Here is a 55,303-nt window from a genome sequence, read left to right as displayed (position 1 = left end):
GTCAGCGCTGTCCTGCTCCTCATCCTGGTGCTCGCCGTCGTGCTTGGGCCGTTCGTGTGGCGTGTGAAGATCAACGAGATCGACATCGTCGCGGGCCTGCAGGGTCCGTCGCTCGCCCATCCCTTCGGCACCGACGATCTCGGCCAGGACATTCTGGCGCGCATGATCTATGGCGGCCGCATCTCGCTCGCGGTCGGGCTCGCCGCGATGCTGGTCGCTGTCATCATCGGCACAGTGATCGGCGCGCTCGCCGGTATGTCGCGCGGCGCGCTCGGACACGGATTGATGTGGCTCACCGACCTGTTTCTGTCGCTGCCGCAGCTGCCGCTGCTGCTGCTGCTGATCTATCTGTTCCGCGACGGGCTGAAGCAGGTGTTCGGGCCCGAAGGCGGCATCTTCATCTTGATCGTGCTCGTGATCGGAGGTCTGCGCTGGATGCCGGTGGCCCGGCTGGTGCGTGCCCAGTTCTTGTCGCTCCGCGAAAAGGAGTTCGTCGAAGCCGCCCGTGCGCTCGGTGCCAGTCCGGTGCGGCAGGTGGTACGGCACATCCTGCCCAATGCGGTCGGCCCGGTGATCATCGCCGGCACCATCGACGTCGCCGCCGCGATCATCGCGGAATCGACGCTGTCCTTCCTCGGCCTCGGCTTCCCGCCGGATACCCCGACCTGGGGCCGGCTGCTGTTTGACGCCAAGGATTTTCTCGACATCGGTCCGCACTGGGCGCTGTTTCCGGGCGGCGCGATCTTCGTCGCGGTGGTGGCCATCAACTTCATCGGCGACGGTCTGCGCGACGCGCTCGATGCGCGACGGGTGATCTGATGGCGCCGCTGCTCGAGATCAAGGGCCTGAAAACCCACTTCTCCACGGACGACGGCATCCTCCAGGCCGTCGACGGTGTCGACATCTCCATCAACAAGGGCGAGACGCTCTGCGTCGTCGGCGAATCCGGCTGCGGCAAGACCGTGACCGCGATGTCGATCCTGAAGCTGATCGCAATGCCGCCGGGCCGGATCGCGGCGGGCCAGATCATCTTCGAGGGGCGCGATCTGGTGCCGCTGACCAGCAACCAGCTCGACGAGATCAGGGCGAAGGAGATCGGCTTCATCTTCCAGGAGCCGATGACCTCGCTCAATCCGGTGCTCACCATCGGCGAGCAGATCGCCGAGAGCCTGCGACGGCACGAAGCGGTGACCAGGAAGCAGGCGCTCGAGCGCACCATCGAGATGCTGAAACTGGTGCAGATCCCGAACGCCGAAGGCCGCGTGCACAATTATCCGCATCAGTTTTCCGGCGGCATGCGCCAGCGCGTGATGATCGCGATGGCTCTCGCCTGCAAGCCGAAGCTGATCATCGCCGACGAGCCCACCACCGCGCTCGACGTCACCATCCAGGCGCAGATCCTCGACCTGTTGCAGGACATGAAGGACCGCTTCGGCATGGCGGTGATGCTGATCACCCATGCCATGGGCGTCGTCGCCGAGACCGCGCAGCGCGTCGTCGTGATGTATGCCGGCAAGGTGGTGGAGGAGGCGCCCGTCGACGATCTCTTCGGCGATCCCCGTCACCCCTATACGCAAGGCCTGATCCGCTCGATCCCGCGCATCGATCTCGACAGCGAGCACAAGACGCGGCTCGAGGCGATCGGCGGCTCTGTGCCGATCCTGATCAACCCGCCGGCCGGCTGCCGCTTCGCGCCGCGCTGCAAGTTCGCCATGAATGTCTGCACCGAGAAGGAGCCGCTGCTGCGCGAGATCGCGCCCGGTCACCGCATGGCCTGTCATCTCGGAGATACCAGCGTGGGAGCCGCGTCGTGAGCGAGCCCTTGCTCCGCGTTAGCGGCCTGAAGAAACATTTCCCGGTGCTCGGCGGCCTCTTGTCGCGCCAGGTCGGCACCGTCTATGCGGTCGACGGCGTGTCGTTCTCGGTCAACCGCGGCGAGACGCTCGGCCTCGTCGGCGAATCCGGTTGCGGCAAGTCGACGACCGGGCGCTGCGTGCTGCGCCTCATCGAGCCGACCGACGGCGAGGTCACCTTCGACGGCCAGGACGTACGCAAGCTCGGCGGCAACGATCTGCGCGCGATGCGGCGGAACATGCAGCTGGTGTTCCAGGATCCGTTCGCCTCGCTCAATCCGCGCATGACGGTCGGGGCCATTCTCGGCGAGGCCTTTACCATCCACAATCTCGCCTCCTCCTCGAAAGAGCGCGAGGAGCGCGTTGCGGGGCTTCTGGTCAAGGTCGGGCTCAAGGCCGAGCACATGCGGCGCTATCCGCATGAATTCTCCGGCGGCCAGCGCCAGCGCATCGTGATCGCGCGCGCGCTCGCGGTCGAGCCGAAGCTGATCGTCTGCGACGAGCCGGTCTCCGCGCTCGACGTTTCGATCCAGGCCCAGGTCATCAACCTGCTGGAGGACCTTCAGGCCGAGCTGAACCTGACCTATCTGTTCGTCGCGCACGATCTCTCGGTGGTCGAGCACATCTCCGACCGCGTCGCGGTGATGTATCTCGGCCGCATCGTCGAGCTCGCGAAAGCCAGCGACCTCTACCGCAACCCGCAGCATCCCTACACCAGGGCGCTACTGTCGGCGGTGCCGGTGCCAGATCCAAAACTCAAGCGCGAGCGCATCCGCCTCAAGGGCGACGTGCCGAGCCCGATGAAGCCGCCCTCCGGGTGTCACTTCCACACCCGCTGCCCGATCGCCCAGCCACGCTGCGCGGAAAGCGCGCCGCCGCTGAAGGAGGGCGCGGGCGGCCATTTCGTGGCGTGCCATCTGGCGTAGTGCTATGAATCCGTAGACGGCCGATCAGCTCACGCGCTTTTCGCGGGCCATGCTATCACCTGGCCCGACATCACCAGCCGGTCTCGGCCGCTCTCCTTGGCGACGTAGAGCGCACGGTCGGCGGCGGCGACCAGCGTACTAGAGTCCATCGCGGTCTGGGACGGAAGAGCCGCGGCGCCGCCGATGCTCGCAGTCACCAGCCGCGAAGGCGGATTTTGCGCGTGCAGCATGGCGAGATCGAGCAGCGCCTGGCGAATCGCTTCGCCGACCTCGGCGCAGCCTTCAGGACCGGTGTTCGGCAGCAGCACGGCGAATTCCTCGCCGCCATAGCGCGCCGCGAGGTCGGCCGGACGCCTGGCCTGGGCGGATAAAATCCGGGCCAGCGCGCGCAGGCAGGCGTCGCCCGCCAGATGCCCATAGAGATCGTTGAATTTCTTGAAATGATCGACATCGATCAGTAGCAGCGAGAGCTGGGTTCCGTCGCGCCGAGCCCGCGCCCATTCGTCGGCAAGGTGATCGTCAAAGGCGCGACGGTTGGCGAGGCCGGTGAGACCGTCAGTGGTTGCCAGCGAGGCGAGCCTGTCCTGAAGATCCTTCTGCTCGGTCATGTCGCGCACGACCGCGACGACGCCGTCGATCACGCCGCTGTCGGACGCCACGGTGACGTGTAGCGCCGCCTCGGCCCAGATCTCGCCTTTGTCGCGATGACGCTGCCGATAGACGAACCGCGCTTCCTCCGCCTCGCCATTCTTCAGCGCGGCGATGGCCTGCTCAACTCGTTCCATGTCGTCGGCGTGAATGCCGGCCAGGGCCGAGGTGCCCATCAGTTCTTCGGCCGACCAGCCGGTGATGCGCGCGCAGGAGGGAGAGACGTAGAGCAACCGGTTATCCAGCCCGATGCGGGTCACCATGTCGCTGGATTGCTCGGCCAGCAGGCGGAAATTGGCTTCCTTGGCCACCAGGGCCTGCGCCGTGCGCTGTCGCTGCAGCAGCTGACGGACGAGATAGTAGCCGATCACCGCGATCAAGAGGACGAGCCCTAGGACGAAGCTCATGCGTGCTGCTGCCGCGCGCCGCCAGGGGGCAAGCACGTCGTCCTGCGACTTGCTCGCCAGCACCATCAGCGGATAGCGGCTGCTGCGCTGGTAATAGCTCAGCCGCTCCACGCCATCGAGCGGCGATTTGAAGTAATAGACCGCCGCGGCGGGGCGGCTTTTCCAGCTCCTGAACAAGGGCGCATCGGACAGGTCGCGTCCGACGAAGGCGCCGCTCTCGTCGCCGCTGCGCGCCAGCATGATGCCGCTGCCGTTGAGCAGAGATGCCGAGCCGTTCGGTCCGATATCGAACCGCTCGTAGAACTTGACGAAATAGTTGACGTCGATCGTGAGCAGGGCAACGCCGGCAAAGCCGCCGTCGGAATCGTTGATCCGGCGGGATGCGGTGACGATCCACTGGCCGCCGGAGCGGCTCTTGACGGGCCGCCCGATCAGCGTGCCCCTCTCCGCAGAATCGCGATGGCGCTGGAAATATTCCCGGTCGCTGTTGTTGAGCTTGGAGAAGTCGAGCCGCTCCGTCGTGGCGAGCCAGCGGCCGGTCGCATCATAGATGAAAATGCCGCGGATGCGGTCCGATGATTTGCGGGTCGGCAGATAGGCCTGCAGTTTCGTAATCGTGTCCGCACCCGTCCCGTCGATTTCGAGCCGGTGGACCAGTCCGACGAGAATCGTATCGGCAAGCTCGAACGTGTCGTCGGCATGCTGAATCAGCGAATGAGCTACGTTGGCGACGTCGATCTCGGCGTTCCTCAGATCGGCGTTGCGCGCCTCCCATTCGCGCCAGGTGCTCAGGGCGAGGATGGCAACGCAAGTCAACACGACGAACCCGGCCGCCCAGAGCGGAAGGCGCGTCTTGCCGAGTTCGCGGCTTGTGACCATCAGGCTTGCTCCAAATCGGAGCAAACCTCTCACTTTCACCTTAACGGCCTGTTGCAATATCCGCGATGATTGTGCGGGGTCCGTACGGGACCGGGAACATGGCCGACATCGAGTTCCACTCTCGTCGGCCCGCTTTCATGGTGGTGTCGCCGCGCGATGGGCGGCCTGACGTCTCATCCTTCCAACGTGAAGCCGACGCGCAGCGTCACCTGAAAATGACGCACGGCGCCGTTCTCGACGTGGCCGCGCGTTTGCACGACCTCAAACCATCTTATTTCGCGAACAGTCTTGGAGGCGCGGCTGATGGCGTTCTTGATCGCATCCTCGATCGAGGTCTCGGATGATCCGACGAGGTCCAGGATCTTGTAGACGTGATCGTGCTCGGCTGTGGGCATGGCCTTCCCTCATTTGGTATATTGCCATCCGAAACATGCGTATGGCGGAACGTGCGCAGGCGAGCATGCCTGGCCCACGGTCTGAACGGTCGTGGGAGCTTCGGGTTCCTTGCTCCGCGATGGCCCGCATGCACCAGGCGAGGTGGAGCGGCCGGCGCTGGCCTGCTAAGCGCTGGGTATGGACACGGCGCGACGCGACAGGACGATCGGCTCTCTCTGCCTGTGCGTAACGGCGTTCGGCTGGGCGTTGAACTGGCCGCTGATGAAGCTGCTGCTGCAGCAATGGCCGCCTTTGTTCGCGCGCGGCCTTGCGGGTGTTTGCGCCTCGCTCATTCTCGGCACCCTGGTGCTGATCCGGAAGGAATCCTTCGCCGTCCCGCGCGAGGCGGTGCCGCCCCTCTTGTTTGCGACCTTCACCAACGTCTTGGCCTGGATGGGTCTCGGCACGGTCGCGATGAAATATGTAAGCGTGAGCGAGGGCGCGCTGCTCGCCTATACGATGCCGATCTGGGCGATGCTGTTCGCCTGGCCGGTGTTGCACACGCGGCCGGCGCGACGGGATGTTTTCGGGCTTGTCCTCGGCATTGCCGGCGTCACGCTGCTCCTGAGCGGCAACGGTCTTGCGTTCAGCACCGACAAGCTGGTCGGCATTGCGCTCGCACTGCTCTGCGCCATCCTGTTCGCGCTCGGCAATGTGCTCAACCGCAAGCCGCTGCCGATGCCGCCGCTGGTCGTCGTCGCCTGGCAGGTCGGGCTGGGCTGCGCCACGATGCTGGTCCTCGGCGTGCTGTTCGAGCGCCCTGACGTCACCGCCATCACTCCGCTGGGGCTCGGCTGCTTCGTCTACATGACGCTGGTGCCGATGGGCCTCTGCTACGTCACCTGGTTCGAGACGCTGCGCCGTCTGCCCCCAACCACGGCTTCGACCGGCATGCTGATCGTGCCCATGATCGGCGTCGTCTCAGCGGCGATCATTCTCGGCGAGCCGCTCGGCTATCGCGAATGGACGGCGATGGCGCTCACGCTCGGCGGCGTGACGCTGGCGTTGCAGCGGGGGTAGCAGAGCGCGCTGGCTCGCACCTACGGATCCAGCTCCGTATCCCAGTACAGATAGTCCAGCCAGCTGTCGTGCAGATAGTTCGGCGGAAACAGCCGGCCGTTGCGGTGGAGCTGGTGCACGGTGGGCGCGAACGCTGTCTGGCGCGGAAACATTTTGGACTGCGCCGGTGTGAGATTGCCCTTGCGCAAATTACACGGCGAGCACGCCGCGACCACGTTCTCCCAGGTGGTCTGGCCGCCTTTGCTGCGCGGGATGATGTGATCGAAGGTGAGGTCTTCGGGCGAGCCGCAATATTGGCAGGCGAAACGATCGCGCAGGAAGACGTTGAAGCGGGTGAAGGCGGGGTGGGTGGTCGGCTTGACGAAGGATTTGAGCGAGACGACGCTGGGCAGCTGCATTTCCAGCGTGGGACTTCGAACCGCCTGATCGTAATGTGCGACGATGTTGACGCGGTCGAGGAACACCGCCTTGATCGCGTCTTGCCACGACCACAACGACAGTGGGTAGTAACTCAGCGGCCGGAAGTCCGCATTCAGCACCAACACCGGCCAACTGCCTTGCGAGACATGTGCGTTCAAGTAACGCTCCCGGCCTCCAATATACGCTGCGAAGCAGCATGTAGTGACATACTACATGCAGCGTGACGGGATTGTGAAGCCCGTTGAGCGACTTATTCAAGCGCAAGCAATGCGGCGGCGGGGTGGCAAACGGGCTCAAAAAGCCGCGATCCAGGGGGCGCGCGGAACCGCCCCAGCATGGGCTGCCGTTGCCATGGCAGCTACTCCCGTACCCGCTCCAGCTTCTGCAGGCAGCGCGTCGCGCGCACCGCGGCCGGCATCTCCTCGTCCGGAAAGCTGGTCTCCCAATTGGTGACGCCGACCTCGCCGACATAGATATCGCCCTTCGAGTCCAGCGCGATGCCGTGCGGCGCCAGGAATTTGCCGCTGGCGACGCCCGGCCCCTCCTCGCCGCCGAGCCGCGCGATGCGATTTCCCTTGGTGTCCACGATCGACAGCCGCGGGCCGAGATTGGGTACATTGCGGTTGATGGCGAGGCCGGGGCCGAGCTCGCCGATCACGAAGGTCGGGCTCTTGGCCCCGCCGCAACAGCACAGCGCGCAGGGTCGGTGCAGATTGTTCCACTGCGTCTCGTATTTGCCCTCGCCGTCGAACACCTGGACGCGGTGGTTCTCGCGATCGGCGACATAGACCCAGCCGTCGGCATCGGTGGCGATATTGTGCACGATGTTGAACTGGCCGGGATCGGTGCCCGGCTCGCCCCAGCTCTTGATCAACTTGCCGTCGGGCGTGAATTTGTGCACGCGCGCATTGCCATAGCCGTCGGAGACGTAGATCTCGCCCTTCGGCGACAGCGCGGTGTGGGTGCAGCGGTGGAACGGCTCGCCGCTCATGAACGGCGCCGGCTTTGCAGGAATGCCGATCGTCAGCAGCACCTTGCCGTCAGTGGTGCATTTGCGCACGGTATGGTCGCCGTCGTCGGTGCAATAGAGATTGTCGTCGGCGTCGATGTGCAGGCCGTGCGCGCGGGAAAACAGTCCTTCGCCCCAACTGCGCAGGAAATTGCCGTCGCGGTCCAGCACCACCATCGGGTGGGCGCCGCGGTTGAAGACGTAGACGCGGTCCTTGCTGTCGACCGCCACCGAGGCGACGTCGGTGAGCTGCCAGCCGTCCGGCAATTTCGCGAAGTTGTCGACGACGCGGTAGCGGTGCTCGCCGGTGCCGAGAACGGCTGGCATTGATCTCTCCTCTTGTCATTCCGGGGCGCGCGAAGCGTGACCTATGATGCGCAATTGCGCATCTGAGAATCCATTGGGCAGCATACTCTGTGGTTAGATGGATTCCGGGTTCGCGCTTCGCGCGCCCCGGAATGACGGCTGTAGCTATATTCGTGCCAAAATCCCTTCCTCGATCGCCTTGATCTGCAGCGCCAGATATTTCGAGTTGATCCGGCATTGCGCCAGGCTCCCGGCGATGAACCAGAGGCCGGGCTGCCTGGTGCGCGCATACATGTTGCGCAGCTCGAAGCCGTCGCCAAAACCCCAGATCGGCCCGACGCGGTCGGCGATGCCGTCGCCGAACAGCTTGCGCACCAGATATTCCTGCGGCTTGTAGCCGGTCGAGAGCACGACCAGGTCGGCGGTAATGATCGAGCCGTCCTCCATCCGCGCGCCCTCAGCGTTGAAGCTTTCGATGTCGGAGAACTGCCTGAGGCTGATCTTGCCCTCGACGATCAGGTTGGAGCAGCCGACGTTGAAGTAATAGCCGCCGCCGCGGGTGAGGTATTTGAACTGCCAGCCGGTGCCGGCTTCGCCGAAATCGAGCTTGAAGCCGACGCGCGCGAGGCCGTCGAGTAGCTCCTTGTCGAGCTGCTTGGATTGCTCGGTCAGCATCACATGCGTCTTCTTCGCGAGCGGCGTCGGCATCGAGGCCGCAATCAGGTCGTTGTCCTCGAGCGTGCCCTCGTTGTAGGTCGCATAAGCGAGCTGCGCCGACGGTTCGATATTGGTCACGAGTGTGGGCGAGCGCTGCACCAGCGTCACCTCGGCGCCGCTGGAATGAAGATCCTGCGCGATGTCGTGACCGCTGTTGCCGGTGCCGAGGACGATGGCGCGCTTGCCGGTCCAGTTCTCGCCGTCCTCGTAGCCGCTGGAATGCACCAGCGTCCCCTTGAAATTGTCGAGGGTCGCAATGTCGGGAATGTTGGCGATGCCGCTGACGCCGGTCGCCATGATCACATGGCGCGGATGCATGGTGCGCTTGCTGCCGTCGGCGCGCCGCAGCGTGACGGTCCAGTGGCCCTTGGCCTCGTCATAGGCGCCGCCCTCGAACTCGGTGCCGGTCCAGAAGTTCAGCTCCATCGCATCGACATAGGCCTCGAACCAGTTGGCGAGCTTGTCCTTGGGGATATAGACCGGCCAGTTCGGCGGAAACGGCATATAGGGCAGGTGATTCACCTGCACCTGGTTGTGCAGGGTCAGCGCGTGATAGCGCTTGCGCCAATTGTCGCCGATCCGCATCTCGCGATCGACGATCAGGGTGTCGACGTTCAGCTGCTTCAGCCGCGCGGCAATCGCGAGCCCGGCCTGGCCACCGCCGACCACCAGCACGGCCGGATCGTGGTCGGCATAGGCGCGCGCAGCGTTGCGCTGGTCGAGCCAGTTCGGCCCGCGGAAGTCGCGAGAATAGGCCTGCCCCCGCGGCCGCGAGGTGCCGAGCTGTTCCTCGAAGCCTTTCAATTCGTCGAGCGCGGTGAGCAGCGTCCAGGCTTTCAGGCTGTCGTCAGGGCCGTCGGGAATGAGCCGGACAATGCCGCTGCCGCGGCCGAGCGCGGTCTCAAAATTGAAGATCGCTTCGATGTTGTTGGTGCCGGCGCGCGTCACCCAGCGCGGCGGCGCCCGGTTCGGCGCGATCTTGAAATTGCTGGGCGCCGCCTTGGGCGCGCGCGCCGCAAGCTCCTGCGCGACCGCATCGCGGCCCGCGATGGTCTGCAGGTTCCAGCTCAGCGCCAGCACGTCGCGCCAGAAGCCGTCGGCGAGGAAGAGCGGGCCCAGCGTCGCGGGATCAGGTCTGCTTAAGGTGCGCTCGAAGTCGTCGAGCCAGGCCTGTGCGGCGATGGAAATATCCTGCGTCCGGTCCAGCATGCGCGACCTCATGGCCGTCTTCGCGGCGTTTCCTCAGAGATCGAACGCTATACGGTTTCGCCGCCCGCCAAAAGCCGCGGACCTGAGCGAGGCCGGCATGCGGCCCTGCCCTGACGGAATATGGCCCGGAATTCCGCACGTGCGGACGCCGCCGGAGAACGGCTTAAGCGCCGCCCGGCCTCCGGTCCGCCCAATAGGGGTCGCGCAGCTTGCGCTTGAAGATCTTTCCGGTTGCCTCGCGGGGCAGCGCATCCAGGAACTTGACCTCCTTCGGCACCTTGAAGTTGGCCAGACGCTCGCGCAGATAAGCCTGCACCGCGGCGGCGGAGAGCTGCTCGACCCTGTCGGGCTCGATGCAGGCGCACAGCCGCTCGCCATATTCCGCGTCCGGAATGCCGAACACGGCGCAATCGCGCACGCCGGGCATCGCGATCAACACGTTCTCGATTTCGGCGGGATAGATGTTGACGCCGCCCGAGATCACCATGTCGCGCTTGCGGTCGCAGAGGAACAGATAGCCGTCCTCATCGAGATAGCCGACATCGCCGACGCTGACGAGACCGTCGCGCCCGGCCTCGGCGCGCGCCTGCGCCTTGCCGTGATAGTCGAAATCCGGCACCGCGGTCTGGCGCATGTAGATCTCGCCGACCTCACCAGCATCGCAGAGGCTGCCGTCGTCGCGAAAGATCTTGACGATGCCACCTTCGATGGCGCGGCCGACCGTGCCGGGCTTCTTCAGCGCCTCTTCGGCCGAGTGCCAGACCGGGATGCCGGTCTCAGTCGAGCCGAAATATTCGTTGATGACCGGTCCCCACCACTCGATCATCGCCCGCTTCACCTCGGGCGGGCAGGGCGCCGCGCCGTGCACGACGAAGCGCAGCGACGACAGGTCGTAGCGCTGCCTGACCGCTTCGGGCAGGCGCAACAGGCGCACGAACATGGTCGGCACCATGTGGATATGCGTCACACGGTGGCGCTCGATCAGCGCCAGCAGCTCCTCGGCGTCGAACCGCGGCTGAAGCACGATGGTGCAGCCGTTGCGGAAGGCCATCATGCCGTAGGAATGCGGCGCCGAGTGATACATCGGACCGTTGATCAGCACGACCTGGTCCTCGCGCGGCTTGATGCCGTAGGCGATCGCGCCGACGCGCTCCGAGGCGGCGGCCTGCTCCGGCGGCATCGGCATGCGCCGCACGCCCTTCGGCATGCCTGTGGTCCCCGACGTGTAGATCATCGCCGCGGCCCGGCGCGGCGGCTCCTCTGTTTCCGTGTGGCCGTCGCGCCAGCGGTCCCAATCGGTCAGGCCCGAAGAGACCTCGGTCAGCTCACGGGGAATGGCGAAGGTCGCCGCCAGCTCGGGCGGGGTTGCGACCACGAGCAGGCGGACATCCTCCGGGATGCCGCCGCGGATTTGTGGCAGCAGGTCGGCGTGGCAGATCAGGATCTTCGCGCCACTGTCGGTCAGGATGTAGCGGACCTCCTCGGCCTTCAGGTGCCAATTGATCGGCACCACGGGGCTGCCCAGTGCGGCCGAGGCCGCGACCACCTCGAACAAGGCGAAGTCGTTGCGCAGCATCATGGCAACCGGTGCGCCTGCGGCAAGGTCGAGGGCGCGCAGCCCGCTCGCCGCGCGTCTGATGCGCGCCTGGATCTCGTCATGGCCGATCCGGCGTTCGCCGCTGATGATCATGGTCATTCCCATTCCGTTGGAGTCAGCGATCGTCCAGCACGTCGCCGAAGCCGACCCAGCTCTTGCCGTTGAAGCGCCGCAGCTGCAGCTGCTGGAACGGCAGATAGTCGTCGGCGGCGGTGCTGACGGATATGCCGGGCAGCAGCAGCGGCAGCTTCACCTCTTTCAGCGAGGCGGACTGGCGCATGATGTTGTCGCGGCTGAAATCGTCCTTGCACGCCTTCAGCACCGTCATCAGCAGCGTCGCGTAATGGTAGCCGGCCGCATAGTTGGAGTTGGAGAGATCCGCGTTCGGCATGTACTGCTTCATGAAGGCGAAATACTCCTTCACGCCGGGATCGCTGGCCCATTGCGGGTCCATCGTGTCCTTCTGGTTGCTCGACGAGATCAGGCCGACGGCGTTGTCGAGCCCGGCCGGCTCCAGGAACGAGATCGACGAGGCCGAGGTCGGCACGAAGAACAGCTCGGGCTTCCAGCCGAGCTCGGCGACGCCCTTGATCATCTGCGAGGTGAACTTGCCGAGCACGACGCCGAACAGCACGTCGGCGCCCGATGTCTTCAGGGTCGAGAGCTGCGAGCTGATCGTCGGCGCGCTGGTCTCGTAGGTCGCTTCCGCAACGATCATGCCGGCAGCCTTGTCGCCGAGCGCGCGCTTGAAGCCGGCGACGTAGTCGCGGCCGAAATCGTCGTTCTGGGAGAGGATGGCGATCTTGGCGCCCGGCTTGGTGCGCAGCACGTGCTTGGCATAGACCACGCCTTCGGATTCATAGGCGGCCATGCCGGGCATGGTCCATGGATATTTCTGCGGATCGGCCCATTTGGTCGCGCCGGAAAGCACGAACAGCTGCGGCACCTTCTTGCCGTTGAGGTAGCGATGCACGGCGCTGTTGGTGGCGGTGCCGAGCGAGCCGAACAGCATCAGCACTTCGTCCTGCTCCACCAGCTTGCGGGTCTGCTCGACCGTCTTCGGCGGCGAGTAGGCATCGTCCAGCGTGATGAACTTGACCTTGCGGCCGTTGATGCCGCCTTCGGCATTGATCTTCTCGAAGAACGCCTCCTGCGTGCGGCCGATCGCGCCGAAGCCGGAGGCCGGGCCGCTATAGGGCAGGGTCTGTCCGATCCGGATCTCCGTGCCTTCGGCGTGGGTGCTGTCCGTGGCGAGCGCCAACAGGGACAGACCGATCAGTGCGGCTGCCAGCTTCATGATATCCTCCCGTTTGTCTTGTCAGTTGGAGACGTCAGGCGCTGACGCGCATCAGGAAATCCTGCCTCGCCTGATCGAATTCACGCTTCATGCGGTCGACGAGCTCCGCAACGGGCGGGGCATCAGTAATCTGGCCGATGCCCTGGCCCGATCCCCAGATGTCGCGCCACGCCTTGGATTTCATGTTGCCGCCGGAGCCGAAATTCATCTTCGATTTGTCGGCGGCGGGAAGATTGTCCGGATCGAGGCCGGCGGCAGCGATCGATGGGCCGAGATAATTGCCGTGCACGCCGGTGAACAGGTTGGTGTAGACGATGTCGTGCGCGGCGTGCTGCGTCAGCGCCGATTTGTAGGCTTGGTCGGCATTGGCTTCCTGCGTCGCGATGAAGCGCGTGCCCATATAGGCGAGGTCGGCGCCCAGCGTTAGCGCCGAGGCGATGCCATAGCCGTCGCTGATCGCGCCCGACAGCAGGACGGCGCCGTCAAACCATTGCTTGACCTCGCGCACCAGCGCAAAGGGCGACAGCGTGCCGGCGTGTCCGCCCGCACCGGCGCAGACCAGGATCAGGCCGTCGACGCCCTGTTCGGCCGCTTTGCGCGCGTGCTTGACGTTGATGACGTCGTGGAACACCAGCCCACCATAGGAATGCGCGGCCTCGACGATCTCCGCCGGCGGCCGCAGCGAGGTGATGATGATCGGCGCCTTGTGCTTGACGCAGGTCTCCATGTCCTTCATCAGCCGGTCGTTGGAGGCATGGCAGATCTGGTTGACGGCGTAGGGCGCGACCTTCTTGCCGGGATTGCGCGATTTGTACTCGCCGAGCTCGTCTTCGATCCGGCTCAGCCATTCGCCGAGCTTCTCGACCGGACGGGCATTGAGCGCGGGAAAGGAGCCGACGACGCCCGCCTTGCACTGGGCGATCACCAGTTCCGGGCCGGAGACGATGAACAGCGGCGAGCCGACCACGGGCAGCTCGAGCGAATCCTTCAAGAGATTGGGCAGTGCCATCATGTCCTCCCGAAACGCGGCCCCGCCGGCGGGCGGATGACGAGGCGTTTCCGTATTGATTGTCGCGCGGGCGGATGGGCCGCCCGTGGCCGCGGATTTGATCCCATTATAAGGTTGGACGGCGCCGCCCGGGCCGTTCAATAATGAACGGACGATCATTCAGGTATGAACAGGGCCGCCGATGGATTGGGACCTTTGCAAGACCTTCGTCGCGGTCGCCGATACCGGCAGCTTCACCGCCGCCGCCCGCCGCCTGCACACCAGCCATCCCACCGTCAGCCGCAAGATCGCGGCGCTGGAAGCCCAGCTCGGCACCAGATTGGTGGCGCGGGCTGCCGATGGCCTGGCGCTGACCGCGGATGGACGGACCTTGCGCGAGCACGCCGAGGCCATGGCGGCCGCAGCGCTGCGGGCCGAAACCGCAGTGGCGGCGGGTGGACACAAGGCGCGCGGCATCGTCAAGCTGTCGATCGGCGCGACGCTGGCCTCGCACTGGCTGATGCCGCGCTTGCCAGCCTTCCTGCGCGCGCACGATCATATCCAGCTCGAGATCATCACCCATCCATTTCCGGCGAGCGTGCGCCGGCGTGAGGCGGACGTGGTGCTGCGGCCCTTCGATACCGGGGAGGAGAACCTGGTCGGCCGCAAGATCGGCCGTCTCGGCACCGGCTTCTATGCCTCGCGCGATTATGCCGCCGGGCGGTCCCTGCCGGAAAGGCGCGGCGATTGGAAGGAGCACAGCGTCATCGGCTTCGCCGACCAGACGTCCAATGCGCAGCTTGCGCGCTGGAGCGACGTCGTCACGCGGCAGGCAAGGGTGGCGATGCGCTGCTCGTCCCAGGGGGACATGCTGGCGGCGGTCCGCGCCGGCATCGGAATCTCCGCGCTGTCGTGCTTCGTCGCCGAAGCCTATTCCGATCTCGTGCGCGTCGCCCCGCAGAAGCTCGCCAGCGTTGCGGATCTCTGGCTGCTGGCCCATCCCGACCTCGTCGAGCTGCCGGCGGTGCGCGCCGTAATCGAATTCGTCGCCGAATGCGCCCGGACCGACCGCGCGCGGCTGCGGGGCTAGCCCGATTCCGCGAGCACGCCCTCGCGCTTCTTCACCGCGCGGTAATAGCTCCACCACAGATGCGCCGCCGCACCGCGCAGCGGACGCCAGGGCTCGGCAATCGGCGCCATCTGCTTCTCCGTCGGCCGCGCCTTGAGGCCGAGGCCGATACGGATGCCTTCCTGCACGGCGAGGTCGCCGGCCGGCCAGGCATCGCCGTGGCCGAGGCAGAACAGCAAGTAGAGGTCGGCCGTCCAGGGGCCGATGCCGGGCAGCGCGATCAGGGTGTGATGCGCGGCGTCGGCATCCTCCTCGGCGAGCACGTCGAGATTCAGCCGCTGCGCGGCGATCTCGCGGGCGAGATGCTTGAGCGTCTTGATCTTGGCGGCGGAGAGGCCGAGCCGCCCCAGCCGGTCGGCGCGGGCGCGGCGCACGGCGTCATGGTCGAGCGGATCGAATGCGGCCGACAGCCGCCCCCAGATCGCCGCGGCGCTCGCGGTGGAGAGCTGCTGCCCGCAGACGATGTGCGCGAGCCCCGTAAACCCGGGCTCGCGCCGCCGCAACGCCGGCATGCCCGCGATCTCGAGCACGGGCTTGAGCCGCGGATCGCGCTTGATCAGCGCGTGGACGGCCTCTTCGAGATCGGACTGGGTTTCGAGGTGGATGGTCATGGCGGGCGGGTTCTCTCCAGCGTCATGGCGGGCTTGTCCCGGCCATCCACGTCTTTCTCACCGCGAGGCACTGTGTAGCATGAGCGGTGATCGTGGTGTTTGTTCGTGACGTTGACACCATCGGTCTGTGGTACCGAAGAACGTGGATGGCCGGGACAAGCCCGGCCATGACGAGATTCATGTGATGGCACCACCCGTTTTCCGATTCGCCCCGAGCCCGAACGGCTTCCTGCATCTCGGCCACGCCTATTCCGCGCTGCTCAATTTCGACCGAGCGCGCGAGTCCGGCGGCCGATTGCTGCTGCGAATCGAGGACATCGACGCGACGCGGTGCCGGCCGGAGTTCGAGACGGCGATCTACGAGGATCTCGCCTGGCTCGGGATTGTCTGGGAGACGCCGGTGCGGCGGCAGTCGGAGCATCTCGCCGATTATCGCGCTGCGCTGGAAAAGCTCTCTGTGCTCGGTCTCGTCTATCCCGCCTTCGAAAGCCGCGCCGAGATTGCAAGGCTGGTAGCGGCGCGCGAGGCCGCTGGCCCGTGGCCGCGTGATCCCGACGGCGCACCGCTTTATCCGGGCGAGGCCACATCACTCTCGGCTGACGAGCGCTCGCGGCTGATCGCCTCGGGCGCGCCCTATGCGCTGCGGCTCGACATGGCGGCCGCCTGCCGCCGCGCCGCCGGCCTGAGCTGGAACGAACTCGGCGAGGGGCCGGACGGCGAGCGCGGCATCGTCCCGGCGCGGCCGGAGGCCTGGGGCGATGTCGTCCTGGCCCGCAAGGAGACGCCGACCAGCTACCATCTCTCGGTGGTCGTCGACGACGCGCTCCAGGGCGCCAGCGAGATCGTGCGGGGCCAAGACCTGTTTTACGCCACGGCGGTGCACCGCTTGCTCCAGGTTCTGCTCGGCCTGCCCGAGCCGGCCTATCGCCATCACCGGCTGATTCGGGATGAGGCGGGCCGGAAGCTGTCGAAATCGAGCCGCTCGACCGGTCTGCGCGAATTGCGTTCGGCCGGCCTCACGCCTGCCGCGATCCGCCGGCTGGTGGGATTACGTTAAGTTTCTCTGGGGGTTAGCGAAACGTCGCCGTGACTCCGGGCGTTCCTCCGTGCCATGCTTGGCCAGCGCGGGGTTCGAAGAGGGTACTTCGAAGGGGATTCATGGCGGCGAAGACGCGTCCAGTACGCACCACCCGGACGTCCAGGCGGCGGCCGCTTCGGAAGCGGCCCAAGGGCGGTCAGCTGCGCAAGCGCAGCACCAAGGCGGTTGCGCCGGATGTCGTCCAGGCGGCGCTGGCCGCGTTTGCCCATGAGGTCCGCACCCCCCTGACCGGCATTCTCGCGATCAGCGACCTGCTCGCGACCTCCGACCTCGGCGAGCGGGAGCGGCGCTGGGCCGACACCATCAAAGCCGGCGCCGAGCACCTGGCGAGCCTCGCCACGCTATTCGTGGATGCTGCCAGAACGGGGAAGGGCGGCAGCACGCCGCGGCAGGACCTGTTCGATCTCAAGGCGCTCGCCCGCACCGCCGGCGATTCCCTGGCCGGCCGCGCCGCGGCCAAAGGTCTCCAGGCCAAGGTCGAGATCGCCGACAAGATCCCAGGGCTCGTGGTCGGTGATTCCGTCCGCCTGCGCGCCGCGCTTGAGAACCTGATCGACAACGCCGTGAAATTTACCGACCAGGGCGGAGTGGCCCTCGCCGTCGAGCCGTGGCGTCCCGCCAAAGGCAAAGCAAAGGGCAGGGTCGGCGTCGCCTTCGCCGTGTCCGACAGCGGCATCGGCCTGACCATGGCCGAGATCAAGCGGCTGTTCCGCCCGTTCACCCAGGCCAATGTCACCATTGCCGCACGCTTCGGCGGCGCCGGCTTGGGGCTCTCCTCGGTCAAGCAATTGGCGCGGGCGATGGGCGGCGACATCACCGTCGCTCCGCGCCGCGGTGGCGGCGCCACCTTCAAATTGACGGTGTCGCTGGACGCGGCGGGACCGGGCAAGGTCCGCAAGGCGAAGGACGGCAGCGAGCCCGAGGCGGCCGCTGCGCTTCGCGTTCTCAGCGTCGAGGACAATCCGTTCGGCCGGGTCGTGCTCAACACCATCCTGACCGAGCTGGGCCATCATGCCGAGTTCATCGGGCGCGGCGAGGACGCCGTGAACCGGCTGGCGCAGGGCGCATTCGACGCGGTGCTGATGGACATGGTGCTGCCGGGCATCGACGGCATCGAGGCCATCAGGCGGATTCGCATGCTGCCGACGCCGCTGGCTCGGATCCCGATCATCGGCGTGTCCGGCCGCGGCGAGGACGAGGCCGCCTCGCGCGAGGCCGGTGCCGACGCCTTCCTGGTCAAGCCTGTTTCTCCGCGGGCTTTAGCGACTGCGCTGCTTGAAGCGACACGCCGTGAGGAAGCCGCGACTTGATGATCGCGGCATTGAGCTCGCCGCCGTAAACGAAGATCGCGGCGATGAAATACAGAAACACCAGCGCGATGATCACCGAGGCGAGGCCCGCATACATGGTCACGTAGTTGTTGGCAAAGCGGGCCAGGTATTGGCCGAACACGATGCTGGAGATCAGTGACGCCACGATGGTGAAGACGATGCCGGGCAGTATCTGCAGGAAGCTGCGCCGTCCCGCCGGCAGCCAGGCGTGCAGGATGATCAGCGCCACCACCAGCGCGCCGATGGAGATGCCGTAGCGCACCCAGGTGAGGATGCTCTCGTTGGATTCGACGAACAGCGGAATGTGGCGCCGCGCCGCCTCGATAATGAGCGGACCGAGCACGATCAGGAACGCCATAGCGAGCGCCGTGAAGGCCGCAATGATCGTATAGGCAATCGACTCCAGCCGAAGCCAGTACCAGCTTCGCATCTCCACCACCGCATAGGCGCGGTTGAGCGCCACCCTGAGCGCCTCGACGCCGTTCGAGGCGAAATAGACCGACAGCGCCGCGCCGATGGTCAAAAGGCCGGTCCGGGTGGTGGTCAGCACGTCATGCACCTCGCCCGAGATCGAATCGGCGACCTGCTTGGGCCAGACCTGGAGCATCAGGCTGGCGGCCTGGTCGGCGAGTTCCTTGGAGCCGAAGAAGCCGGCGAGCGCGGTCAGCACGATCAGGAATGGGAACAGCGCCATCAGCGTCGAGAGCGCGATGTGGCTCGCGATCGCCCAGCCGTCATCGGCGAGGAACGTGTAGAACGCGTCCTCAACGACGCAGTAAATGTAGCGGATGGCTTTCACTTGGCACCTACACCGCTGCTCTCTCCCTCTGCACGTAGGGAGAGGCCAGGAGAACGAGCAATGGGCGCAAATCGAAAAATCATCGCGCTACCATCTGATATTCTTGGCCCAAAAGCCAGTTCGCGAAGCCCCCCTTTGTCATTCCGGGGCGCGCGCAGCGCGAGGCCGGAATCCATCTAGCCGCGGCGCAAGTGGCGCGATGGATTCCGGGCTCGAAGCGCCGGGTCTCGCTTCGCTCGATCCCGCCGCGTCGCCCCGGAATGACGAGCTGGGGAGATGGCGGACCGGCACACACGGTGTTATCTACCCTCAAATGGCATCTTTTCTGAGTACTTTCATCCTGCCGGCCGCAGCCGGCGCCGTGGCGCTGGTGCTGCTGCTCGGGCTCATCAACATGATGCGCGGCGGCTCGCCCAACACCTCGCAGAAGCTGATGCGTTGGCGCGTGCTGCTTCAGTTCGTGGCGATCATCGTCGCGATGCTCGCGGTCTGGGCGATGGGACGCTGATCATGGTGGTGCTGAACCGCATCTACACGAAGACCGGTGACGATGGCACGACGGCGCTCGGAACCGGAGAGCGCCGTCCGAAATACGATCTGCGCATCGAGGCCTATGGCACCGTCGACGAGACCAACGCGGCGATCGGCGTGGTCAGGCTCTACACCGCGGAGATGCCCGAGCTCGACGCAATGCTCGGCCGCATCCAGAACGATCTGTTCGATCTTGGCGCCGATCTCGCGGTGCCGGAACGGGAAGGCAAGGCGGAGCGGCTGCGGGTGGTGGCGAGCCAGGTCGAGCGGCTCGAGCGCGACATCGACGCGCTCAACGACAAGCTTGCGCCGCTGACCTCCTTCGTGCTTCCCGGCGGCGCGCCGGCCGCGGCCCATCTGCATGTGGCGCGCACGATATGCCGCAGGGCGGAACGCGTGATCGTGGAACTGGCGGCCCAGCCGGGCGAGCCGGTCAGCGCGGCTGGCATCCAATATATGAATCGCCTGTCCGACTTTCTCTTCGTGGCCAGCCGGGTCGTGAACGGCAATGGCGCCGGCGACGTGCTCTGGGTTCCCGGCCAGAACCGCTGACCCATCGCGCTCCCGCATTTCAGAAGGCCAAAATTAGACCCGTTCGCGCGTTGACCGGGGCAGATCGGGCCTTTAGGTTCCGCGCCAGTTGATAACCCCCCTCCCAAATTGAGTGAAAGAGGATCGATGAAGGTCTTAGTGCCGGTAAAGCGGGTGGTCGATTACAACGTCAAGGTCCGCGTCAAGGGCGATGGATCGGGCGTTGAACTCGCCAACGTCAAGATGTCCATGAACCCCTTCGACGAAATCGCTGTCGAGGAAGCGCTGCGCCTGAAGGAAGCCGGCAAGGCCACCGAGGTCGTGGTGGTCTCGATTGGACCTGCGCAGGCGTCCGAGACGATCCGCACCGGTCTTGCCATGGGCGCCGATCGCGGCATCCTGGTGAAGGCGGACGGCACCGTCGAGCCGCTCGCCGTCGCCAAGATCCTGAAGAAGGTTGCGGACGAAGAGCAGCCGGGCCTGATCATTCTCGGCAAGCAGGCGATCGACGATGACTCGAACCAGACCGGCCAGATGCTGGCCGCGCTGCTCGGCTGGTCGCAGGCGACCTTCGCCTCCAAGCTCGAGATCGAAGGTACCGACTTCAAGGTGACGCGTGAAGTCGATGGCGGTCTGCAGACCGTGAAGCTGAAGGGACCGGCGATCGTCACCACCGATCTCCGCCTCAACGAGCCGCGCTACGCCTCGCTGCCCAACATCATGAAGGCGAAGAAGAAGCCGATCGCGGAGAAGACGGTCGCCGATTACGGCGTCGACATCGCCGCGCGTCTCGAAGTTCTGAAGACGGCTGAGCCCGCGGGCCGCAAGGCCGGAGTCAAGGTCAAGGACGTCGCCGAGCTGGTGTCGAAACTCAAGAACGAAGCCGGGGTGCTCTGATGACGACGCTTCTGATTGCCGAACACGACAATGCGTCGCTCAAGGACGCCACCAACAAGGCCCTGACCGCAGCCGCCGCGCTTGGCGCGGATGTCGAGGTGCTGGTCGCCGGCCAGAACGCCAAGGCCGCGGCGGATGCCGCTGCCAAGCTCGCTGGCGTGAAGAAGGTGCTGCTCGCCGATGGCGACCTCTACGCGCACGATCTGGCCGAGCCGCTGGCTGCGCTGGTGGTGTCGCTGGCGTCCGGCTATGACGCCATCGTCGCGCCGGCGACCTCGCGCTTCAAGAACGTGATGCCCCGCATCGCCGCTCTGCTCGACGTCATGCAGGTCTCGGAGATCACCAAGGTGGTCGCGCCCGATACCTATGAGCGCCCGATCTATGCCGGCAACGCCATTCAGACGGTGAAGTCGAAGGACGCCAAGAAGGTCATCACGGTCCGCACCTCGACCTTCACCGCAGCAGGCGAGGGCGGCAGCGCCCCGGTCGAGACCGTGGCGGCGGCGGCCGATCCGGGCCTGTCGACTTTCGTCGGTGAGGAAGTCGCCAAGAGTGATCGCCCCGAGCTAACCTCGGCCAAGATCATCGTCTCCGGTGGCCGCGCCATGCAGAGCCGCGAGAACTTCGCCAAGTACATCGAGCCGCTCGCGGACAAGCTTGGGGCCGGTGTCGGTGCCTCGCGCGCCGCGGTCGATGCCGGCTATGCGCCGAACGACTGGCAGGTCGGCCAGACCGGCAAGGTGGTGGCCCCCGAGCTCTATGTTGCGGTCGGCATTTCCGGCGCCATCCAGCATCTGGCCGGCATGAAGGACTCCAAGGTGATCGTTGCGATCAACAAGGACGAGGACGCGCCGATCTTCCAGGTCGCCGATTACGGCCTGGTGGCCGATCTCTACCAGGCGGTTCCGGAGCTGACGGCCGAACTCGGCAAGCTCGGCAAGTAAAAGGCATCGAAAACACCGGCCGGAGGTATAAACTCCGGCCGGTGCTGCGTTTCTGAGGCGTTTTCTTTGGCGTGGGCGCGCCTTGGAGACGATCCAATCTAGGTTTCGAGCCAAGGTTCTGATTAAATCGGACCTCCCGGCTCGAGGGGAAAGGCAGGGCGCGCCCCCCGCGCGCCGTTCCGGTGGATGACAATATGGCGGCAGTGATCAAGAAGGTCGGCGTGATCGGCGCGGGTCAGATGGGCAATGGCATCGCGCATGTCGCGGCGCTCGCTGGCTTCGACGTGGTGCTCAACGACGTTTCGGCCGACCGCCTCAAGTCGGGCATGGCCACCATCAACGGCAATCTGGCGCGTCAGGTCTCCAAGAAGGCCGTCACCGAGGACGACAGGGCCAAGGCGATTGCGCGTATCAAGCTAGCCGAGAAGCTGGACGATCTCGCCGATTGCGACCTCGTCATCGAGACCGCGGTCGAGAAGGAAGAGGTCAAGCGCAAGATCTTCCACGAGCTCTGCGCCGTATTGAAGCCGGAGGCGATCGTCGCCTCCGATACGTCCTCGATCTCGATCACGCGCCTCGCCGCCGCCACCGACCGCCCGGAGCGCTTCATCGGCATTCACTTCATGAATCCAGTGCCGTTGATGGAACTGGTCGAGCTGATCCGCGGCATCGCCACCGACGACGCCACCTTCGAGACCGCCAAGGACTTCGTCGGCAAGCTCGGCAAGCAGGTCGCGGTCTCCGAGGATTTCCCGGCCTTCATCGTCAACCGCATCCTGCTGCCGATGATCAACGAGGCGATCTACACGCTGTATGAAGGCGTCGGCAACGTCGAGGCGATCGACGCGGCGATGAAACTGGGCGCCCACCATCCCATGGGTCCGCTTGAGCTTGCCGATTTCATCGGGCTCGACACCTGCCTCTCCATCATGCAGGTGCTGCACGAGGGGCTAGCCGACTCCAAGTACCGCCCGTGCCCGCTGCTGGTCAAATACGTCGAGGCCGGCTGGCTCGGCCGCAAGACCCAGCGCGGCTTCTACGACTACCGCGGCGCCAAGCCGGTGCCGACGCGGTAAGGTGGCCTTGTGCCCCGGACGCAGCGCGGAGCGCCGCAGAGCCGAGGCCCAGGAACCGCGCGCTGAAGGCTAGGTCCCGGCTCTGCGGTGCGTCACTTGCGTGCCGCCCCTTGTCCGGGACACGATTGCCCGTACTGCTCCATGACAATTCATGTCGCGTTAACCTCTCGCGCCTAGGTTACGGCCGGTACGAGGGTTCGCGTAATGGACATGATGGCAATGGTCAGCAGCATGCTGGCCGCACAGCAAGGCGCGCTGCAGTCGAATATCGCGGCGACGCTGACCAAGCAGAACGCGGATATGGAGAAATCCACCGTCCTGACGCTGCTCGGCACCGGCCAGCCCTCGCTCGCCAATGTCGCCCCCGGCGTCGGCGGCAATCTCAATGTGACGGCCTAAACCCTTAAAGCGCCGCGGCGGCCTTGCCGGTTGCCGCGCGGATCAGCTTGAGCGCGTCCTCACTCGCCCATTCCGCCGGCCCCGCGATCGTCGCGATTTCACACCCCTGCGGGTCGACCAGCACGGAGGTGGGCATGCCCAGTGCCCGTCCCACGGCCTTAAGATCCTGGAACACCTTGGCTTTCTGGTCGCTGAAATAGGCGAGCCGGGTCAGGTTGGCCTCTTTCAGGAAGGTTTTCGGCTTCTCCAGGTCGCGGGTGTCGATGTTGATCGCCACCACCTCGAAATTCGGGCCCGATAGCTTGCCCTGGAGCTCGTCCAGCGCCGGCATCTCCTTGCGGCAGGGCACGCACCAGGTGGCCCAGAGGTTCACCAGCAGGGTCTTGCCGCGGAAGTCGGACAGCTTCTTCGGCTTGCCCTCGGCATCCTCGAAGGTGAGGTCGGGCAGCTTCAGCGGGGCGCTTGCCATGGTCAGCGCCGCCACCTCGCCATGGGCGAGCGGGGCGATCTTCTGCGCCGTCGCCACCGCCGCCTTGCAGGTCGGATCGCCCAAGGGCGCCCGGCTCGGGCCGAGCCCGTACAGCGCGGCGAAGCCGGCCAGCCCGACGATCGCCACGGCGGCGATGACGAAGGGGATGCGGCGCGTGGCGGAGGGCTTCTGGTCGAGCATATCGTTTGTCATCCGGTCGCAGATATGGCTATCAGGGGCCTCTTAATACGGCTGGCCGCGGCCAGCAAACGTGCGGCAAATCAGGCGTGAGCAGGGGATCATGAGCAACAAGATGTGGGGCGGCCGGTTCTCGGAACGCCCCGACGAGATCATGGAAGAGATCAACGTCTCCATCGACGTCGATCGTCACCTCTTCGCCCAGGACATTGCCGCGTCCAAGGCCCACGCCGCGATGTTGGCCAATCAGGGCATCATCACGGCTTCTGATGCGAAAAATATCGGCAAGGGTCTAGACACAATCCTGTCAGAGATCGGCAAGGGCGGCTTCGAATTCAAGCGCGCGCTCGAGGACATCCATATGAATGTCGAGAGCCGCCTGTCGGAGCTGATCGGCCCGGCCGCCGGAAGGCTGCACACCGCGCGTTCGCGCAACGACCAGGTCGCCACCGACTTCCGTCTGTTCGTCCGCGACGTCATTGACGAGACCGATGCCGCGCTCGCCGCGTTCCAGCAGGCCCTGGTGGACCGCGCGCTGGAGCACGCCGCAACCGTCATGCCCGGCTTCACGCATCTGCAAACGGCGCAGCCCGTCACGTTCGGCCATCACCTGCTGGCCTATGTCGAGATGGCGGCGCGCGACCGCGGCCGCTTCCAGGACGCCCGCAAGCGCCTGAACGAATCGCCGCTGGGCGCGGCTGCGCTCGCCGGCACCTCGTTCCCGATCGACCGCCATGCCACCGCGAAGGCGCTCCTGTTCGACCGCCCGATGGCGAACTCGCTCGATGCCGTCTCCGACCGCGATTTCGTGCTGGAGACGCTGTCGGCCGCCGCGATCTGCGCCGTGCACATGTCGCGCTTTGCCGAGGAGATCGTGATCTGGACCTCGCCGCTGGTCGGCATGATCCGGCTCAGCGACAAGTTCACCACGGGATCCTCGATCATGCCGCAGAAGCGCAACCCGGATGCCGCCGAGCTGGTGCGCGCCAAGACCGGCCGCGTCATCGGCGCGCTCAACGGCCTCCTGATCGTCATGAAGGGCCTGCCGCTCGCCTATCAAAAGGACATGCAGGAGGACAAGCAGGGCGCCATGGAGGGTTTTGCCGCGCTGTCGCTGGCAATCCGCGCCATGACCGGCATGGTCCGTGATCTCGTTCCGGACGAACCCAAGATGAAGGCGGCCGCGGGCGAGGGCTATGCCACGGCGACCGACCTCGCCGACTGGCTGGTGCGGACGCTGAGGATGCCGTTCCGCGAGGCGCACCACGTCACGGGCCGCATCGTCGCCAAGGCCGCCGAGGGGGGCGTCGCGCTGCACGAACTGCCGCTCAAGGAAATGCAGGCGATCGAGTCCAAAATCACCAAGGACGTGCTCGGCGTGCTCTCGGTCGAATCGTCGGTGAAGAGCCGGACCAGCTTCGGCGGCACCGCGCCGAAGAACGTGACGTCCCAGGCCAAGGCCTGGGCGAAGCGGCTGGAAAAAGAGCGAAAATTGGGCTGAGGGCAAAATTTCGCTTATGTTTCATGGTCATCCGGCCCTCGCCAGAACGCGCCAATCTCTGTATGGTGCGCCGCGCGTAGTGGGGATTTCGTCGTGACGTCAAAGTTTCGCCCGGCCGGCTCGGGGTGGGCCATCATTGTCTTGAGCCTGACGGCGCTCGCGCTTGCAGGTTGCGGCCGCAAGGGCCCGCTGGATCTGCCGCCGACCGCCTCCAACGCCCCCGCAGCCACCGGCGCCGCACCCGTCGAGCCCGAGACCGCGGCCCAGAAGGCGCCGAGCCTGTTCGAACCCACGGCCAGCGCGGATGCTGCGCCCGCGGCGGCCAAGGGCCGGAAGAAATCGTTTATTCTCGACCCGCTCCTGGACGAACCTCCCGGCAAGAAATAAGCCGGGACAACCGAGCCTGCGCCATGAACCATTTCGACTATCGCAACGGCGTGCTGCACGCCGAGGCGGTGAACCTGTCCGAGCTGGCCGCCACCGTCGGCACGCCGTTCTACTGCTATTCGACCGCAACGCTGGAGCGGCATTACCGCGTCTTCACCGAGGCCTTTGCCGGCGAGAAGGTGCTGGTCTGCTACGCCATGAAGGCGAACTCCAACCAGTCGGTGCTGCGGACGCTGGCCAAGCTCGGCGCCGGCGCCGACGTGGTTTCGGGCGGCGAGCTGAAGCGCGCTTTGGCCGCCGGCATTCCCGCCAGCAAGATCGTGTTCTCCGGCGTCGGCAAGACGGAAGCAGAGCTGCGCGCGGCGCTCGCCGCCGACATCCTCTGCCTCAACGTCGAATCCGAGCCGGAGCTCGAGCTGCTGTCGCGCCTGGCGACCGAGATGGGCAAGACCGCGCGCATCTCGCTCCGCGTCAATCCCGACGTCGATGCCGGCACGCACGCAAAGATCTCCACCGGCAAGTCCGAGAACAAGTTCGGCATCCCGATCGTGCATGCCCGCGAGGTCTATGCGCGCGCGGCGAAGCTGCCCGGAATCAAGGTGACCGGCACCGACGTGCATATCGGCAGCCAGATCACCGACCTATCCAGCATGGAGACCGCGTTCCGCATCCTCTCCGAATTCGTGCAGACCCTTCGGGCGGACGGCCACGACATCAGCCACGTCGATTTCGGTGGTGGCCTCGGCATCCCCTATTACATGGATCGCGAGGCGCCGCCTGCGCCCGCCGCCTATGCCGCCATGGTCAGGCGCGTCAGCCACAATCTCGGCTGCACGCTGATGTTCGAGCCGGGCCGCATGATCGTCGGCAATGCCGGCATTCTGGTCGCCAAGGTGATCTATGTGAAGCACGGCGACGGCAAGAATTTCGTCATCATCGACGCGGCCATGAACGACCTGATCCGCCCGACACTGTACGAGGCGCATCACGACATCCTGGCGGTGAAGCAGCCCGCCAAGGGCGCCGCCACCATCAAGGCCGATGTCGTCGGCCCGGTCTGCGAGACCGGCGATTATCTCGCCCTCGACCGCACGCTGCCGACGCCCGCGCCCGGCGATCTCCTCGCCATCATGACCGCCGGTGCCTATGGCGCCGTGCAGGCCGGCACCTACAACACCCGGCCGCTGGTGCCCGAGGTGCTGGTGAAGGGCGACCAATACGCCGTGGTGCGCCCGCGCATCGAGGTGGAGCAGCTCATTGCAATGGACACGCCGGCGCCGTGGCTGTGAGGCCGCTACCAAAACCTGCAAAACAACCCCATGCACAGTAGACTGGGGGTTTCGGAATGATGCGTGGCCGTCGGGCAAAACCGCTTGAACTGTCGAGCAGATTCAGCACGACCGCGCTATTTCGCTGAACGTCAGTTTTTTCCGCCTACGATCACACCCGCTTTCTTCTCGATCGGCTTGATGGCCGCGGTGAAATCGGACTCGGCGCCTTCTGCGCGGATCACGGTCTCCCACAGCCGCCCGACCGCGTCGGCGACCTCCATCGACAGGCCGAGCTGCTTCATCTCCTCCAGCGCCAGCCGCACGTCCTTCACCATCAATCCCGTGGCGAAGCCGAAGTCGAAGGTGCGCGGCAGCACCGCGCGCGGAAACTTGTCGCGGCTCGCGGTGTTCATGCCCGAGCCGGCATTGATGACGTCGATCATCACGGCGGGATCGAGCCCGGCCTTCACGCCCATCACCACGGCTTCCGACGTTGCCACGATCGCGGTCGCCGACAGAAAATTGTTGGCCAGCTTCATGGTCTGCGCCGCGCCCGGCTTCTCGCCGATGAAGAACACCTTTCCGATCACCTCGAGCGCGGGCTTGAGCAGCTCGAACTCGGCTTTCGGGCCCGACACCATCACGGCAAGCGTGCCCTTCTCGGCGCCGCCGACGCCGCCGGAGACGGGACAGTCGATCTGCACGATGCCGCGCTCCGCGAGCAGCCCGTGAATCTTCACAGCCATTGCCGAGCCGACGGTGGAGAGATCGACGAAGCGTTTGGCGCGCCTGCCCTCGATCACGCCGTTCGCTCCCGTTGCGACGTCGAGTGAAGCCTGCAGCGAAGGCAAACTCGCCATGACGGTCTCGGCCTGGTCAGCGACGTCCTTCGGCGACGACGCGGCAAGGGCACCGCGCGCGACCAGCTTGCCGATAACCTCCTTGCGCGTGTCGAATACGACGAGCCTGTGCCCCGCCTCGATCAGCCGCCGCGCCATCGGGAAACCCATGTTTCCGAGCCCGATGAATCCGATGTCCATGGTGTTTCCTTATCTCTTCGTCGTTGTACGTGAAGCGGCGATCGTTCTCCGCTCGTCGTCCCGGGGCATCGCGAAGCGATGAGCCCGGGACCCATGAGATGGGCGCTGGGTCTCACGCCTTCCCGTCGATCTCCGCGAACACCTCGCGCGCGATGCGGAAGCTGTCGACCGCGGCGGGCATGCCGCCATAGATCGCGACCTGCATCAGGATCTCGCGGATCTCCTCGCGGGTGACGCCGTTGGTCAGCGCGCCCTTCAGGTGCGCGCGAAACTCGTGCTGACGGTTGAGGATCGCGATCATGGCGATGTTGAGCATGCTGCGGGTCTTGCGCGGCAGCTCCTCGCGGCCCCACACCGTGCCCCAGCAATATTCGTTGAGCATCTCCTGGAACGGGCGGTTGAAATCGTCGACGTTCTTCAGGGCGTTGTTGACATAGGCCTCGCCCAGCACAGCTTTGCGGACTTCCAGGCCCTTGTCGTGCATCTTCTTGTCCATGGCGTTTCCTTCGTTTCCCTCGAGATTGGCGCGCGGAAATTACGGGGTTGCACCCGGCCAGTCACGTCCTCGTGTTATGCGGGAAAAGGAGGCGCTCCCGTACGGGAACGGATGCCTCAGTGCTGCCGTTGTGATAGGCTCTGCTCTACCGGGCAACCTGGAGAGTTGATTGAACGGCGTCACCCCCGAGCCGTCAGACCCGATCCGCAACGGCGATGCGCTGTCGCGGCTGAAGCTGGCGCAGGCCCTTGATCGGGCAACTTATGCCATCGCGTGGGAGCGTGCCTGGCCCAATGCGGCGCGCCTTCTGACCGTCGTCGGCCTGTTCCTGGTGGTGTCCTGGGCCGGCCTCTGGCTGGCGCTGCCGTTCACGGCCAGGGCCGTCGGCCTCGCCCTCTTCGCCGCGATCGCGGCGGCCGCCCTGTTCCCGCTGATTCGCTTCCGCTGGCCGAGCCGCGAGGAAGCGCTCGCCCGGCTCGACCGTGGCTCCGGCATCCGGCACCGCCCGGCCACCACGCTCACGGACACGCTGACCTCACAGGACCCGGTCGCGCAGGCGCTGTGGCAGGCGCAGCGCGAGCGGACGCTCGCCTCCATCAAGCGCATTCGCGCCGGTGTCCCGCAGCCCCGGCTCGCGCTTCACGACCCCTGGGCGCTGCGTGCCCTCGTGATGGTGATGCTGGTCGCGACCTTCTTTGCCGCGGGTGACGAGCGTGCGATGCGCCTTGGCGCCGCCTTCGACTGGAACGGGGTGCTGGCGCCGGCCAATGTTCGCGTCGATGCCTGGGTCACGCCGCCGCTCTACACCGGCAGGCCGCCGGTCATCCTGTCGGCCGCCAACAAGGAAGCCGCGGCGCTGCCCGCCAGCGGCCCGCTTGCCGTTCCCGCCGGCTCGACCCTGATCGTGCGCTCCTCCGGCGGCAACCTGGATGTCGCCGTCTCCGGCGGCCTCAAGGAGGTCGCCCCGGCCGAAGCCAGCCCCAAGGGGACCAACGAAAGGCATTTCGCGATTTCCGGCGACGGCACCGCGCATGTCCGGGCGCCCTCCGGCCAGCCGCAATGGGCCTTCGCCGCCACGCCGGATCGTCCGCCGACGATCGCGCTCGCGAAGGACCCGGAGCGCCAGGCGCGCGGCGCGCTCCAGCTCTCCTACAAGATCGAGGACGATTACGGCGTCACCGGCGCCGAGGCGAAATTCGCCCCGCGGCCGACCGACGCCAAAGATGGTGCCAAGGATGGCCCCAAGGATGGTCCGAAGGCCGCCGCCGGTGATGGCGACAGCAGGACGGCGCCGCGGCCGCTGTTCCAGCCGCCGAAATTCCCGCTCGCGCTGCCGAATGCGCGCACCCGCAACGGCGTCGGGCAATCCGTGAAGGATCTCAGCGAGGATCCCTATGCCGGCGCCGAGGTCACGCTGACGCTCACGGCCAAGGACGAGGCCGGCAACGAGGCCGCCAGCGAGCCGTTCAACATGCGCCTGCCCGAGCGGCTCTTCACCAAGCCGCTGGCCCGTGCATTGATCGAGCAGCGCCGCATCCTCGCGCTCGACGCCAACAAGAATTCGGACGTCTTTGCCGCGCTCGACGGGCTGATGATCGCGCCCGAGATGTTCACGCCGGAGCCGGGACAATATCTCGGCCTGCACAGCGTGGCCCGGCAGCTCGAAGCGGCGCGTACCGACGATGCCTTGCGCGAGGTCGTGGCGAGCCTGTGGGCGCTTGCGGTGACGATCGAGGACGGCAAGATCTCCGACGTCGAGAAGGCGTTGCGCGCGGCCCAGGAGGCGCTGAAGCAGGCGCTGGAGCGCGGTGCAAGCGACGAGGAGATCAAGAAGCTCACGCAGGATCTGCGTCAGGCGCTGAACGATTTCATGCGCCAGCTCGCCGAGCAGTTCCGCAACAACAATGACCCGCAGCAGCTGGCGCGGCCGCTCGATCCGAACACCAAGGTCCTGCGTCAGCAGGATCTGCAGAACATGATCGACCGGATGGAGCGCCTGTCGCGCTCCGGCGACAAGGATGCCGCCAAGCAATTGCTCGACCAGCTCCAGCAGATGCTGGAAGGCCTGCAGATGGCGCAGCCGGGGCAGTCCGGCGAGAGTGACATGGAGCAGGCGCTCAATGAGCTCGGCGACATGATCCGCAAGCAGCAGCAATTGCGCGACAAGACGTTCAAGCAGGGCCAGGACTCCCGGCGCGACCGCTCGCGCGGCAAGCAGCAGCAGGGCGATCAGTCCATGTCGGAGCTGCAGCAGGACCAGCAGGGACTGCGCGACCGCCTGAAGAAGCTGCAGGACGAGCTTGCCAAGCGCGGCCTCACCCAGAAAGGGCAGAAGGGTCAGCAGGGCCAGCAGGCACAGAAGGGCCAGAAGGGGCAGCAAGGCGAACAGGGCCAGCCCGGCCAGAACGGCGATCAGGACGGCGACCAGGGCGATGACGGCAGCCTGGACGCAGCCGACGGTGCCATGGGCGATGCCGGATCAAAGCTCGGCGAGGGTAATGCCGACGGCGCCGTGGACTCGCAGGGCAAGGCACTCGACGCCATGCGCAAGGGTGCGCAGAAGATGGCCGAGGCGATGCAGCAGGGCGATGGCGACGGCCAGGGCGACGGCCCCGGCCAGCGTGCCGGCCGGCAGCAGAGCGGCGGCAACCAGACCGATCCGCTCGGCCGGCCGCTGCATGGGCGCGAATATGGCGACGATTACACGGTCAAGATTCCCGGCGAGATCGACACGCAGCGTGTCCGCCGCATTCTCGAAGAGCTCCGCCGCCGTCTCGGCGATCCCTCGCGGCCGCAGATCGAGCTCGATTATCTCGAGCGGCTGCTGAAGGAGTTTTGAGGGACGGCTCAGGTCTCGTAGCCCGGATGAGCGCAGCGACATCCGGGGCATTGTTCCCGCATATCGCTGAGCTGATGCGGGCTACGATCGCGCCACAGTTTGCGTCATAGCGAGCGCAGCGAAGCAATCCAGAGCCTTTCCGCAACGGCAGTCTGGATTGCTTCGCTGCGCTCGCAATGACGATGTGGGGATACCGCCGACGCTAGCCCTTCTTCGCCGCCAGCGCATCGGCGACCGCCGTGCGGATATCGGCGACCGAGAACGGCTTGGTCACGACGTCATGCACCAGCGCGTTCAGGTTCGAGGCGCGCTCGCGCTGGTCGGCAAAGCCGGTCATCAGCAGGATGGTCAGGTCGGGAAAATCGCGCGCCGCGGAGAGCGCCAGCGCGATGCCGTCCATCACCGGCATCTGGATGTCGGTGAGCAATAGGTCGAAGGCGCCATCCTCGCGGGTCAGGATCTCCAGCGCCTCTGCACCGTCCTGGGCGGTGACGGTCTCGTGGCCGTCCATGGCAATGGCGCGCGCCACCAGCGCGCGCATCGAATCCTCGTCGTCGGCGATCAAGATCTTCGGCATGAGACGAACCTTGGTATCAACCTCCCCTGGGGGGCGATTATACGCTGCCGCCGGCAATGTCGCGCCGGTTGAAGAAACGAACGTCGATGTTGCGGCCTTCCGGCGGCGGTGAGGCCAGGCGCGAGCGGAAGAAGGCGCGCTCACCTGGCCGCAGCACGGTCTGCTCCAGCACCGCATTCCAGGCATAGATCTCCGCGCCCTGGACGTCGCGCACGGCAAAACGCAGCCGCGGAATGTCGAGCGGCTTCTTGCCCTCGCCGACGATGACGCCCTCGATCACCAACACCTGTTTACCGTCCACGGTCTCGCTGGAGAGCTTGACGTCCTTGAAGGCGAGACCCCGCAAGTTCACCTCGAGCCCGACCATCTTGTAGAACGCTGCCGTCTGCGGCAGCAGCCGCACCACGTCGCCGCGCCAGAGCACCAGTGCCAGCACCAGCGCGCCCATCGCGGCGCAGGCGGTCGGCAGGCCAAGATAGGATTTGCGCGGAGCTGTGGTGGCGACCGGGCGGCTCACCCGCGCGCCGCGGCGGGGGAACAGGCTGCGGAACCAGGACTGGTGTTGCGCGCCGACGGCCTCCTCTTCGGCCTGCCGGGCCGCTGCCGACCATTCGTCCTCGGTCTCGCGGGTCTCCTCATCCGGCCAGTCGCTGGCGATCGAGGGACTATCGACGACCGGCGTATCAGTGGCGCCGTCGTCCTTGGCATAGGAGTTCCATTGTTCGGCGAGGTCGGACTGGTCGTCGGCTCGGCTGGCCGCGGCCATGGCCGGAACGGACGCCTCCTCGATGGCATCCTCGGCGTGGGCGATCCAGGTCTCCTTGCAGCGGGAGCAGCGGACCGCCCGCCCGTTCGCCCCAAGGCTCGCGAGCTTGATGGCGTAGGATGTCATACAATGGGGGCAGACGATATGCATGGACGAGCCTTGATGCATGAACGAAGGTCTTGACGATGCCACGGTCGCGGAGACCGGGCGCCCCTTATGCTACTGGGCGACCGTTAACGAACCGGAAACCATAACGGCGGCAAAACCCGTTGATCGCGTATGGCGGAGCGCCGCAAGGCGGCCCGCGCCTCCTCTCGAACGGAGCTGAGCTTGGTTCGGTTCGAAAATGTCGGATTGCGTTACGGTCTGGGGCCGGAGATTTTGCGCGACCTCACCTTCCAGATCCCCGCGCATTCCTTCCAGTTTCTCACCGGACCGTCCGGCGCCGGCAAGACGTCGCTGCTGCGCCTGTTGTTCCTGTCGCATCGACCGACGCGGGGCCTCGTCAATCTGTTCGGCCACGACATCTCGCAGCTCGGCAAGGACGAGATCGCAGACCTGCGCAAGCGCATCGGCATCGTACTCCAGGATTTTCGCCTGCTCGATCACATGACGACCTATGAGAACGTCGCGCTGCCATTCCGCGTCATGGGCCGCAGCGAGTCGAGCTACCGCAAGGAGGTGATCGATCTGTTGCGCTGGGTCGGCCTCGGCGACCGCATGGACGCGCTGCCGCCGATCCTGTCAGGCGGCGAGAAGCAGCGCGCCGCGATCGCGCGCGCCGTGATCTCGCGGCCGCAGCTGCTGCTCGCGGACGAGCCGACCGGCAGCGTCGATCCGACGCTCGGCCGTCGGCTGCTGCGGTTGTTCATCGAGCTCAACAAATCAGGCACCGCCGTCATCATCGCGACCCACGACATCGGCCTGATGGACCAGTACGAGGCGCGGCGCCTGGTGCTGCACCAGGGACGGCTGCACGTCTATGAGTAGGCTGGACGAGCGCGGCGTGCTGGTCGATCTCGGGCAGGAGCGTCCGCAGCTTCCGGCCAAGGCGCGCAACATGTCGCCGATCGTGCCGCGCGCCTCGATCCACGGCAGAGCGCTGCTCGCGGTGGTCGCCATCATGACGTTCCTCGCCTCGATGGCCACGGGCACGGTGCTGCTGGTGAGTGCCTCCGCCGCCGAATGGCAATCGGATGTCGCGAGCGAAATCACCATCCAGATTCGTCCGCAGGCCGGCCGCGATCTCGATCGCGACACCGCCGCCGTGGCGGAAGCGATGCGCACGCAAGCCGGTATCGTCGAGGTCAAGCCGTTCACCAGGGACGAGAGCGGCAAGCTGCTCGAGCCCTGGCTCGGCACCGGCCTGTCGATGGACGATCTGCCGGTGCCGCGCATGATCATCGCGCGCGTGCAGCCGGGCACGCCGCTCGATCTCGGCGCCTTGCGCGCGCGCGTGGCGCAGGTCGCGCCGGGCGCCAGCGTCGACGATCACCGCGCCTGGATCGAGCGCATGCGCCTGATGACGAACGCCACCGTGCTGGCCGGCCTCGGCATCCTCGCGCTCGTCATCGTCGCAACCATCATCTCGGTGTCGTTCGCGACGCGCGGCGCAATGGCGGCGAACCGTCCGATCGTCGAGGTCCTGCATTTCGTTGGCGCCGGCGACCGCTACATCGCCAACCACTTCCTGCGTCATTTCCTCAGGCTGGGCCTGGAGGGCGGCGTGATCGGCGGCGGTGCCGCCATGCTGATGTTCGGCTTCTCCGAGTCCATCGCAGGCTGGTTTTCCGGGACTCCCGTCGGCGACCAGTTCGCCGCGCTGCTCGGCACCTTCTCGCTGCGCCCCTCCGGCTACATCGTGCTCGCGGTTCAGGCCGTCCTGATCGGCGCCATTACCGCAGTCGCCTCGCGCCAAACGCTGTTCGCGACATTGAACGATGTTGATTGAGTTTCTTTTCTTCCCTTCTCCCCTTGTGGGAGAAGGTGGCGCGAAGCGCCGGAGGAGGGGTTCTGTCCACGCGTACAAATGTCGAGGTGAATGCGCGGAGAGAACCCCTCACCCGTCTCGCCGCTTTCGCCATAGCCGATGCAAAGCATCGGCGTTCTTAAGAACGGCGGCCGGCGGCCGCCTATGCGACCCTCTCCCACAAGGGGAGAGGGTGAAGAAACCGGACTCCACTTCGCCTCAAAACGTCATAAAATCAGATCGGGAAGGGATCACTGACATCGCATGAGCTCGCCGACCGACGATCGATCGCCGAAACTGCCGCGCGGCTGGCTGCGCGCGGCAATCGTGTCGACGATCGCGCTCGCCTTCGTCGGCGCGGCGGCGGGCTTCATTGCGTTCCTGGCGCAATTGCGCGGGGCCGAGAAAGTACCCGATCGCAAGGCGGACGGCATCGTGGTCCTGACCGGCGGCTCCTCGCGGGTATCGGACGCGATGGAGCTGCTGGCTGCCGGCTACGGCAGGCGGCTCCTGATTTCCGGCGTGCATCCGACCTCGACGGCGAACGACATCTCCCGCACCTTGCCGGAGAATCAGTCCTTCATGACCTGCTGCGTCGACCTCGACCGCACCGCGCTCTCGACCCGCGGCAACGCCGCGGAGGCGCGGCGCTGGGCCGAGGGGCGCCGGTTTACGTCTCTGATCGTGGTCACCTCGAACTATCACATGCCGCGCGCGCTGGTGGAATTCTCGCATGCGATGCCGCGGACGACGCTGATCCCGTTCGCGGTGGTCGGCGAAAAATGGCGCGAGGAGCCGTGGTGGATCTCAGGCTCGACGCTGCGGCTGCTCCTGTCCGAATACGTCAAGTACGTTGCGGCCGAGCTCAGGGTGCGGCTGGAGGATTTCGGGATTGACCTTTGGCCTGAGATGTCGGAGCAGCCTGCAGGTCAGCAACCGAAGCGGCCCGCCACCGCGCAGGCCAATTGATCGGACCATCGATGTTCCTGATTTTCCTGCGATCGCTCGTATTCAACGTGCTGTTCTACGCCGTGCTGGTCTGTCTGGCGATCGTTGCGCTGCCGACCTTTGCACTGCCGCCGCGCGCCATGCTGACGGTGGCGCAATGGTGGGCCAACGCCACGCTGGTCCTGATGCGCCTGGTCTGCAACATCAAGGTGGAATTCCGCGGGGTGGAGAAGATCCCGACAGGACCGCTGCTGATCGTCGCCAAGCATCAGTCGTTCTGGGAGACCTTCGTGCTGCCGGGCTTTTTCAATCGCCCGATCTTCATCCTCAAGCGCCAGCTGATGCAGATCCCGGTGTTCGGCCAGTTCCTGGTCAAGACCGGGATGATCGCGATCGACCGCAATGCCGGCGTGAAGGCGCTGCTCGATATGACGCGGCGCGCGCGCGAGGCGGTGCGCAGTGGAAAGCAGCTCGTGATCTTTCCGGAAGGCACGCGCCGTGCGCCGGGCGCGCCGCCCGATTACAAGACCGGTTTTGCGCAGATCTATTCCTCCTGCGGCGTGCCGTGCCTGCCGATCGCGCTCAATTCCGGCCTGTTCTGGCCGCGCCGCACCTTCATGCGCTACCCGGGCACGCTGGTGGTCGAGTTTCTCGAACCGTTGCCGCCGGGCCTGCCGAAGGACGAGTTTCTCGCACGCGTGCAAGCGGCGATCGAGGACGCGACCGCCCGGCTCGTCGAAGCAGGGCGGAAGGAGCAGGAGCAGTTGATCGGCTCGGCGCCGAGCTACGCGCCGACCGGCTAAAGCGCGATGAGATTGGGATGAATCTTCATCGCGCTTTAGGTTGTTGTTTACGCATGATCTTTCCGGAAAACCGCTTCGCACTTTTCCGGGTCATGCTTTAGCGGCTTTCCCGATCCTGGTCCCGAGCCGCCGCGTGCAGGGAATGCGCATCACCATGCAGCATCAATGCAAGCTGATGCAGCTGCGTGTCGCGAAAGCCTTCGGCCTCGATCGCCTTCACCGTCGCGGTGACGTAGTCGCGGTTGGCGCCGGACTGGCCGTGGCCCTGGACGACATGGCGGTGCTGCTCGGCCAGCGAGAGGCGGCCGGCATATTGCACATGACCGCGGTCGACGACGTAAGCGAGAGCGGCGACGCGCTGGCGTGCATCGTTCTCCAGCCACACCGAGCGCATCACCTCGCGATAGACCGAGGTGACCTGCTCGCGTGCGCGCAAATATGCGACCACTTCGGCACGGTTCTTCTCGGCGACGCGGAAGGCGATGCCGCGGCAGGCGCCGCCGCGGTCGAGTCCGAGCACCAAGCCCGGCTTCTCCGGCGTGCCGCGATGCACGAAGGAATAGACGCAGAGCGCGCGATGCTCGCCGACCAGCCGCGCCGGGACGCGCTCCTCGAAATCGAAGCCCGGCCGCCACATCAGCGAGCCGTAGCCGAACACCCAGAGGTCGCCCTTGGCTGTGGTGACGGAGGGGAGGGTGATTTCGGACATTTCGGGGACGGCTACCAGAACCCTGCGCCCAAGCGAAGCGATTTCTGCGCCTTTCGTCGCAGGCCCGCCCCGCTTACATTTGCCTGAATCTGGCGTCAAAGGGTCGCCGCATGTCCAATATGACCGTTGCCACTGGCCGCCGCTCCCGCTGGGGCCTTTTCATCGCCCCCGTTCTCGTCCTGGTCCTCGCCGTCGGCTGGACCTGCTTCTGGTTCTATGCGGCGTGGCAGGCCGAAATCGTCGCCGACGCCTGGCGGGCGCAGGAGGCCAAGGCCGGCCGCATCTATGATTGTGCCAAGCGCTCGATCGCCGGCTTCCCGTTCCGCTTCGAGGTCCAGTGCTCCGGCGCCAGCGTCGCCCTGGTCTCGCAGAACGCGAGCAAGACGCCGTTCACGGCCAAGCTCGACAACATCCTGGTCGTGGCCCAGGTCTACGACCCCAAGCGCATCATCGCCGAATTCGCAGCGCCCGCCACGCTGATCGACGGCATTACGCAAAACACCTTCACCGTGAATTGGAGCAAGGGCCGCGCCAGTGTGGCGGGTCTGCCGGCTGTGCCGGATCGGGCTTCCATCGTGTTCGACGACCCCAGCCTCAACCGTCTCGATGGCAGCGTGCAGGTGCCGCTTGCGCGCGCCAAGCAGGTTGAGCTGCACGGGCGCCTTGCCGATGGCTCGCCGGCCGATCATCCGGTGATCGAGACCGTGCTCCATGTCGCGCAGGGCAGCATCCAGGGCGTGCATCCGCTGCTCGCCGAGCCGTTCGAGGCGGACACCCGCGCCAAGATCACCGGCCTCTCCGACCTCACGCCCAAACCGTGGCCGCAGCGCTTCCGCGAGATCCAGGCCGCCGGCGGTCACATCGAGATCGTGCAGTCGCGCATTCAGCAGGGCGAGATGATCGCGGTCGCGGCCGGCACGCTCGGCCTGTCGCCCAACGGCCGGCTCGACGGCGAATTGCAGATGACGGTGACCGGCCTCGAGCGCGTGATCCCGGCGCTCGGCATCGAGAAGATGCTGGAGGAGGGCGTGCCGCAGGCCACGCTGGACCGCGTTGCGCCGGGCGTGAAGTCGCAGGACCTCAACAATCTGTTCGGCGCGCTCGACCGCGCCGTGCCGGGCCTCGGCAAGGTCATCAAGCAGAACGCCAATGCCGGCGTTGCCGCCGGCATCAATTCGATCGGTACCGAGAGCACGCTGGAAGGCAAGAAAGCGCGGAGCTTCCCGCTAAAATTCGTCGACGGTGCCGTGCTGCTCGGCCCGGTCAAGGTCGGCCAGATCCCGCCGCTGTATTAGTTGGCTCCCGTAGCCCGGATGGAGCGCAGCGCAATCCGGGGTTCTTGATCACAGCTGGCACTGTCCCGGATTACGCTTGCGCTCCATCCGGGCTACGCAGCATTGTCCGGGCTACAGGCTCACGGCTTCTTCAGCGCCGCATGCGGCCGTCCGAAATCGGGCGCGGCGGAATCCTGGCCGATCTCGACGATGCCGCGGCGGATGGCGCGGGTGCGGGTGAAGTGGTCGAACAGCGCCTCCCCGTCGCCGCGGCGGATCGCGCGGGTGAGCTTTGCCAGATCCTCGGTGAAGGTGCCGAGCATCTCCAGCACGGCCTCCTTGTTGGCGAGGAAGACGTCGCGCCACATCGTCGGATCGGACGCCGCGATGCGGGTGAAATCGCGAAAACCGCCGGCGGAGAATTTGATCACCTCGGATTCCGTCACCTGCGCCAATTCGTCGGCGGTGCCGACGATGGTGTAGGCGATCAGATGCGGCAGGTGGCTGGTGATGGCGAGCACGAGGTCGTGATGATCCGGCGTCATCACCTCGACCTTGGCGCCCATCGCCGCCCAGAACGCGCGCAGGTGCTCCGTCGCCGCTGCGTCGCTGCCATCAGGCGGGGTCAGGATGCACCAGCGGTTGATGAAGAGCTCGGCGAAGCCCGAATCCGGGCCGGAATGCTCGGTGCCTGCCACCGGATGCGCCGGCACGAAATGAATGCCGCCCGGCAGATGCGGGGCCATGTCGCGGACCACAGCGCCCTTGACCGAGCCGACGTCGGAGACGATCGCACCCGGCTTGAGATGCGGCGCGATCTCCTGCGCTACGGGTCCGCAGGCGCCGACGGGAATGCAGAGGATGACGAGATCGGCATCCCTCACGGCCTCCGCATTGGTCGCCACCACCTGATCGACGATGCCGAGCTCGGCGACACGCGCGCGTGTCTTCTCCGAGCGTGCGGTGGTGACGATTTCACCGGCAAGCCCCTGGAGCTTCGCAGCGCGGGCGATCGAGCCGCCGATCAGGCCGAAGCCGATCAGCGCCACGCGCTGGAAGTGCGCCTGCGCGCTCATTTGCCGCCCATGAAGTCGCGCAAGCCTTCGACGACGAGGCGGTTGGCCTCCTCAGTGCCGATGGTCATGCGCAGCGCATGCGGCAGGCCGTAGTTCTTCAAGCCGCGCAGCACGAGCCCCCGCTTGGTCAGGAACGCGTCGGCGTCATCGGCGGTCGTGCCCTTGTCCGTCGGGAAATGGATCAGCACGAAATTGGCGACGCTCGGCGTCACCTTCAGCCCGAGCTTGCCGATCTCCTCGGTGAGCCAGTTGCGCCAGGTCTCGGTGAACTGCTTCGACATCGCCTGATGCGCGGTATCCTCGATCGCGGCGACCGCGGCATACATCGCCGGCGTCGACACGTTGAAGGGACCGCGGATGCGATTGACCGCATCGATGACGTGCTCGGGCCCGAACATCCAGCCGATGCGCAGCGCTGCAAGACCGTGGATCTTGGAGAAGGTGTGCGTCACCACCGTGTTCTCGGTGGTGGCGACGAGCTCGATCCCCATCTCATAGTCGTTGCGCGAGACGTAGTCGCAATAGGCGGCGTCCAGCACCAGCAGCACGTGCGAGGGCAGGCCGGCGCGCAGCCGCTTGACCTCGTCGAACGGAAGATAGGTGCCGGTCGGGTTGTTGGGGTTGGCGAGCCAGACCAGCTTCGTCTTCGGCGTCACCGCCTTCAGGATGGCATCGACGTCGGCAGTGAGATTGGTCTCCTGCGCGACGACGTTCCTGGCGCCGACCGCCATCGTCGCGATCGGGTAGACCAGGAAGCCGTGCGCGGTGGAGATCGCCTCGTCGCCCTGGCTGAGATAGGTGTGCGCGAGCAGATTGAGGATCTCGTCCGAGCCGGCGCCGCAGATGATGCGGTTGGGATCGAGCCCGAACGAGCGGCCGATCGCCTCGCGCAGCACGCGCGAGGTGCCTTCCGGATAGTCTTCCAGATGATCCGCCACGCGCTTGAAGGCTTCGATCGCCTTGGGCGAGGGGCCGAACGGCGTCTCGTTGGCGGAGAGCTTGAACACCTTGCGGCCCGGCTCCGGCACCGGGCTCTTGCCGGGCGTGTAGGGCGCAATATCGAGAATGCCGGGATTCGGCACGGGGCGGGACATCTTGGACTCCGGATAGGCTGGGCTGCTCGCGATTTTACGATTTCGGCCCGGTCGGGGGCACCGTATAGCGCGTTGCGTGGCTGCCGACGAGGGCCACAGAGCGCACCGAGGCCCCCGCCTCGATCAGGGCAGCCCTGATCTTGTCGATGCTGGTCGCGCCGGTGACCGAGACCAGCAGCGCCGCGCCGTCGAAGGCGGTATCGGGCACGGCCACGATCTCGGCGAGCGGCGACAGCGCGCGGGCGACCTCGGCGTTCCATCCGGAGACGCGCACGCTGAACGTCTCGACCTCCGTCACCAGGGCGCTGTCCGCAACGCGCGAGATCGCGAACACCGGCAAGGCGGCCGGATGGTCGGCGCGCTCGATGAAGGGCATCCGCGCGATGATCTTCGGTGCGCCGTCCGCTTCCAGCTCCAGCCACCATGGCGTGCGGCTCGAGGTCGCCGAGACCATTGCCAGATCACCCTTGGATTTCGCTACCGCCTCGACCGCGGCCTGTGCGCTGAAATGCGCGACGTAAGGCACGGTGAAGCCGAAATTGAAGCGCACGGAATCGCGCATCGCCGCCTCGCTGGCCGAGATGTCGGCATGCACCGAGAACGGCGCCTGCACATAGGTGAAGGTCGAGATGATGACGCGCCAGATGCTCTCGACCGTGTCGAGCGGCAGGAGGCCGCGATGACGCTGCACGATCTCGCGCATCATGGCAGCCTCGCGCGCGGGACGGAACGCCGAGCCGACCTCCTGGGTCTGCTTCACCTGGATCAGGCGATCGATGATCTCGCCGCGCTGCATGAGGAGGCGATGCATGCCCTCGTCAATCGCGTCGATCTCCTTGCGCAGTTCCTGCAGCGATGGTGGCGCGGGCGGACGTTGGGACATGTCTGGTCGTCGATCGTTCCGATGGGGATGTCCTGATTAGGCAGTCGTGGCGGCGAAAGCAAAGAGAAATGACGTGCTTTGCAGGCGTTGCGGCAGAGGCGAATTGGGCCGATCCGGGCCGCGACTTGACGAAAACCGCCCAAGACGGTAGCTTTTGCCCGTTCCGTGGTCATTTGAGCCGGCCGGCTTGCAGCCACGTTAAAAAACTCGCTAAACAGGCCGGGGACGCTTCCGATCCCGGCCGAACCTATCGTTCAGGCCGGGTTTTTCATGGCCTGATGTCAGCGGCGCGGTCGAGCAGCCAGTCGCAAACGAGGTCGATGTCCGAGATGGGTAGCGTCAAGTCGATACCGAGTCCTGCGATCAGCGCCGATGAGCGATCGCACGAGGTGGATCATCCAAGCTCGCTGGTTGCGCATTTCGGCGCCGAGCAGCCGCTGCGGCTCGATTGCGGCGTCGATCTCACCCCGTTCCAGATCGCCTACCAGACCTATGGCGAGCTCAATGCCGATCGCTCCAATGCGGTGCTGATCTGCCATGCGCTGACCGGCGACCAGCATGTCGCCAACGTACATCCCGTCACCGGCAAGCCGGGCTGGTGGGAGACGCTGGTCGGTCCCGGCCGACCCATCGATCCCAAGCACTACTTCATCATCTGCTCCAACGTGATCGGCGGCTGTATGGGCTCGACCGGGCCGGCGTCGATCAATCCCGCCACCGGCAAGGTCTGGGGCCTGGACTTCCCCGTCATCACCATTCCGGACATGGTGCGCGCGCAGGCGATGCTGATCGACCGGCTCGGCATCGACACGCTGTTTGCGGTCGTCGGCGGCTCGATGGGCGGCATGCAGGTGCTGCAATGGACCGCCGCCTATCCTAGCCGCGTGTACTCCGCGCTGGCGATCGCCTGCGCGACGCGGCACTCGGCGCAGAACATCGCCTTCCACGAGCTCGGCCGCCAGGCCGTGATGGCCGACCCCGACTGGCACGGTGGCGGCTATGCCGATCGCGGCATCCATCCGCATCGCGGGCTCGCGGTGGCGCGGATGGCGGCGCACATCACCTATCTCTCGGATGCGGCGCTGCACCGCAAGTTCGGCCGGCGCATGCAGGACCGCGAGCTGCCGACCTTCTCGTTCGACGCCGATTTCCAGGTCGAATCCTATCTGCGCTACCAGGGCTCGTCCTTCGTCGAGCGCTTCGACGCCAATTCCTATCTCTACCTGACGCGGGCGATGGACTATTTCGACATCGCCGCCGACCATGGCGGCGTGCTGGCCAAGGCCTTCGCCGACATCAAGACCCGCTTCTGCGTGGTCTCCTTCACCAGCGACTGGCTGTTTCCGACCTCGGAATCGCGCGCGCTGGTGCACGCGCTGAACGCTTCGAGCGCGCGCGTGTCATTCGCCGAGATCGAGACCGATCGCGGCCACGACGCCTTCCTGCTCGACGTGCCCGAATTCTTCGACATCTCCCGCGCCTTCCTGCAATCGGCTGGCAAGGCGCGCGGGCTCAACCTCGAGGACCGTTAGCGATGTCCGTGCAGGAAGTGTTGCCGCTGGACGGCGTTGCCGCCAGGCCATCCGGTGATTATCGCGCCGATCATCGGCTGGTCGCCGAGATGGTCAAGCCGGGCTCGAAGGTGCTCGACGTCGGCTGCGGCGACGGCGATCTGCTTCAGCTGCTGGAGACCCGCGGCATCGACGGCCGCGGCATCGAATTGTCGCGCGAGGGCGTCAACCGCTGCGTCGCCAAGGGGCTCGCGGTGGTGCAGGGCGATGCCGACACCGATCTCGTCAACTATCCCGACGATGCCTTCGACTACGTGATCCTGTCGCAGACGCTGCAGGCGACGCGGCAGCCGAAGGTCGTGCTGGAGAACCTGCTGCGCATCGGCCGCCGCGCCATCGTCTCGTTCCCGAATTTCGGCTTCTGGAAGATGCGGCTCCAGCTCCTGATCGGCGGCCACATGCCGCGCACGGAGAATCTGCCGGCGACCTGGTACGACACCGCCAACATCCATTTCTGCACCATCAAGGATTTCGTGCAGCTCTGCGACGAGATCAACGTCAAGATGGAGCGCTCGGTCGCGCTCGATCTCTACGGCCGCCCGGTGCCGCTGAACCTGCCCTGGTGGGTGTGGAACATGTTCGGCGAGCAGGCGGTGTTCTTGCTGAGCCGCGGCGGGGGGAAGTAGTTTCTCTCCGTCATTCCGGGGCGATGCGAAGCATCGAGCCCGGAATCCATCGTCCAACAGCGCCTGCAGCCCGATGGATTCCGGGCCTGCGCCTTCGGCGCATCCCGGAATGACAGCTAGTGGGAAACCAGCGACCGCGGGTCCCGCACCGGCCAACGTCCTGCTTCCACCAGCGTCACGAACCGCTCGACACTCTCGTTGAACAGCGCGGGCTCCTCCAGGTTCAGCACGTGGCCGGACTTCGGAAACATCGCGAGCCCCGCCGCGGGCAGGTGCTTCTTCAGGAACAGGCTGGCGCCCATGCAAGGCTCGTCCTCGTCGCCGCAGATGATCAGCGCGGGTGTTGCCGCGCCTCTGATCGCGTCCGTCATCGTGTAGATCGAGGGACGGCCGCCCTGGAATCCGCGCATGGTGCGCGCCGATCCCATGGCATCGTGCCGCGCCAGTGCGGCGTAGAAATCGGCATGCCCGCGTGGATCCTTCACCAGGAACGGAATCCGGCTCGGCGCCTCGCGCGTGACTTTCGCGACTTCCACCGATCCCAGCGTCTCGAACTGCTCGGCATTGGCGCGGCACTGCGTGCGCCAGGTCTCCAGGTTCTCGAGCTCCGAGCCGGAGCCGACGCCGGCCAGCGTCATCGACAGTGCGCGCTGCGGCGCGTTCAACCCGATCTGCAACGAGGAATAGGCGCCCATCGAAAGACCGACGAGATGCGCGCGCTCGATGCCGAGATGATCGAGCACCGCAAGCCCATCGGTGTAGAAATGCGTGTAGGTGTAGACCTCGCCGTCAGGCACGTCCGACGGCGTGTAGCCGCGCGCCGAATAGGTGATGCAGCGATGGCCACGCGAGAAGTAGCGCATCTGCGGCTCCCAATTGGTGTAGTCGGCCGCGAACTCGTGCAGAAAAAGTATCGGCGTTCCCTGGCCCGCCTCCTCGAAATAGATGCGGACGCCGTCCCTGGTCGTGGCGTGGGGCATTAACCGTTTCCCTCTGTTTCAAGCCGTGTTCGAGGATCGCAGTTAATTCTGTTGTCGGCAATGCGGCAGCAGCGCCGAGCACAAACACAAAATCATTGCAGCCATTCGCGGGCGTTGCGTCTTTTTCTCGCCACATCGGGCGGCTTAACGGCCAAACGGATGTCGGCCATTGCACGGGCCGGCGGGAAGTGGGGGTGTCAAGAAGGATGAAGAATGTTCGAGTTGTTTGCGTCTCGCCTGTCGCGTTGTGTTGTCGCGCTGGCGCTGTTCTTCGCGGCGTTCGCCGTGTTCGTTTCTCCGGCCTCGGCACGGCCGTATCATCGTCATAGCGCAGAGCGGCACGGTTACGTGCATCACGCCAGACATCATCACCACCGTCACTATCGCCATCATGCCCGCAGTTCGCGCTTCGAGCGCAGCGCGGCGCAATTGCAGGCAAGCGGCTTCGCCGACACCCGGGCGAGCTATGATCCGAATGCCAATGCCAGCGGTGCCGGCATGAACGGAGGCTTCAGCGGAGGATCGGGTCTCGTCTCCGAGGCACGCCGCCATATCGGCGGCAATCCGACCGGGCGCGGCCGCCTGTGGTGCGCGCGCTTCATGAACATGGTGCTGGAGCATACCGGCCATCGTGGCACCGGCTCCGACATGGCGAGCTCGTTCGCGCGCTACGGCACGCGCATCTCGGGTCCGCAGGTCGGCGCCATCGCCGTGATGTCGCGCGGCCGCCGCGGCGGTCATGTCGGCATCATCACCGGCATCGACGCGCAGGGTAATCCGATCATGATCTCCGGCAACAACGGCAACCGAGTCCGCGAAGCCCCGGTCTCGCGCGGCAAGATCTATGCGTATGTGATGCCGAATTGAGGCTCGTCATTGCGAGGAGCGAAGCGACGAAGCGATCCAGACTGTCTCAACGGATAGATCTCTAGATTGCTTCGCTGCGCTCGCAATGACGGAGTGTGTTGAGCCGGTGCCGACTCACAGCAGCTTCGGCTCTTCCACCGCCACCACATCACCGACGCCGACGTCACCGTCGGCGATCACCTCGGCATAGATGCCGCAGTCCATATGGCCGAGATGGCGCGAGAGCGTGGGCGGGATTTCGAGATCGCGCTTGGCGGTCTCGGGGTCGACATTGGTGGCCGGGCAGCGGACGATGCGCTTGATCACCTTCAGTCTGGCCTGCCCGATCGCGAGCGTCTGGCCGACGAGGTCGAGCTCCGACCAGGCCGGCCAGCCTTTCACGTAGAGATTGGCGCGGAAGCGCAGCGGATGCACGGCGACGCCGCCGAGCATGGTCTCGATGGCGCGGACGCTGTCGAGATTGATGATGGAGACGACCTTGCGGGCGACGTCGGAGAAGCTGTGGTCGCGGCCGGAGAGAATTTTGGGCGGGCCCTTCAACTCGGGCTGGAAGTTCTCGCGGAAATAGGCCTCGATGGCGGCGCGCCCGGCGGCGGTCTCGAGATCGCCGCTGGCGACGACCTGGCCGTCCTTGCGGATGGTCAGCAAATTGGTTTCGTCGTCGAACCGGCTGTCGAGCGCGGCCAGCCGCTCATTGCGCGCCAGCATCAGAAACTGGATTTTCGGCTTCCATTCGGGCGCTTCGGGGTTGAACCCGCTCGGGCCGTTCTCGATAGCGTAGCGGCGGTCGGCTGGCAGGGTCTGGCCGACCCGCAAAGGAACGTGCGACAGGCGCTCCGGCGTCAGGCCCTTGATCGGGTAGCGGTAGAGGCCGGTGATCTCGGCGGTATGGCTGGCTGTCATGCCGCTACTTAAGGGATTCGGCCCGCGACCGCCAAGCCCGCCCGTCCGCGCACGAAATTGTGAAGTAGCCTCTTTCGCATCCGCAACCTGCTTCCCACATCTGGCTCAGGTCGGCGGCAACGCCGGCAAAAGACGACCGTTACCGGTTGAGAAACGTCAATGCGGTAATTGGAAACCCAATGAAGATGCCGTTTGGGGTGCCTGAGAGGGCCCCGAGGGCAGGCCGAGGGACAGAAAAGATGAACATCGAGAAGTATACCGAACGCTCCAGGGGCTTCATCCAGTCCGCGCAGTCGCTCGCGATGCGCGAGGGGCACCAGCAGTTCTCCACCCTGCACGTGCTGAAGGTCCTCTTGGACGACAATGAGGGGCTCGCTGCCGGCCTGATCGACCGCGCTGGCGGCAATTCCCGTGCAATCCTGAAGGCGACCGAGGACGCCCTCAACAAGGTGCCGAAGGTCTCCGGCGGCGGTGCCGGGCAGATCTATCTCGCGCCCGAGCTGGCCCGCACTTTTGATGCCGCCGAAAAGGCCGGCGAGAAGGCCGGCGACAGCTTCGTCACGGTCGAGCGCCTTTTGCTCGGGCTGACGCTGGAGAAGACCAGCGAAGCCGGCACCATCCTGAACAAGGGCGGCGTGACGCCGCAAAACCTCAACGCCGCGATCGAGGCGCTGCGCAAGGGCCGCACGGCCGATTCTGCGACCGCCGAGAACGCCTATGACGCGCTGAAGAAATATGCCCGCGACCTCACCCAGGCCGCGCGCGACGGCAAGCTCGATCCGGTCATCGGCCGCGACGAGGAGATCCGCCGCACGATTCAAGTGCTCTCGCGTCGGACCAAGAACAATCCCGTCCTGATCGGCGAGCCCGGCGTCGGCAAGACCGCCATCGCCGAAGGCCTCGCGCTGCGCATCGTCAACGGCGACGTGCCGGAGAGCCTCAAGGACAAGAAGCTGCTCTCGCTCGACCTCGGTGCATTGATCGCCGGCGCGAAATACCGCGGCGAGTTCGAGGAGCGGCTGAAGGCCGTGCTGCAGGAAGTGACCGGCAGCGAGGGCACCTTCATCCTGTTCATCGACGAGATGCACACGCTGATCGGCGCCGGCAAGGGCGACGGCGCGATGGACGCCTCCAACCTGCTCAAGCCGGCGCTCGCGCGCGGCGAGCTGCACTGCATCGGCGCGACCACGCTCGACGAATATCAGAAGCACGTCGAGAAGGACGCCGCGCTGGCGCGGCGCTTCCAGCCGATCTTCGTCAGCGAGCCCTCGGTCGAGGACACCATCTCGATCCTGCGCGGCTTGAAGGACAAGTATGAGCAGCATCACGGCGTGCGGATCACCGATTCCGCGCTTGTTGCGGCGACGACGCTGTCCAACCGCTACATCACCGACCGCTTCCTGCCTGACAAGGCGATCGACCTCATGGACGAGGCCGCGGCGCGGCTGAAGATGCAGGTCGATTCCAAGCCGGAAGAGCTGGATTCGCTCGACCGCGAGATCATCCGGCTCAAGATCGAGCAGGAGGCGCTGAAGAAGGAAAGCGATGTCGGCTCCAAGTCCCGGCTCCAGACCCTGGAGAAGGACCTGGCCGAGCTCGAGGAGAAGTCGGCGGCGCTGACGGCGCGCTGGAGCGCGGAGAAAAACAAGCTCTCCGACGCCCAGAAGCTGAAGGCCGAGCTCGACGGCTTGCGTGTCGAGCTCGCCAATGCGCAGCGGCGCGGCGAATTCCAGAAGGCCGGCGAGCTGGCCTATGGACGGATCCCGCAGCTCGAGAAGCAGCTTGCCGATATCGAAGCCAAGGAGAACTCGGGCGAGATGATGGAGGAGGCGGTCACCGCCAACCACATCGCGCAGGTGGTCTCGCGCTGGACCGGCGTGCCCGTCGACAAGATGCTGGAAGGCGAGAAGGAGAAGCTCCTGAAGATGGAGGAGCAGCTCGGCAAGCGCGTCGTCGGCCAGGCCGAGGCCGTGCGTGCGGTCGCAACCGCCGTGCGCCGCTCGCGTGCCGGCTTGCAGGACCCGAACCGCCCAACGGGCTCGTTCATGTTCTTAGGGCCGACCGGCGTCGGCAAGACCGAGCTGACCAAGGCTCTCGCGGAGTACCTGTTCAACGACGAGACCGCGATGGTCCGCCTCGACATGTCCGAATACATGGAGAAGCACTCGGTCTCGCGGCTGATCGGCGCGCCTCCCGGCTATGTCGGCTATGACGAGGGCGGCGCGCTCACCGAGGCGGTGCGGCGCCGGCCCTACCAGGTCGTGCTGTTCGACGAGATCGAGAAGGCGCATCCTGATGTCTTCAACGTGCTGCTGCAGGTGCTCGACGACGGCCGCCTGACCGACGGCCAGGGCCGCACCGTCGACTTCCGCAACACGCTGATCATCATGACCTCGAACCTTGGTTCGGAATATCTGGTGAATCAGCCGGAGGGCGAGGACACCGCGGCGGTGCGTGAGCAGGTGATGGGAATGGTGCGGGCGCACTTCCGCCCCGAATTCCTCAACCGTGTCGACGAGATCATCCTGTTCCACCGGCTGCAGCGCAGCGAGATGGGCCGCATCGTCGAGATCCAGTTCGCGCGGCTGCAGAAGCTCCTGACCGATCGCAAGATCGTGCTGAGCCTCGATGCCGCGGGCCGCGACTGGCTCGCTGCCAAGGGCTGGGATCCCGCCTACGGCGCAAGGCCCTTGAAGCGGGTGATCCAGCGCTACCTCCAGGACCCGCTCGCCGAGATGATCCTCGCCGGCGACGTCAGGGACGGCGACAATGTCGCGATCTCGTCCGAAGGCAATGTGCTGACCTTCAACGGCAAGGCGCCGCAGACCGCCGAGATCACCCAGTTCGAGGCGCCGGTGGCGAAGCGGAAGCTGAACTGATGAAATACACGCCCTCCGCGCCAACCTCGCGGAGGGCGTTTTCAATCCGCTAAGAACGCGTCCACCACTGCCTGATCGCGGTCGTAGACCCAGCATTCGCTCAGCAGGCCTTCACGCACGGCATAGACCAGCAACCGTTCCAATTCAGCCGTGCGACCGTCCCGGCTGAATGATTCCCGTGCGAGAATGGCGCCGCGCCGCGGCCCGGCCATGACGTCATCGATGGCGAGCAGTTTTCGGTTGGAGCGGCGTGCGACCTCGGCCAGAGTGGCAAGCGCGGCCGCCTTGCCGCGGTGAGTGCCGGCGAGCGGATTATGGCCGGCATAGTGCAGCATGAATTCATCGTGGTAGCAGGCGGCGATCGCGGCGCGGTCACCGGCCTGCCAGGCGGCCGCGTAGCGCGTCACGGCGGCGCGGATAGCGGCGATTTGTGCGGCGTCGTCTACCAGAACTCTGTCCATCGATATGATCTCCCGGGTCATCGGCAGCGCTGTGCCGGTGCGCTATGATGAGGCATGACCTCGCCTTCCGGCTTTCAGGAACTGGCTATCAGCACGCCGCCCAGCGGCGGACCAAAGAGGGCGCGGATGCTCGATTGGGACGCGCGGGTGCTCTATCTCGGTCCAGCCTTCGGGCTGACGCCCCACCGCAATGCCACCGGCGTGCTGGCCGTCGCGCTCGACGGGGCGATAGGCGTAGCTAACGATCCGAGGGCGCGCTCACCGTCTTATCGCGAGACCCGCAGCGTGCTGATCATGCCCAACAGTCTGCACCATCTCCGCACCGATGCTGGACGGATGGCCTTCCTCTATGTCGATCCCCTCGGCCGCGATATCGAGGCGCTTCGCTCACGAATGAAGGAGGTCGGATCGAGGGCCGCGTTCGACATGATCGACGAGAGGTCGGTCGTCGCGCTGTTTGGCGCCATCGCGGAGCGACGCCTCGCATCTGAGGACGCGCAGCAAGCAGCCCGCGATATGCTTGGGATCGGATCAAGTCCGCAGCCAGATGCAAGAATTGCCGCCGCCATCGAGCGGATGCGCGAGCAGCCCAGCGGTTCGCACACCCTTGCTGAACTCGGCCGCAGGGCCGGACTTTCGTCCTCGCGCTTCCTGCATCTTTTCAAGGACGTCACGGGTGTGCCGCTCCGCCGCTACCGGATCTGGTCCCGGATCGGCGCTGCCGCGCGGGCGGTCGCACAAGGCCAATCGCTGACCGAGGCCGCGCATGACGCGGGCTTTTCCAGCTCCGCGCATTTCAGCACGGCCTTCCGCGACATGTTCGGTATGATGCCGTCGGAATTGTTCGCACGGGTGCGTGCGGGTTAATGTCTTCAACGTGCTGTTGCAGGCGCTCGGCGACGGCCCGCTGGCCGAGGGCCAGGGCCGTACCGTCGATTCCGCGACATGCTGATCATCATGGCCTCGAACCTCGGTCCGAGTATCTCGTGAACCAGCCGGAGGGTGAGGATCTGAAATGAAAGCCGCCCCGGAGGGTCACCTCTCCGGGGCGTCCTGTTTTGCTGTCTGGCTAGTTGCCAGGGGCCGAGGCGGAGCGCGGCTCGACGCCGTCCTCCTCGTCCTCCTCCAGCTCCGACAAAATATCCACCAGCTCGCGCACCCGGCCCTGCGCCAGCGGGCGCAGATCGTTGATCATCGGCTCATCGTTGGCGAGCCAGGCCTGGGCCTCAGCAAGCTCCTCAGCGGTCGCGCCGGTCCCGATGATCTGGGCAATGGTGACGTCATCGGCGCGGTCCACGGCCTTGACGACATCGTCGCGTGAGAGGCGCGTCATGAGCGATCCTCCTGCTGGCTTCCGTCAGCGTCTAACCGGGGAACCGGCGTGACGGTTCCCGCCAGTCCCGTGCACGTAGCTCCTACTTCTTCACCACCTTGTAGATCGCATTCTCTACATCCGAGCTGACGTAGATCGCGCCCGTCGCGCCGACTGCGACGCCGGTGGGGATATGCGTCGGCAAGCCGCCGGGGGCGCCGGTCAGGCCGATCGGGAGATTGGCTGCGATTTCGGTGACCTTGCCGGATTCCGGCACGATCTCGATCAGCCGCTTGGCGCCGACTTCGGCGACGATCAGCTTACCGTCGCCGGTGCGCGCGATGCCTTCTGGCATCTTCAGATCCTTGGCGATCACGGTCTTTTCGCCGGTGCTGTTGATTTTGGAGATGATGCCAGCAAAAGCCTCGGTGACGTAAACCTCGTCGCCGGCCCCGCGGACGAGACCCATCGGACCCTCGAGCGCGCCGATCAGCGTGGTGCGATCCTTGCCGTGCTCGCCGCTCACCTTGACCAGCGACTTGGTGCCGAGCTCGGCTACCAGGATGCTGCCGTCCGCGAGCACGACCGCGTCATGCGGCGCCTTGAAGTCGTGCAGCATGTCGCGCGTCGCGCCGGTCTTGCCGTCGATCACCTGCACGGTGCCGGTGAACCAGCTCGACAGGACCACGTCGTTGCCCTTCGCCGTCGCGCTCATCGGATATTCGAGCGTCGTGCCAGCGGCGTGCATGCGCGCCTTTTCGGTGACCTCGCCGGTCACGCCGTCCACCGTGCGATAGGCGAACAGGTCGGCGACGTGGATCGTGTCCTTGCCGTTCTCCGAGGTGACGCCGATGCCGCCGGGCAAAGCGAGCTTGCCGATGATGATCTGCTTGGCATGACCGGTCGCGGGATCGACCTCCTGGATGCCGTTGTCGGCCATGTTGGAGACGTAGATGCGGTCCTTGTCGTCGATGACGAGATTGTCCAGCGACGGCTTCAGCTGCGCGACCATGGTCTTGGCGCCCGATTTGGGATCGACCCGGACGAGCTGGCCGAGCGCGGTGTCGATCACGACGAGATTGCCCTTGGAATCGAAGTTCACGGCGGCCGGGATCTTGAAGCCGTCGGTGACGACACTCAGCTCGGCCTTGTCGACGTCGACCCTTGCGACCTGGCCCTTGAACCACAGCGGACCATAGAGCTTGTCGTCGGGACCGAACTCGAAGCCGTTGAGGCCGCCCATCTTCTCCATGATCTGGCGGGGCGGTTTGACGCCCTCGACGTCGATCTCGTAGAGCGCATCGCCGAGGAAAACGGTGGTGGCGTAGAGCCTGCCGTCCTTGCGGAAGGCGAGCGAGTTGATGCCGGGCAGGCCGCTCGCGAGCTTCTTGATCGGACCGTCGCCCTTGCGCGCATAGAGATCGCCGGCGAGGAAGCCGGTCCAGGCCATGGTGCCGTCGGGTGCGAACGCAATGTCGTCGGCCATCCCCACCGGTGCCGGGATCGCGACCTTGGCGCTGCCGCCGGCAATGTCGACCTCGTAGAGCGCAGCGCCCGCGACGCTGCCGGCAAACAAATGGCCGGCCTTGTCGACACCGAGCCCGTGCACACCATGTAATGCCGAGCCCGGCACGAGTCTCGTGACCTCCCAGCTGTCGGCCGATGCGCTCGTTGTGGCGAACAGCGCAGCAATCAGGGCTGCGCAGGCGAGCCTGTTTCTCATGGCGTGACCTCCCATTTTTTGGAAAGTATTCGCCCGTCCTGCGGCGTTGGCAAACAAAACTTGACGTTGTGTCGCCGCGAAGCGGCCTCGCTGCGTAGCGTGCTCGTTTGAAATTCTGTTTGAAAACGCCGGCCGATATCGGCGCGTTGCCGGCTTACCGGTTGGTGACCTGCAGCGGCCCGCCGGTGGCGTCCGACATCCGGGCGATGGCGCCGCCGCGGCCGCTCATCATGCCGTCGAGCCGGTCGCGCTCCTTCTCGAAGCTTGCCAGCATCGGGCCCTCCAGCGAACGGCCGCGCGGCAGCTTCACGCGCATCGGATCGACGAAGCGGCCGTTGACGAGGATCTCGTAGTGGACGTGCGGGCCGGTCGACAGGCCGGAGGAGCCGACGAAACCGATCACCTGGCCCTGCCGCACCTTCTTGCCGGGCTCCATGCCCTTGGCGAAGGCCGACATGTGGCCGTAGGCGGTCTCGTAGCCGTTGGAATGCTTGATGCGGATGTACTTGCCATAGCCGCCCTCGGGGCCGGCCTTCTCGATCATGCCGTTGCCGGAGGCGAAGATCGGCGTGCCGTAGGAGGTGGACCAGTCGACGCCGGTATGCATCTTCACGTAGCCGAGGATCGGGTGGCGGCGGCCGCCGAAGCCGGAGCGCATGATGGCGTTGTTGACGGGCTTTCTGACCAGGAACTTCTTCGCGCTCTTGCCGGTCTCGTCGTAATAGTCGACGAGGCCGTCGTCGGGGCTCTGGTAGCGGTAGTATTTCTTGGTCTCGCCGCCGACGGTGAGCGAGGCGAACAGCACCTCGTTCTTCTCGGTCGCGGTCACGCCCTCGTCCTCGCCCGCGTAGAACACGTCGAATGAATCTCCGGGCTGCACCTTGCGCTGGAAATCGACGTCGTAGGAGTAGATCTTGATCATGTCCTCGATGACGGGCATCGGGACCTTGTTGCGGATCGCGGTCTCGTAGATGCTCTGGTAGAGCCGCACGCCGGAGCCGTCATCGTCATCCTCGTCGTCGCTGCTGGCGTTGGCCGCAGTATCGGCGACGGTATTCATGCTGGAGACGTCGACGGCGACGTATTTGCCGAGATCGGACAGCGCCGCGATCGCTTCCACCATCGTGTCGTTTGCAACCACGACGCGATAGGGCTGCAGGCGGGCGCCGGGGCTTGCGGGCGCCATCAGGATGCGGAGCTTCTCGCCTTCCTTCAGGCCGCCGTCGCGGCCGCGCGGTCCGAGCGTCGCGGTGATCGCCTTGATCTCGTCGGCATTGGCGCCGAGATCGCGCAGCACGCCGGCGACGCTGTCGCCCTTCTTGACCATGTGGACGCGTTCGCCGTTGGGATTGCCGCCGGTGATCTGCTCCTTGGTCTTGGGCAGCAGCGTGACGTTCTCCGGCACCACGCGCGTTTCGAAGCCGGCATAGGGATCGGACGGCGAGGCCTCGGCGGCGTAGGCGGTTCTCATGTCGGAAGGACCGGTCGCGCCGGAGATGTCGGCAGCCGTGTTGGCGAGCGAGGCGTAGCGCACCCCGCCATTGCCGCGCCAATTGGCGGCATCGCGCACCCGCATCAGGATGTCGTCGAGTGCCACCACCGCGGAAATCTTGGCCTTCGGCAGCACCGGCGACAGGTCCTTGGTGACGAAGGACACTTCCGCGTCGGGCTCGACGGCTTCGGGATTGTTGGGATCGTCGGACGCCGTCTTCGGGTCGGAGCCGACATCGGTCAGCAGGCGCTGGGCGTTGAACGGCGGGATCTTCGCCGACAGATCGCTCGTCGTCATCGACAGATTGCCGGCGATCCGCACGAACGGACGCACCCGCATCACGTCACGGTTGCCGACGCGGGCAACCGTCGAGACGCGCATCACGTTGCGCGAGGCGGTGGATTCGCTCGGCGGCGGCAGGCGATCGCTCTTGTGCAGCGTGGCGGCACGATCGGCGGCGCCGAATGCTCCGCGCAGCGCGCCTTCGACCCGCTCCGGCACCTTGGCGAAGGTCATCTCGCCGTCGAGCGAAGCGAAAACGGCGCCGCCGATCAGGGCTGCGCCGCAGAGTCCGGTCAAAATTGTCCCGCTGAACCATTGCACCGAGACGCGGCGGCGGTCGATCACCGCGGCTTCAGAACCATCGACGGACAGCGGCGGCTCGTGGCCGAGATCGATGATCCCGGTCTCACGCCCGTAAGTGCCGCGTGACGTCCTGTGGTTCAACCCAAGTCCCCCAACTCAACGACCCAAGATGCCCGGTTTCGAACCTGTCCCAGGCTGCCCTCTTGAACGGGGATCGCCGGAGCAGGCAAGCCGCACAACTGTCCGCGCCCAGAAAGCCCCTTGATGGGGCCGGCCGAAATTACGAACAGCTGGACGGGTAAAGCTCTCTCGATGTCTTTCGAATGCCGAAGGAAGGTCGCGTCATTTGCAACATCGCCTTCCTCTGACCCCATGAAAATCGCCGGCAGCCCCCACAGGCGTCCCCGCGATTCAAGCTTGTCTCTTATCAGAACGCCGCGGGATTGTGGCTCAAGTACGGCGCCAAATATGGAAAAAGTTTCCTAAATGCCGAGCCGTAAAGGCCCCCGTCAGATCACGGGCTGAGCTCGGGCGGGGTGGGGGGAC

Annotated in this window: 52 protein-coding genes, 1 pseudogene and 1 riboswitch (1 of these 54 cut by a window edge); of the genes and pseudogenes, 28 read left to right on the top strand and 25 right to left on the bottom strand. The window is 65.8% G+C overall.

The window, feature by feature from the left end:
- The 3 genes in view from I6F36_RS17720 to I6F36_RS17710 are tightly spaced (each overlapping or abutting the next) and all read left to right on the top strand, a layout consistent with a single transcriptional unit that may run on beyond the window.
- Nucleotides 1-819: the 3' portion of an ABC transporter permease gene (locus I6F36_RS17720; protein WP_035996800.1), read on the top strand. 99 nt of this gene lie to the left of the window's left edge; the window shows 819 of its 918 coding nt (coding positions 100-918); its start codon lies beyond the left edge, outside the window; the stop codon is at nt 817-819.
- A complete protein-coding gene (locus tag I6F36_RS17715; RefSeq protein ID WP_035996773.1) occupies nt 819-1,814 on the top strand; it encodes an ABC transporter ATP-binding protein in 996 nt (331 codons plus the stop codon). Before I6F36_RS17720 ends, I6F36_RS17715 begins: the two co-directional genes overlap by 1 nt.
- Nucleotides 1,811-2,779, top strand: coding sequence for an ABC transporter ATP-binding protein (locus tag I6F36_RS17710; RefSeq protein ID WP_035996776.1), 969 nt, complete (start codon nt 1,811-1,813; stop codon nt 2,777-2,779). The genes I6F36_RS17715 and I6F36_RS17710 overlap by 4 nt, the downstream gene beginning before the upstream one ends.
- 29 nt (nt 2,780-2,808) lie before the next feature.
- Here the strand turns inward: I6F36_RS17710 and I6F36_RS17705 are convergent, their stop codons facing one another.
- Both I6F36_RS17705 and I6F36_RS17700 read right to left on the bottom strand, forming a co-directional pair.
- Complete coding sequence (locus I6F36_RS17705) at nt 2,809-4,713, bottom strand: diguanylate cyclase (protein WP_225171873.1); 1,905 nt, start codon at nt 4,711-4,713, stop codon at nt 2,809-2,811.
- A gap of 173 nt (nt 4,714-4,886) precedes the next feature.
- Nucleotides 4,887-5,108 carry a dodecin gene (locus I6F36_RS17700; RefSeq protein ID WP_036020706.1) on the bottom strand — a complete coding sequence of 74 codons (222 nt, stop codon included), beginning with the start codon at nt 5,106-5,108 and terminating at the stop codon, nt 4,887-4,889.
- A 178-nt stretch (nt 5,109-5,286) separates the two neighbouring features.
- Here I6F36_RS17700 and I6F36_RS17695 point away from each other — a divergent pair, with 178 nt between their 5' ends.
- Nucleotides 5,287-6,168 carry a DMT family transporter gene (locus I6F36_RS17695; protein ID WP_225171872.1) on the top strand — a complete coding sequence of 294 codons (882 nt, stop codon included), beginning with the start codon at nt 5,287-5,289 and terminating at the stop codon, nt 6,166-6,168.
- A gap of 20 nt (nt 6,169-6,188) precedes the next feature.
- On the opposite strand, the gene I6F36_RS17690 is transcribed toward I6F36_RS17695, so the two are convergent.
- From I6F36_RS17690 to I6F36_RS17665, 6 genes are all read right to left on the bottom strand, one after another.
- Nucleotides 6,189-6,746 carry an HNH endonuclease gene (locus I6F36_RS17690; RefSeq protein ID WP_057028390.1) on the bottom strand — a complete coding sequence of 186 codons (558 nt, stop codon included), beginning with the start codon at nt 6,744-6,746 and terminating at the stop codon, nt 6,189-6,191.
- A 200-nt stretch (nt 6,747-6,946) separates the two neighbouring features.
- Nucleotides 6,947-7,924: a peptidyl-alpha-hydroxyglycine alpha-amidating lyase family protein gene (locus I6F36_RS17685; RefSeq protein ID WP_225171871.1), complete on the bottom strand. Its 978-nt coding sequence runs from the start codon at nt 7,922-7,924 to the stop codon at nt 6,947-6,949.
- Between the two features lie 144 nt (nt 7,925-8,068).
- Nucleotides 8,069-9,829 carry an NAD(P)/FAD-dependent oxidoreductase gene (locus tag I6F36_RS17680; RefSeq protein ID WP_225171870.1) on the bottom strand — a complete coding sequence of 587 codons (1,761 nt, stop codon included), beginning with the start codon at nt 9,827-9,829 and terminating at the stop codon, nt 8,069-8,071.
- Nucleotides 9,830-9,992: 163 nt separating this feature from the next.
- Nucleotides 9,993-11,519 carry an acyl-CoA synthetase gene (locus I6F36_RS17675; RefSeq protein ID WP_225171989.1) on the bottom strand — a complete coding sequence of 509 codons (1,527 nt, stop codon included), beginning with the start codon at nt 11,517-11,519 and terminating at the stop codon, nt 9,993-9,995.
- Between the two features lie 22 nt (nt 11,520-11,541).
- A complete protein-coding gene (locus I6F36_RS17670; RefSeq protein ID WP_225171869.1) occupies nt 11,542-12,723 on the bottom strand; it encodes an ABC transporter substrate-binding protein in 1,182 nt (393 codons plus the stop codon).
- A 34-nt stretch (nt 12,724-12,757) separates the two neighbouring features.
- On the bottom strand, nt 12,758-13,732 hold the full coding sequence (locus tag I6F36_RS17665; protein WP_035996871.1) for a nitronate monooxygenase family protein: 975 nt from the start codon (nt 13,730-13,732) through the stop codon (nt 12,758-12,760).
- Nucleotides 13,733-13,913: 181 nt separating this feature from the next.
- Here I6F36_RS17665 and I6F36_RS17660 point away from each other — a divergent pair, with 181 nt between their 5' ends.
- Nucleotides 13,914-14,801, top strand: coding sequence for a LysR family transcriptional regulator (locus I6F36_RS17660; RefSeq protein WP_035996816.1), 888 nt, complete (start codon nt 13,914-13,916; stop codon nt 14,799-14,801).
- Here I6F36_RS17660 and I6F36_RS17655 read toward each other — a convergent pair.
- Complete coding sequence (locus I6F36_RS17655) at nt 14,798-15,451, bottom strand: DNA-3-methyladenine glycosylase (protein ID WP_057028386.1); 654 nt, start codon at nt 15,449-15,451, stop codon at nt 14,798-14,800. The two genes, I6F36_RS17660 and I6F36_RS17655, sit on opposite strands and share 4 nt — an antisense overlap.
- A gap of 184 nt (nt 15,452-15,635) precedes the next feature.
- Here I6F36_RS17655 and gluQRS point away from each other — a divergent pair, with 184 nt between their 5' ends.
- The gene (gene gluQRS, locus I6F36_RS17650) at nt 15,636-16,508 is read left to right on the top strand and encodes a tRNA glutamyl-Q(34) synthetase GluQRS (protein ID WP_225171868.1); all 873 of its coding nucleotides are present in this window, start codon (nt 15,636-15,638) and stop codon (nt 16,506-16,508) included.
- Between the two features lie 101 nt (nt 16,509-16,609).
- Complete coding sequence (locus tag I6F36_RS17645) at nt 16,610-17,860, top strand: ATP-binding protein (protein WP_225171867.1); 1,251 nt, start codon at nt 16,610-16,612, stop codon at nt 17,858-17,860.
- Here the strand turns inward: I6F36_RS17645 and I6F36_RS17640 are convergent.
- A complete protein-coding gene (locus I6F36_RS17640) occupies nt 17,787-18,680 on the bottom strand; it encodes a YihY/virulence factor BrkB family protein (RefSeq protein WP_225171866.1) in 894 nt (297 codons plus the stop codon). The genes I6F36_RS17645 and I6F36_RS17640 overlap by 74 nt on opposite strands.
- Before the next feature lie 313 nt (nt 18,681-18,993).
- On the opposite strand from I6F36_RS17640, the gene I6F36_RS17635 reads away from it, so the two are divergent.
- From I6F36_RS17635 to I6F36_RS17610, 6 genes are all read left to right on the top strand, one after another.
- Nucleotides 18,994-19,188, top strand: a complete 195-nt coding sequence (locus I6F36_RS17635; protein ID WP_036020744.1) for a twin transmembrane helix small protein — start codon at nt 18,994-18,996, stop codon at nt 19,186-19,188.
- Between the two features lie 2 nt (nt 19,189-19,190).
- Nucleotides 19,191-19,763, top strand: a complete 573-nt coding sequence (locus I6F36_RS17630; protein WP_225171865.1) for a cob(I)yrinic acid a,c-diamide adenosyltransferase — start codon at nt 19,191-19,193, stop codon at nt 19,761-19,763.
- A gap of 126 nt (nt 19,764-19,889) precedes the next feature.
- The gene (locus I6F36_RS17625; protein ID WP_225171864.1) at nt 19,890-20,639 is read left to right on the top strand and encodes an electron transfer flavoprotein subunit beta/FixA family protein; all 750 of its coding nucleotides are present in this window, start codon (nt 19,890-19,892) and stop codon (nt 20,637-20,639) included.
- Nucleotides 20,639-21,583, top strand: a complete 945-nt coding sequence (locus tag I6F36_RS17620) for an electron transfer flavoprotein subunit alpha/FixB family protein (protein ID WP_225171863.1) — start codon at nt 20,639-20,641, stop codon at nt 21,581-21,583. Before I6F36_RS17625 ends, I6F36_RS17620 begins: the two co-directional genes overlap by 1 nt.
- A 194-nt stretch (nt 21,584-21,777) precedes the next feature.
- Nucleotides 21,778-22,659, top strand: coding sequence for a 3-hydroxybutyryl-CoA dehydrogenase (locus I6F36_RS17615; protein ID WP_035996839.1), 882 nt, complete (start codon nt 21,778-21,780; stop codon nt 22,657-22,659).
- A 204-nt stretch (nt 22,660-22,863) separates the two neighbouring features.
- Nucleotides 22,864-23,058, top strand: coding sequence for a hypothetical protein (locus tag I6F36_RS17610; RefSeq protein WP_036020754.1), 195 nt, complete (start codon nt 22,864-22,866; stop codon nt 23,056-23,058).
- A 4-nt stretch (nt 23,059-23,062) separates the two neighbouring features.
- On the opposite strand, the gene I6F36_RS17605 is transcribed toward I6F36_RS17610, so the two are convergent.
- Nucleotides 23,063-23,728, bottom strand: coding sequence for a TlpA disulfide reductase family protein (locus tag I6F36_RS17605; protein WP_225113053.1), 666 nt, complete (start codon nt 23,726-23,728; stop codon nt 23,063-23,065).
- Between the two features lie 100 nt (nt 23,729-23,828).
- On the opposite strand from I6F36_RS17605, the gene argH reads away from it, so the two are divergent.
- From argH to lysA, 3 genes are all read left to right on the top strand, one after another.
- Nucleotides 23,829-25,226, top strand: coding sequence for an argininosuccinate lyase (argH, locus tag I6F36_RS17600; RefSeq protein ID WP_225171862.1), 1,398 nt, complete (start codon nt 23,829-23,831; stop codon nt 25,224-25,226).
- Between the two features lie 93 nt (nt 25,227-25,319).
- Nucleotides 25,320-25,613 carry a lipoprotein gene (locus I6F36_RS17595; protein ID WP_035996882.1) on the top strand — a complete coding sequence of 98 codons (294 nt, stop codon included), beginning with the start codon at nt 25,320-25,322 and terminating at the stop codon, nt 25,611-25,613.
- Between the two features lie 23 nt (nt 25,614-25,636).
- Complete coding sequence (lysA, locus tag I6F36_RS17590; RefSeq protein ID WP_225171861.1) at nt 25,637-26,902, top strand: diaminopimelate decarboxylase; 1,266 nt, start codon at nt 25,637-25,639, stop codon at nt 26,900-26,902.
- Nucleotides 26,903-27,033: 131 nt separating this feature from the next.
- On the opposite strand, the gene I6F36_RS17585 is transcribed toward lysA, so the two are convergent.
- Nucleotides 27,034-27,924, bottom strand: a complete 891-nt coding sequence (locus tag I6F36_RS17585; RefSeq protein WP_225171860.1) for an NAD(P)-dependent oxidoreductase — start codon at nt 27,922-27,924, stop codon at nt 27,034-27,036.
- Nucleotides 27,925-28,036: 112 nt separating this feature from the next.
- Entirely contained in the window at nt 28,037-28,420 is a 384-nt protein-coding gene (locus I6F36_RS17580; RefSeq protein WP_028134137.1) for a carboxymuconolactone decarboxylase family protein, read from the bottom strand.
- 169 nt (nt 28,421-28,589) lie between these two features.
- Here I6F36_RS17580 and I6F36_RS17575 point away from each other — a divergent pair, with 169 nt between their 5' ends.
- Complete coding sequence (locus I6F36_RS17575) at nt 28,590-31,259, top strand: TIGR02302 family protein (protein ID WP_225171859.1); 2,670 nt, start codon at nt 28,590-28,592, stop codon at nt 31,257-31,259.
- A gap of 202 nt (nt 31,260-31,461) precedes the next feature.
- Here I6F36_RS17575 and I6F36_RS17570 read toward each other — a convergent pair whose 3' ends face one another.
- Both I6F36_RS17570 and I6F36_RS17565 read right to left on the bottom strand, forming a co-directional pair.
- Complete coding sequence (locus I6F36_RS17570) at nt 31,462-31,836, bottom strand: response regulator (protein ID WP_035996894.1); 375 nt, start codon at nt 31,834-31,836, stop codon at nt 31,462-31,464.
- A 37-nt stretch (nt 31,837-31,873) separates the two neighbouring features.
- Complete coding sequence (locus I6F36_RS17565; RefSeq protein WP_225171858.1) at nt 31,874-32,752, bottom strand: MJ0042-type zinc finger domain-containing protein; 879 nt, start codon at nt 32,750-32,752, stop codon at nt 31,874-31,876.
- A gap of 180 nt (nt 32,753-32,932) precedes the next feature.
- On the opposite strand from I6F36_RS17565, the gene ftsE reads away from it, so the two are divergent.
- The 4 genes from ftsE (at nt 32,933) to I6F36_RS17545 (ending at nt 36,322) form a co-directional block, all read left to right on the top strand.
- Nucleotides 32,933-33,592, top strand: coding sequence for a cell division ATP-binding protein FtsE (gene ftsE / locus I6F36_RS17560; protein WP_057028593.1), 660 nt, complete (start codon nt 32,933-32,935; stop codon nt 33,590-33,592).
- The gene (locus I6F36_RS17555) at nt 33,585-34,553 is read left to right on the top strand and encodes an ABC transporter permease (RefSeq protein WP_225147392.1); all 969 of its coding nucleotides are present in this window, start codon (nt 33,585-33,587) and stop codon (nt 34,551-34,553) included. The genes ftsE and I6F36_RS17555 overlap by 8 nt, the downstream gene beginning before the upstream one ends.
- Nucleotides 34,554-34,835: 282 nt before the next feature.
- Complete coding sequence (locus I6F36_RS17550; protein ID WP_225147391.1) at nt 34,836-35,540, top strand: YdcF family protein; 705 nt, start codon at nt 34,836-34,838, stop codon at nt 35,538-35,540.
- Between the two features lie 11 nt (nt 35,541-35,551).
- Nucleotides 35,552-36,322: a 1-acyl-sn-glycerol-3-phosphate acyltransferase gene (locus I6F36_RS17545; RefSeq protein ID WP_225171857.1), complete on the top strand. Its 771-nt coding sequence runs from the start codon at nt 35,552-35,554 to the stop codon at nt 36,320-36,322.
- Between the two features lie 97 nt (nt 36,323-36,419).
- Here the strand turns inward: I6F36_RS17545 and I6F36_RS17540 are convergent, their stop codons facing one another.
- Nucleotides 36,420-37,031 carry a gamma-glutamylcyclotransferase gene (locus I6F36_RS17540; protein WP_109142250.1) on the bottom strand — a complete coding sequence of 204 codons (612 nt, stop codon included), beginning with the start codon at nt 37,029-37,031 and terminating at the stop codon, nt 36,420-36,422.
- Between the two features lie 110 nt (nt 37,032-37,141).
- Here I6F36_RS17540 and I6F36_RS17535 point away from each other — a divergent pair, with 110 nt between their 5' ends.
- Nucleotides 37,142-38,326 carry a DUF2125 domain-containing protein gene (locus I6F36_RS17535; protein WP_036020798.1) on the top strand — a complete coding sequence of 395 codons (1,185 nt, stop codon included), beginning with the start codon at nt 37,142-37,144 and terminating at the stop codon, nt 38,324-38,326.
- Nucleotides 38,327-38,445: 119 nt separating this feature from the next.
- Here I6F36_RS17535 and I6F36_RS17530 read toward each other — a convergent pair whose 3' ends face one another.
- From I6F36_RS17530 to I6F36_RS17520, 3 genes are read right to left on the bottom strand one after another with little or no spacing between them, the layout of a single operon-like run.
- On the bottom strand, nt 38,446-39,381 hold the full coding sequence (locus tag I6F36_RS17530) for a prephenate/arogenate dehydrogenase family protein (protein WP_225128579.1): 936 nt from the start codon (nt 39,379-39,381) through the stop codon (nt 38,446-38,448).
- A complete protein-coding gene (gene hisC / locus I6F36_RS17525; RefSeq protein ID WP_225171856.1) occupies nt 39,378-40,475 on the bottom strand; it encodes a histidinol-phosphate transaminase in 1,098 nt (365 codons plus the stop codon). The genes I6F36_RS17530 and hisC overlap by 4 nt, the downstream gene beginning before the upstream one ends.
- A gap of 34 nt (nt 40,476-40,509) precedes the next feature.
- A complete protein-coding gene (locus I6F36_RS17520; RefSeq protein WP_225171855.1) occupies nt 40,510-41,358 on the bottom strand; it encodes a chorismate mutase in 849 nt (282 codons plus the stop codon).
- Between the two features lie 155 nt (nt 41,359-41,513).
- Nucleotides 41,514-41,593, top strand: a riboswitch (SAM riboswitch).
- Nucleotides 41,594-41,687: 94 nt separating this feature from the next.
- On the opposite strand from I6F36_RS17520, the gene I6F36_RS17515 reads away from it, so the two are divergent.
- On the top strand, nt 41,688-42,890 hold the full coding sequence (locus I6F36_RS17515) for a homoserine O-acetyltransferase (protein WP_109142254.1): 1,203 nt from the start codon (nt 41,688-41,690) through the stop codon (nt 42,888-42,890).
- Between the two features lie 2 nt (nt 42,891-42,892).
- Complete coding sequence (gene metW / locus I6F36_RS17510) at nt 42,893-43,555, top strand: methionine biosynthesis protein MetW (RefSeq protein ID WP_035996939.1); 663 nt, start codon at nt 42,893-42,895, stop codon at nt 43,553-43,555.
- 116 nt (nt 43,556-43,671) lie between these two features.
- On the opposite strand, the gene I6F36_RS17505 is transcribed toward metW, so the two are convergent.
- Nucleotides 43,672-44,535, bottom strand: coding sequence for an alpha/beta fold hydrolase (locus I6F36_RS17505; RefSeq protein WP_225171854.1), 864 nt, complete (start codon nt 44,533-44,535; stop codon nt 43,672-43,674).
- A 213-nt stretch (nt 44,536-44,748) separates the two neighbouring features.
- On the opposite strand from I6F36_RS17505, the gene I6F36_RS17500 reads away from it, so the two are divergent.
- On the top strand, nt 44,749-45,402 hold the full coding sequence (locus I6F36_RS17500) for a TIGR02594 family protein (RefSeq protein ID WP_225171853.1): 654 nt from the start codon (nt 44,749-44,751) through the stop codon (nt 45,400-45,402).
- A 114-nt stretch (nt 45,403-45,516) separates the two neighbouring features.
- On the opposite strand, the gene I6F36_RS17495 is transcribed toward I6F36_RS17500, so the two are convergent.
- Nucleotides 45,517-46,305 carry an MOSC domain-containing protein gene (locus I6F36_RS17495; protein ID WP_225171852.1) on the bottom strand — a complete coding sequence of 263 codons (789 nt, stop codon included), beginning with the start codon at nt 46,303-46,305 and terminating at the stop codon, nt 45,517-45,519.
- Nucleotides 46,306-46,544: 239 nt separating this feature from the next.
- On the opposite strand from I6F36_RS17495, the gene clpB reads away from it, so the two are divergent.
- Nucleotides 46,545-49,184 carry an ATP-dependent chaperone ClpB gene (clpB, locus tag I6F36_RS17490; RefSeq protein WP_225171851.1) on the top strand — a complete coding sequence of 880 codons (2,640 nt, stop codon included), beginning with the start codon at nt 46,545-46,547 and terminating at the stop codon, nt 49,182-49,184.
- Between the two features lie 41 nt (nt 49,185-49,225).
- Here the strand turns inward: clpB and I6F36_RS17485 are convergent, their stop codons facing one another.
- Nucleotides 49,226-49,645 (bottom strand): nuclear transport factor 2 family protein, encoded by a 420-nt coding sequence (locus I6F36_RS17485; protein WP_225140787.1) that lies wholly within the window; start codon nt 49,643-49,645, stop codon nt 49,226-49,228.
- 54 nt (nt 49,646-49,699) lie between these two features.
- On the opposite strand from I6F36_RS17485, the gene I6F36_RS39870 reads away from it, so the two are divergent.
- Nucleotides 49,700-50,512 carry an AraC family transcriptional regulator gene (locus I6F36_RS39870; protein ID WP_311735346.1) on the top strand — a complete coding sequence of 271 codons (813 nt, stop codon included), beginning with the start codon at nt 49,700-49,702 and terminating at the stop codon, nt 50,510-50,512.
- Nucleotides 50,511-50,655 (top strand): annotated as a pseudogene (locus I6F36_RS17475) (AAA family ATPase); the annotation flags it as partial. The gene I6F36_RS39870 and the pseudogene I6F36_RS17475, both read left to right, overlap by 2 nt.
- 59 nt (nt 50,656-50,714) lie before the next feature.
- Here the strand turns inward: I6F36_RS17475 and I6F36_RS17470 are convergent.
- The 3 genes from I6F36_RS17470 to I6F36_RS17460 form a co-directional block, all read right to left on the bottom strand.
- The gene (locus tag I6F36_RS17470; protein ID WP_035996955.1) at nt 50,715-50,978 is read right to left on the bottom strand and encodes a hypothetical protein; all 264 of its coding nucleotides are present in this window, start codon (nt 50,976-50,978) and stop codon (nt 50,715-50,717) included.
- A gap of 82 nt (nt 50,979-51,060) precedes the next feature.
- A complete protein-coding gene (locus I6F36_RS17465) occupies nt 51,061-52,680 on the bottom strand; it encodes a hypothetical protein (protein ID WP_225171850.1) in 1,620 nt (539 codons plus the stop codon).
- Between the two features lie 154 nt (nt 52,681-52,834).
- Nucleotides 52,835-54,898, bottom strand: a complete 2,064-nt coding sequence (locus I6F36_RS17460) for a M23 family metallopeptidase (protein ID WP_225128585.1) — start codon at nt 54,896-54,898, stop codon at nt 52,835-52,837.
- Nucleotides 54,899-55,303 lie beyond the last annotated feature (405 nt).

The sequence above is a fragment of the Bradyrhizobium sp. BRP19 genome, assembly GCF_020194195.1.
Lineage (GTDB): Bacteria > Pseudomonadota > Alphaproteobacteria > Rhizobiales > Xanthobacteraceae > Bradyrhizobium > Bradyrhizobium yuanmingense.
This window is presented reverse-complemented; position numbering and strand designations above follow the sequence as displayed.

What these genes read in the sequence shown, in the direction of transcription:
- I6F36_RS17715 (WP_035996773.1), top strand. Translation starts at nt 819, where the DNA reads ATGGCGCCGCTGCTCGAGATCAAGGGCCTGAAAACCCACTTCTCCACG.
- I6F36_RS17705 (WP_225171873.1), bottom strand. Translation starts at nt 4,713, where the DNA reads ATGGTCACAAGCCGCGAACTCGGCAAGACGCGCCTTCCGCTCTGGGCG.
- I6F36_RS17700 (WP_036020706.1), bottom strand. Translation starts at nt 5,108, where the DNA reads ATGCCCACAGCCGAGCACGATCACGTCTACAAGATCCTGGACCTCGTC.
- I6F36_RS17695 (WP_225171872.1), top strand. Translation starts at nt 5,287, where the DNA reads ATGGACACGGCGCGACGCGACAGGACGATCGGCTCTCTCTGCCTGTGC.
- I6F36_RS17685 (WP_225171871.1), bottom strand. Translation starts at nt 7,924, where the DNA reads ATGCCAGCCGTTCTCGGCACCGGCGAGCACCGCTACCGCGTCGTCGAC.
- I6F36_RS17680 (WP_225171870.1), bottom strand. Translation starts at nt 9,829, where the DNA reads ATGCTGGACCGGACGCAGGATATTTCCATCGCCGCACAGGCCTGGCTC.
- I6F36_RS17675 (WP_225171989.1), bottom strand. Translation starts at nt 11,519, where the DNA reads ATGATCATCAGCGGCGAACGCCGGATCGGCCATGACGAGATCCAGGCG.
- I6F36_RS17670 (WP_225171869.1), bottom strand. Translation starts at nt 12,723, where the DNA reads ATGAAGCTGGCAGCCGCACTGATCGGTCTGTCCCTGTTGGCGCTCGCC.
- I6F36_RS17665 (WP_035996871.1), bottom strand. Translation starts at nt 13,732, where the DNA reads ATGGCACTGCCCAATCTCTTGAAGGATTCGCTCGAGCTGCCCGTGGTC.
- I6F36_RS17660 (WP_035996816.1), top strand. Translation starts at nt 13,914, where the DNA reads ATGGATTGGGACCTTTGCAAGACCTTCGTCGCGGTCGCCGATACCGGC.
- I6F36_RS17655 (WP_057028386.1), bottom strand. Translation starts at nt 15,451, where the DNA reads ATGACCATCCACCTCGAAACCCAGTCCGATCTCGAAGAGGCCGTCCAC.
- gluQRS (WP_225171868.1), top strand. Translation starts at nt 15,636, where the DNA reads ATGGCACCACCCGTTTTCCGATTCGCCCCGAGCCCGAACGGCTTCCTG.
- I6F36_RS17645 (WP_225171867.1), top strand. Translation starts at nt 16,610, where the DNA reads ATGGCGGCGAAGACGCGTCCAGTACGCACCACCCGGACGTCCAGGCGG.
- I6F36_RS17635 (WP_036020744.1), top strand. Translation starts at nt 18,994, where the DNA reads ATGGCATCTTTTCTGAGTACTTTCATCCTGCCGGCCGCAGCCGGCGCC.
- I6F36_RS17630 (WP_225171865.1), top strand. Translation starts at nt 19,191, where the DNA reads ATGGTGGTGCTGAACCGCATCTACACGAAGACCGGTGACGATGGCACG.
- I6F36_RS17625 (WP_225171864.1), top strand. Translation starts at nt 19,890, where the DNA reads ATGAAGGTCTTAGTGCCGGTAAAGCGGGTGGTCGATTACAACGTCAAG.
- I6F36_RS17620 (WP_225171863.1), top strand. Translation starts at nt 20,639, where the DNA reads ATGACGACGCTTCTGATTGCCGAACACGACAATGCGTCGCTCAAGGAC.
- I6F36_RS17615 (WP_035996839.1), top strand. Translation starts at nt 21,778, where the DNA reads ATGGCGGCAGTGATCAAGAAGGTCGGCGTGATCGGCGCGGGTCAGATG.
- I6F36_RS17610 (WP_036020754.1), top strand. Translation starts at nt 22,864, where the DNA reads ATGGACATGATGGCAATGGTCAGCAGCATGCTGGCCGCACAGCAAGGC.
- I6F36_RS17605 (WP_225113053.1), bottom strand. Translation starts at nt 23,728, where the DNA reads ATGCTCGACCAGAAGCCCTCCGCCACGCGCCGCATCCCCTTCGTCATC.
- argH (WP_225171862.1), top strand. Translation starts at nt 23,829, where the DNA reads ATGAGCAACAAGATGTGGGGCGGCCGGTTCTCGGAACGCCCCGACGAG.
- lysA (WP_225171861.1), top strand. Translation starts at nt 25,637, where the DNA reads ATGAACCATTTCGACTATCGCAACGGCGTGCTGCACGCCGAGGCGGTG.
- I6F36_RS17585 (WP_225171860.1), bottom strand. Translation starts at nt 27,924, where the DNA reads ATGGACATCGGATTCATCGGGCTCGGAAACATGGGTTTCCCGATGGCG.
- I6F36_RS17580 (WP_028134137.1), bottom strand. Translation starts at nt 28,420, where the DNA reads ATGGACAAGAAGATGCACGACAAGGGCCTGGAAGTCCGCAAAGCTGTG.
- I6F36_RS17570 (WP_035996894.1), bottom strand. Translation starts at nt 31,836, where the DNA reads ATGCCGAAGATCTTGATCGCCGACGACGAGGATTCGATGCGCGCGCTG.
- I6F36_RS17565 (WP_225171858.1), bottom strand. Translation starts at nt 32,752, where the DNA reads ATGCATATCGTCTGCCCCCATTGTATGACATCCTACGCCATCAAGCTC.
- I6F36_RS17555 (WP_225147392.1), top strand. Translation starts at nt 33,585, where the DNA reads ATGAGTAGGCTGGACGAGCGCGGCGTGCTGGTCGATCTCGGGCAGGAG.
- I6F36_RS17550 (WP_225147391.1), top strand. Translation starts at nt 34,836, where the DNA reads ATGAGCTCGCCGACCGACGATCGATCGCCGAAACTGCCGCGCGGCTGG.
- I6F36_RS17545 (WP_225171857.1), top strand. Translation starts at nt 35,552, where the DNA reads ATGTTCCTGATTTTCCTGCGATCGCTCGTATTCAACGTGCTGTTCTAC.
- I6F36_RS17540 (WP_109142250.1), bottom strand. Translation starts at nt 37,031, where the DNA reads ATGTCCGAAATCACCCTCCCCTCCGTCACCACAGCCAAGGGCGACCTC.
- I6F36_RS17535 (WP_036020798.1), top strand. Translation starts at nt 37,142, where the DNA reads ATGTCCAATATGACCGTTGCCACTGGCCGCCGCTCCCGCTGGGGCCTT.
- I6F36_RS17530 (WP_225128579.1), bottom strand. Translation starts at nt 39,381, where the DNA reads ATGAGCGCGCAGGCGCACTTCCAGCGCGTGGCGCTGATCGGCTTCGGC.
- hisC (WP_225171856.1), bottom strand. Translation starts at nt 40,475, where the DNA reads ATGTCCCGCCCCGTGCCGAATCCCGGCATTCTCGATATTGCGCCCTAC.
- I6F36_RS17520 (WP_225171855.1), bottom strand. Translation starts at nt 41,358, where the DNA reads ATGTCCCAACGTCCGCCCGCGCCACCATCGCTGCAGGAACTGCGCAAG.
- I6F36_RS17515 (WP_109142254.1), top strand. Translation starts at nt 41,688, where the DNA reads ATGGGTAGCGTCAAGTCGATACCGAGTCCTGCGATCAGCGCCGATGAG.
- metW (WP_035996939.1), top strand. Translation starts at nt 42,893, where the DNA reads ATGTCCGTGCAGGAAGTGTTGCCGCTGGACGGCGTTGCCGCCAGGCCA.
- I6F36_RS17505 (WP_225171854.1), bottom strand. Translation starts at nt 44,535, where the DNA reads ATGCCCCACGCCACGACCAGGGACGGCGTCCGCATCTATTTCGAGGAG.
- I6F36_RS17500 (WP_225171853.1), top strand. Translation starts at nt 44,749, where the DNA reads ATGTTCGAGTTGTTTGCGTCTCGCCTGTCGCGTTGTGTTGTCGCGCTG.
- I6F36_RS17495 (WP_225171852.1), bottom strand. Translation starts at nt 46,305, where the DNA reads ATGACAGCCAGCCATACCGCCGAGATCACCGGCCTCTACCGCTACCCG.
- clpB (WP_225171851.1), top strand. Translation starts at nt 46,545, where the DNA reads ATGAACATCGAGAAGTATACCGAACGCTCCAGGGGCTTCATCCAGTCC.
- I6F36_RS17485 (WP_225140787.1), bottom strand. Translation starts at nt 49,645, where the DNA reads ATGGACAGAGTTCTGGTAGACGACGCCGCACAAATCGCCGCTATCCGC.
- I6F36_RS39870 (WP_311735346.1), top strand. Translation starts at nt 49,700, where the DNA reads ATGACCTCGCCTTCCGGCTTTCAGGAACTGGCTATCAGCACGCCGCCC.
- I6F36_RS17470 (WP_035996955.1), bottom strand. Translation starts at nt 50,978, where the DNA reads ATGACGCGCCTCTCACGCGACGATGTCGTCAAGGCCGTGGACCGCGCC.
- I6F36_RS17465 (WP_225171850.1), bottom strand. Translation starts at nt 52,680, where the DNA reads ATGAGAAACAGGCTCGCCTGCGCAGCCCTGATTGCTGCGCTGTTCGCC.